Genomic DNA, 57,671 nt, shown 5'->3' on the forward strand with positions numbered 1-57,671 from the left:
ATAAAGTGTGAACTCAAACAAAGCAAATCAGCTTTCCGAATTATTATTAACGTGGTCCAGAAATGGACACGGTAATAAACAGAATTTGCTTGGTGACAATAGCCTTGTGGAACCACCTGATCCCATCCCGAACTCAGAAGTGAAACGCAAACGCGCCGATGGTAGTGTGGGGTCTCCCTATGTGAGAGTAGGTCATCGCCAAGCATCCAAATAAACACAAAAGCCCTAGCCTAAACCGCTAGGGCTTTTGTGTTTATACGCTCCGCGAAAAGCTACCGCGATGTCGCCCCGCCGCTAAGCGGACTCCCCAGCTACGAAGACAAGCTTCTTCGCGTTCAATCATGGCTAAATACTGCGTATTTATAGCGCTATGATTTCACCCCCATGTCAGAGTAGGTCATCGCCAAGTGCCTAATTATCTCATTGAGATGTAACGAAGCCAGCTGAATAAGCTGGCTTTTTTGCGTCTGAAATTTGTGAAATCAGCCTAGTTTGATTTCAATTTATAAATTTCTCTCCTACTTTCTTTCCAAAACTCCCTTTTTCACGCTCCACGACATTAATAATCCATGCCGTTTGGCTTTTATTTCAGCAGTTATTTTGACAATGCTCCGATTTCGCTACAGTGATCTGAGTTCTAGATCGATCCTCGCTATTGCTATTAGTTAAGCGGTTACTTACCTTATGTTTTAATTTGTTGGGGTAGATAAGGATCTGAGATGAAGTTAGAGATGATTTGTACTGGAGAAGAGGTGCTGGCGGGGCAGATTGTTGATACCAACGCCGCTTGGTTTGCCAGTACTATGATGGAGCATGGTGTCGAGATCCAGCGTCGAGTGACTGTCGGCGATCGCCTCGAGGATCTGATTGCGGTTTTCCAAGAACGTAGCTTACATGCCGATGTGATTCTCGTTAATGGTGGCCTCGGGCCGACGAGTGATGACATGTCTGCTTTAGCTATGGCGAAGGCGAAGGGCGAAGCTTTGGTCGAGAATTCGGAGTGGCGTGAGCGTTTAGAAGACTGGTTTACCCGTAATAACCGTGAAATGCCCTTAAGTAATCTCAAGCAAGCTATGCTGCCAGAGTCAGCTGTGATGGTTGATAACCCTGTGGGAACCGCCTGTGGCTTTAGAGTTAAGCTTAACCGCGCGTGGTTATTCTTTACACCGGGCGTGCCTTTTGAGCTTAAGCACATGGTTACAGAGCAGTTTGTGCCTTTTATTCGCGATGAGTTTAATCTTGATTCCAAGGTCGCATTAAAGAAATTATTAACGATAGGCCAAGGTGAGTCGGCGTTGGCGGATAAGTTAGAGCCATTAGAGCTGCCAGAAGGCATTACTATTGGTTACCGTTCTTCTATGCCGCATATTGAGATTAAGATTTTTGCCCGTGGCGAGAAGGCGATAGCGGTATTACCTCGGGTCGCTGGGCACATCAAAATGGTGCTGGGCACTGCGGTAGTCGCGGAAGATAAAGCCACTCTTGCCGAAGAAATTCATTATAAGTTACTCAACTCCGGCTTGACCTTAAGCGTTGCAGAATCCTGCACTGGCGGCATGATCACCAGTCAGTTGGTTGATTTTTCTGGTAGTTCATCTTACTTGCAGCACGGATTAGTGACTTACAGTAATGAATCTAAAGTGCGCGTGTTAGGTGTTAATCCTTCAACCTTAGATGATCATGGCGCTGTCTCCATTGCGACTGTGGAAGAAATGGCAAAGGGAGCAAGGCAAATATTGGACAGTGACTATGCGCTGGCAACCAGTGGTATTGCGGGACCCGATGGTGGCACAGACGAGAAGCCTGTGGGCACTGTGGCGATTGCCTTAGCAACTCGCGGCGGCGTTTATAGTCAGATGATCAAGCTACCACGACGTTCGCGGGATCTGGTGCGTAGCCTAAGTGCTGCTGTGGCTTACGATATGTTAAGACGTGAGCTTTTAGCTGAAGCCGTGATTGTTGATTATCAGTCTATTGGGCGATTCAGCAAGTAACTTTTTATACAAGCTTGAAGATTATACAAGCTTAAAGATTTATTGGTTTACGCCTGTTTAAACGTATCAACAAAAATGCTCCCGAGGGAGCATTTTTTATGGCGGATGATCCACAAAAAATCAGTTATTTAGTGAATTTCAGCACTAATTTGCCAGGGGCAACTTGAATGCTTTCAGTCATCTTCGCCATCAGTGCTTGATTACTGTCCTTAGTATCAAGCACATATACAGGCTGGTTTTCTAAGAATTGTCTTAGATAACCCATCACCTGCGGTGTGGCACTGCTGATCGCTTTTTCAATATCTTTTGGTGTTGACTCCACTTTGACTAATTCGAGCTGGCGCAGATAGACACTGTGCGTTGCGCTGTCATACCAAGGCTTGGCTTCGAAAGTCGTAGTGAGTTTGGCACTCAATGGAAAGATTGGATTCTTAATTGATACTTGCGTTGCGGCACTTACGCTCATAGTGTCAGGTTTTGCACCTAGTCTGACATTGATGTCGTTAATGCGCACTTCTGCGCCAACTAATTGATTGCCTTGTTTTATCTCAAAATGGATCTCTTTACTGAGGTACTGCTCCATTTCGTGCTCGCTGATACTGTACTGCGAGACGCAGCCGCCAAGCAGTACAGTGATCCCTAAGCAAATCGTGCGGGAAAGTTTTTTCATTAACCAGTGTTTCTCATTCCCGCTGCCACACCTGCAATAGTCAGCATTAGCGCTAGCTGCACATGTTCAGACGCGGGAGTTTCGGTTGTTTCCTTACGTGTCCGCGCTAATAGCTCGGTTTGTAAGAAGTTTAATGGGTCGATATACGGATTTCGCAGTTTTACTGACTCGCGATTCCACGGCGTATGCGCCATTAAGCTATCTGATTTTGTCAGTTCAAGCACGACTTTAATGCCCAGATCTAAGCGTTGGCGCAAGGTTTCACCTAAGTGATGCAAGTCTTTCGGTACTAAGCAGGTTTCGTAGTAACGGGCCAAATTAGGTTCTGCTTTGGCGTAGACCATTTCTAGCATTGAAATGCGTGTGCTAAAGAAGGGCCATTCCCGTTCCATGTCTTGCAGTAAGCCCATTTCACCGCGTTCACAGGCGGCTTGTAGCGCTTCACCGGCGCCAAGCCATGCAGGTAACATCAAACGGTTTTGCGACCAAGCAAAAATCCACGGAATTGCCCGTAGGCTTTCAATCCCTCCATCGACACGACGTTTAGCTGGGCGGCTGCCGAGTGGCAGTTTTCCTAATTCCACTTCGGGTGTTGCTGCGCGGAAATAAGCCACAAAATCAGGTTCATCACGCACTATGCCACGGTATGCACCCACTGATTCTTCAGCGATACGTTGCATGCAATCGCGCCATTCTTGTTTAGGCTCTGGCGGTGGTAACAGGGTTGCTTCCAATACGGCAGAGGTATACAAGGCTAAGCTTTGAACCGCGAGTTTTGGCAAGCCAAACTTGAAGCGGATCATTTCGCCCTGCTCAGTGACACGAATACGGCCATCTACCGACCCCGGAGGTTGGGATAGAATCGCTTTGTGTGCTGGACCACCGCCGCGACCAATGCTGCCGCCACGGCCATGGAATAGTGTGAGCTTGACGCCCGCTTGTTTACAGACAGCCACTAACTGCTCTTGAGCGTGATACTGAGCCCAAGCCGCCGCCATTACGCCGGCATCTTTAGCTGAGTCAGAGTAGCCAATCATCACTTCTTGCATGCCCTTGGTATAACCACGATACCAGTCGATGTCGAGTAAATCGGTAATACAGGCAGCGGCGTTGTTTAAGTCGCTTAAGGTTTCAAATAGCGGTACTACGCGCATTGGGTGCGAACAGCCCGTTTCTTTGAGTAACAGTAAAACCGTTAAGACATCCGATGGCTTACCCGCCATCGAAATCACATAGGATCCGAGCGCTTTAGCCGGATGTTTAGCAATTAAACGGCAGGTATTAAGCACTTCGGCCACATCGGCTGACGGCTGCCAGTTACTTGGGATCAGCGGACGACGGTTGCTGAGTTCGCGTAATAGGAAAGCTTGTTTCTCGGTTTCATCCCAATGGTTGAAATCACCCATGCCGAGATAGCGAGTTAATTCGGCGAGCACATCGCTGTGGCGGCTGGCGTCTTGGCGAATGTCGAGTCTGAGCATGTGAATGCCAAAACAGGCGAGACGACGGAGAATATCGAGCAATAATCCGTTGGCGATTAAGCGCATACCGCAGTCGGTTAAACTCTTATAGAGCATTTCTAACGGCGTTTTGAGATCGCTCTCTTGCCAAATCAGGCTCGACTTATCGACTTCAGGATTGTGGCCTTCGATGCGCGCATTTAAATAATCTATGGTATCGCGCAGTCTTTGGCGAAGTGAGCGCAGCACATGGCGGTATGGCTCGCAGCTGTTGTTGGTGTAAGCCTTTAACTCATCATTGGCTTCTTCCATCGACAGCTCGCCAACCAGTAGGACTATGTCTTTTAAGAATAATCTGGCGGCGGCATGGCGGTTGCGATCGAGCACCTCTTGGGTGACTTTCGCGGTAACAAAGGGGTTGCCGTCGCGATCGCCGCCCATCCAGCTTGAAAAACGCACTGGCGCGATATCAATCGGTAATTGTTGACCCGTGCGTTGCTGCACTTGGTCGTTAAGCTGTCTTAAGAAGTCTGGCACCGCATGCCAGAGTGACTCTTCAATGGTCGATAATCCCCAGCGGGCTTCATCAACAGGTGTTGGGCGCTCGCGGCGGATCTCATTGGTGTGCCAGATTTGCGCGATTAATTGGCGCAGGCGCAGACTGATTTGCTGACGTTCTCTATCCGATAATTGGTCGTTTTCTTGCTCGGTTAAGCAGTCGACAATGGCGGCGTACTTTTGGATCAGGGTGCGACGGGAAATTTCTGTGGGATGCGCTGTCAGCACTAGATCGATATCCAGTGTCTTAAGGCAGTCGAGCATTTTCGTTTGGTCAACACGGCCATTTAACATGCGACCTAGCAGCTGTTCCACTGGGTCTGGTACGCAGACGAGTTCGTCACAGTTGCGGCTAATGGTATGAAATTGTTCAGATAAATTAGCTAAGTTGAGGAACTGGTTAAATGCCTTTGCAAACGGAACTAATTCTTCGTCTGGCAGGGCGGTGAGTAACTCGAGCATTTGCTCTCTAGCGGCTTGATCGCCCCGGCGTGAATCTTTAGCAAGTTTACGGATCTGTTCAACCTTCTCGAGAAAGGAGTCCCCGAGGTGGGTGCGCATAGTGTCACCGAGGATTTGTCCTAACATACTCACGTTTGATCTTAATGACGCATACATATCGGTCATATTGTCTGCCTTGGTTACAACCATAGTTACTCCGAATAGAAAAACATGAAAATCCTGCATTGCATTTAGCCCGTTAGCACAATACCTATCACTTGGGGCTATGGTCAACAGCAGAACTTATAACTTATACGACTGGCTTATCCGATATGCAACCAATCACGGTATTTGATGAAGAATATTCAATAGAAATGCGAAGTCACGCAATATTTTTTGATGATTAGTGCAAGTGAATATGAAGTGCATCATTTTATGATTTGCAGACATGTATCTTAGCTGTTAATAAAAAGGACTGATTTTGCATAAATTTGCCACGGATAACTGAGTTATTAACGAGTTAGCTGAATAAGTGACTGGCTGGCCAGATCGGCATTTTAGTAAAAAACATAAAAATAAATTAAAAATATATATTCACATATATTGCATAATTAGATCTTTGTGGTAGTCTAGCCTGCAGTTGAGATGAGTCACCCCCTGTGACCTGTAGAGTAAATATCATGATTCAGAGCATTAACCTGACAGTGAATAAAATAACAACCAATTACGATTTCCTGCGACGATAATCTTGTCATCATAGATATGCGCGGATGCGTGTACGCTATTCATCTATTCTTTAAGTTTGTTTGATTCGGTTAATAAGACAACAACACATGAAAAATATCGCCATTATTGGTGCTAGTGGTTACACAGGCGCACAACTGACCGCTTTAATCCATGCAGAAGCAGAACTGACGATTCAGGGTTTGTATGTTTCTGAAAACAGTTTAGATAAAGGTAAGCCTTTAGCGGATTTGTACCCTAGTTATAGTCATATCGCATTAACGCTGTCGCCATTGTCCGATGACGCTAAGGCAAAAATCGTTGCCGAAGCCGATGCCGTGGTGTTAGCGACTGAGCATTCAGTGAGCTTACATTTAGCCGCTTGGTTTTATAGCCAAGGGTTAGCGGTATTCGATTTAAGCGGTGCTTATCGTTTCAGCGATGTGGCGCAATATCCTAAGTGGTATGGCTTTGAGCATGAATATCCTGAAGTTTTAACCAAAGCCGTATATGGCCTTGCCGAATGGAATGCTAAAGAAATCGCTGCGACTAAGATGATTGCCGTGCCAGGTTGTTACCCGACCGCATCATTGACAGCGTTAAAACCGCTGGCGAGTTTACTGACATCGGCTTATCCGGTGATCAATGCTGTGAGCGGCGTAACGGGTGCTGGCCGTAAGGCGCAGTTACACACCAGTTTTTGTGAAGTGAGCCTGACACCTTACGGCGTATTAGGCCACAGACATCAACCCGAAATCGCCACTCAGCTTGGTCAAGAAGTGATATTTACCCCGCATCTTGGCAACTTTAAGCGTGGCATTTTAGCGACTATTACCGTGCAGCTAAAACCAGGCACTACGACTGCCGATGTGGCAGCGGCCTATTGCGTATATGCCCAGGCGCCATTGGTCACCGTGAAGCATAATCAGTTCCCTAAAGTGGACGATGTGGTGCTGACACCTAACTGCCACTTAGGTTGGAAGTTTGATGAGAATAGCGGTTACTTAGTGGTAGCCAGTGTAATCGATAATTTGATGAAAGGTGCTGCCAGCCAAGCGCTGCAATGCATAAAGATTCATTTTAACCTTTAATTGTTCATCCTTATTTAAGAGAGTCGTCAAGATGTCTACAAACAACTCAGTATTAGTTCTTAAAGTTGGTGGCGCGCTGCTGCAGTGTGAAATGGGGATGGCGCGGTTAATGGATACGGCTGCGGCTATGTTAGCCAATGGTCAGCAAGTGTTGATGGTGCATGGCGGTGGCTGTTTGGTGGATGAACAGTTAGCGGCTAACGGCATGGAAACCGTCAAGTTAGAAGGTTTACGGGTGACTCCGCCTGAGCAAATGCCGATTATTGCCGGCGCACTTGCGGGCACTTCGAACAAGATCCTCCAAGGCGCAGCCACTAAAGCTGGGATTGTGAGTGTGGGCATGAGCCTCGCCGATGGCAATACTGTATCGGCAAAGATTAAAGATGAACGTTTAGGCTTAGTGGGCGAAGTCACGCCAAACGATGGCACTTATCTTAAGTTTATCCTCGCCCAAGGTTGGATGCCGATTTGTAGCTCTATCGCCATGATGGACGAGGGCCAAATGCTTAACGTCAATGCCGACCAAGCGGCGACGGCATTAGCCAAATTAGTGGGCGGCAAGTTAGTGCTGCTGTCGGATGTGTCGGGTGTGCTCGATGGTAAAGGTCAGCTCATCCACAGTTTAAATGGCAAGCAGATAGCAGACCTTGTAAAACAAGGTGTGATCGAAAAGGGAATGAAGGTCAAAGTTGAAGCTGCGCTCGAAGTCGCACAGTGGATGGGGCAGGCGGTACAAGTTGCCTCGTGGCGTGATGCAAGCCAATTAATCGCATTAGCAAAAGGTGAAGCCGTAGGAACACAAATCCAACCATAAGTGGAGTAAGTTATGAAGCATTTACTATCGATAAAAGAGTTAACCCAGCAGCAGTTACTCGATCTGATTGCCTTGGCAAAAACGATCAAAGCCAATCCGGCTGAGTACCGCCACGCGCTGGATGGCAAGAGTGTGGTGATGTTATTTGAAAAGCCCTCGCTCAGAACACGCGTTAGCTTTGATATCGGTATTAATAAGCTCGGTGGCCACTGCTTATACCTAGACCAACAAAATGGGGCGCTAGGTCAACGGGAATCGGTTGCTGACTTTGCTTCTAACCTGTCTTGCTGGGCCGATGCGATTGTGGCGAGAACCTATTCGCACACCACCATTGAACAATTAGCCGAGTTTGGCTCAGTGCCCGTGATCAATGCGCTGTCAGATCTTTATCATCCTTGCCAAGCCTTAGCTGACTTTTTAACACTGGCAGAGCAGTTTGAGGATGTCAGCAAAGCTAAATTAGCTTATGTTGGTGATGGTAATAATGTCACTCACTCGCTGATGTACTGTGCGGCTATTCTCGGTGCCACCATGACAGTGATCTGCCCAGCGGGTCACTTTCCTGATGGCTACGTAGTGGCAGAAGTGCAAGAGCTCGCTAAGCGATATGGCGGTAAGCTGTTACTGACTTCAGATATCGATGCGATTGAAGGCCACGATGCGATTTATACCGATACTTGGATTTCAATGGGCGATCCCACTCCGCTAGCGGATATCAAAGCGAAGTTTGCACCATACCAAGTCAACAAAGCTTTGATGGCGAAAGCGGGCGCTAACTTCTTTATGCATTGTTTGCCCGCCCACCGTGGTGTAGAAGTAACAGATGAAGTGATGGACGGTGCTGGCTCCTTAATTCTGCAACAAGCCGAAAATCGGATGCATGCCCAAAATGCGGTACTGGTAACCTTATTTAGTTAAATTAACCCTGTTTAGCAGCCTGTTTTCTCCTAGGTGAGAAACGAGTCATAGGAATTTAAGATGTCTATCGAGATAAAAAATACTGGCGTGAAAAAAGTGGTTTTAGCCTATTCAGGTGGTCTAGATACCTCGGCCATTATTCCTTGGTTAAAAGAAAACTACGATAACTGTGAAATCATTGCATTCTGCGCCGACGTTGGCCAAGGCGAAGAAGAGCTGGTTGGCTTGACTGAAAAAGCCTTAGCTTCTGGTGCTTCTGAATGTCATATCGTCGATCTAAAAGAAGAATTCGTTAAAGACTATATCTACCCAACGATTGCGAGCGGTGCGATTTACGAAGGCACTTATTTACTCGGTACGTCAATGGCGCGCCCTATCATTGCTAAAGCGCAGGTTGAAGTGGCCCGTAAAGTGGGCGCTGATGCTCTGTGCCACGGTTGTACCGGTAAAGGGAACGATCAAGTGCGTTTCGAAGGTTGTTTCGCCGCATTAGCACCTGATTTAAAAGTGATTGCACCGTGGCGTGAATGGACCATGCAGAGCCGTGAAGATCTACTGGCCTATTTAGCTGAACGTGACATCAAGACGTCAGCGTCAGCGACTAAAATCTACAGCCGTGATGCCAATGCTTTCCATATTTCCCATGAAGGTGGTGAGTTAGAAGATCCATGGAATGAGCCAAGCAAAGGCGTATGGACTCTGACAGCCGATCCTGAAGATGCACCGAACAAGCCTGAATATGTGTCGCTAGAAGTAGAACATGGCCGTATCACTAAAGTGAATGGTGAAGCGCTAACGCCTTATGCTGCGCTGATGACATTAAACGCCATTGCTGCGCCACATGGTGTGGGTCGTATCGACATCACAGAAAACCGTTTAGTCGGCATGAAGTCTCGTGGCTGTTACGAAACACCCGGCGGCACTGTGATGTTCGCTGCGCTGCGTGCGATTGAAGAGCTGGTACTCGACAAGACTAGCCGTAACTGGCGTGAGCAAGTTGCCGCACAAATGGCGCATTTAGTGTATGACGGCCGTTGGTTCACGCCTCTGTGTAAGTCACTGCTGGCGGCATCTGAATCACTGGCTGAATCAGTTAACGGTGAAGTTGTGGTTAAACTCTACAAAGGCCAAGCGACGGCAGTGAAGAAACGTTCACCTAACAGCTTGTACTCTGAAGCATTTGCCACTTTCGGTGAAGATCAAGTGTACGATCAAAAACATGCAGAAGGCTTTATCCGCTTGTACTCGTTAGCGAGCCGCATCCGCGCACTCAACGCTAATGACGTTAAGGGTAAGTAATAGGCCGTTAAAGAGGGCGCCTAGCGCCCTTTTTTGTTTCTAGGTTTTGATCCGGTTTTTTGATTCAGATGAGTCGATTTCAAATCAGCAGTGTGTAAGGGGAGTTAGCATGGCTTTATGGGGTGGAAGATTTCAGGGCGAAACGAGCGCGCTATTCAAATTATTCAACGATTCGCTACCCGTGGATTATCGCCTGTTCGAACAGGATGTGGTCGGTTCTATCGCTTGGGCCGATGCGATTGCTAGCGTAGGTATTATTACTGCCACTGAATGCAGCGACTTGAAAAAAGCACTCAATGATTTACTGGTAGAAGTGAATGGCGATCCAGCGATTATTCTCGCCTCGGGCGCCGAAGATATTCACAGTTTCGTCGAGTCTGCCTTGATTGCCAAAGTGGGCGATCTCGGTAAAAAACTGCACACTGGCCGTAGCCGTAACGATCAAGTTGCCACCGATTTAAAGCTTTGGTGTCAATCCGAAGGCCAAGCATTACTCGCGCGCCTTCACAGCTTACATGCTGAATTACTGGCGTTGGCAGAACGTGAGTTTGATGCGGTAATGCCGGGTTACACTCACTTGCAGCGCGCCCAACCTGTGACATTTGGCCACTGGTGTTTAGCCTATGTAGAAATGACTGAGCGGGATATCAGCCGTTTAGCCGATGCGTTAACTCGTGCTAACACTTGTCCTTTAGGTTCAGGCGCCCTTGCGGGTACAGCTTATAAAATGGATCGCCATGCACTGGCTGCGGCGCTGAACTTTGCCTCGCCGACGCTCAATAGTTTAGACAGTGTGTCAGATAGAGATCACGTGGTTGAACTTTGCTCAACGGCATCGATCAGCATGATGCACTTAAGCCGTATGGCCGAAGACTTGATCTTCTTTAACTCAGGTGAAGCCAACTTTATTTCCTTGAGTGATGAAGTGACCTCGGGTTCATCCCTGATGCCACAAAAGAAAAACCCCGATGCGCTGGAGCTTATCCGCGGTAAAACGGGTCGGGTTTATGGCAGCTTAGTGGGTATTCTCACCACCATGAAAGCGCTGCCTTTGGCGTATAACAAAGATATGCAGGAAGATAAAGAAGGCCTGTTTGACGTGGTTGATAGTTGGGCAATTTGCCTCGATATGGCGGCGTTAGTGTTATCGGGTTTAGTGGTGAATCGTCCGAATGCGCTGTTAGCTGCGCAGCAAGGTTATGCCAATTCTACTGAGCTTGCTGATTATCTTGTGTCTAAAGGTATGCCATTCCGTGAGGCGCACCACGTTGTGGGTGAAGTGGTAGTCGCTGCGATAGCGAAGCAAATTCCGCTCGAGGATTTCTCCTTGGCTGAATTAAAAACTTTTGCCGCTATCATTGAGGATGATGTCTATCCAAACCTGACTATTGAAGCTTGTTTAGCGAAACGTGATGTGCTTGGTGGGACAGCACTGCCGCAAATTCAGCTGGCGATAGCGGCTAAAAAAGCCCGCTAAGGCGTAATGTTTTAAAGCAACAGCCAATAAAAAAACGCGACTTAAGGTCGCGTTTTTTATTGGGTCATTCAGCGTATCGGCAATGACTTTCTATGACTCGTTTATTGGAATAAATCATCGGTTGGTGCATCGATGAAAAGGTTATTTTCATCCTGCGTTTCACTAATGTATTCCTTTGGCTCAGTGCCCGAGATGAAGTACTCGAACGCACTGGTATAGTCGGTTTTACGGGTAAGTTTACCTGTCGCTAAATCGATGCGTACCGAAACTATGCCTTCTGGCGGAATCGATGTGCTTTCAGGTGTGCCTTGTAAGACACTGTTCATAAACTCGTTCCAGCCCGGACCTGCAGTTTTCGCGCCCGCTTCGGCGCCAGTTATCTGATCTTTTTCGCCATTGGCGTTCCATGCTGTTCTGCCCAGTTGTCGACCGTGATCGTCGAAGCCGACCCAGAACGTACTGGTGAGAACAGGGCTAAATCCACTGAACCACGTATCGCGAGATTCGTTGGTTGTACCTGTTTTACCCGCAATATCATGGCGTTTAATCAATCTTGCAGCACGCCAAGCCGTACCTTGCCAGCCAGTGCCGTGACTCCAATCACCGCCACCCCAGATCACGCTCTTTAACGCCTCGGTGATGAGGAATGCAGTTTGCTCTGAAATGATCTGTGGTGCAAAGCGACCCGTTTGCTCGAAACACTGAGCAACGGGCGCACTCGGTTCTGTGCTGCTATCTCCACTAACACTGAACGCCATAGGATCGCTCGGTGTAACAGGTTGGCTAAGGCTTTGGCTAGGTTTACAGGCCAATGTTGGATTGGCTTTTTCAATCACATTGCCGTAGGCATCTTCGACGCGATCGATATAGAAAGGCTCGAGTAAGAAACCGCCGTTAGCAAACACGTTAAACGCAGTAACCACTTGTAATGGTGTTACTGATGACGAACCTAAAGCTATCGACTCGTTACGCGGTAAGTCATTAGGATCGAAACCAAACTTAACCAATTCTGCAATGGTGGCATCGAGCCCAACATGGCGCATTGCACGTACAGACATCACGTTAATTGACTGCGCTAAGCCAACACGTAAACGGGTTGGGCCGCCATACATATCTGGCGAGTTTTTAGGGCGCCATGCAGTACCTTGGCTGATATCGGGTTTATTGATTGGTGCATTGTTAATTAGGGTTGCTAAGGTAAAGCCTTTCTCTAACGCTGCAGCATAAATAAAAGGTTTAATGTTTGAGCCTAATTGCCGTTTCGCTTGAGTGACGCGGTTGTATTGGCTTTGGCTAAAGCTATATCCGCCAACTAGAGATCGAATAGCACCATTTTGTGGGTCGAGTGACACAGTCGCGCTGGCAACTTCTGGTACTTGCGATAACTGCAAATATTGGCCGTTATCACGGATCCAAATGCGTTCACCGACCTTGAGCATGTCAGAGGCTGACTTAGGAACGCTGCCTTGACGCTTATCGGTAATAAATTTACGCGCCCACTTCAGACCATCCCAAGCAATGATTTTAGTTTCGCCCTTGGCGGTCATGACGCTGGCTTGTTGATCTGCCACGCTGATGACGGCTGCGGGTTGCAGTTCTTGAATCGAAGCCACCTTAGCAAGTTCAGCCTTGATTTGAGCTTGTTCTGGTTTCTCGTCTGTCCACAACACTGCGGCAGGACCACGATAGCCATGACGCTCATCATAGGCATAAACGTTATTGCGTAGCGCTTGTTGAGCCTTCAGTTGTATATCCGATGAAATGGTCGTGTAGACGTTGTAGCCATTGGTATAGGCTTCTTCTTCACCGTACTTTTGTACCATATAATCCCGTGCCATTTCAGAAATATACGGGGCATAGAGATCAATTTCGGCGCCATGGTATTTAGCAATCAGCGGTTCTTGTAAAGCGGCTTGGTATTCAGCTTGGCTGATATAACCTACTTCATTCATCCGCATGAGGACGACATTACGGCGAGCGACAGCACGAGAAGGTGAGGTCAAAGGGTTGAGTGTTGAAGGCGCTTTGGGTAAGCCGGCGATCATACTCATTTCTGAGAGTGTAAGATCTTTAACATCTTTACCAAAATAAACCTGTGCAGCGGCACCAACACCATAGGCGCGTTGGCCTAAGTAAATGCGGTTCACATAGAGTTCTAAAATCTCATCTTTGGTAAGTAATTCTTCAATGTGATAGGAGATAAAGATCTCCTTCACTTTACGAATAATCGTTTTGTCGCGGGTTAAGAAGAAGTTACGTGCGACCTGCATGGTAATGGTGCTCGCACCTTGCTTCTTCTCTCCTGTGGTTAGCATGACTAATGCTGCGCGAAGTACGCCAACAGGATCAATACCACCATGTTCGTAAAAACGCGCATCTTCAGTTGCAATAAATGCTTGAAGCAAGGGTTTTGGTACTTCGTCTAGCTTCAATGGAATGCGACGCTTTTCACCAAATTGTGAAATAAGTTTGCCGTCACTGCTGTAAATGCGTAAAGGTGTTTGAAGTTGCACATTTTTTAGTGTTGAAACATCCGGCAAATCCGGCAAAACATAAAAGTATGCTGCCACAATGGCGCCTACGCCCAAAAGGGCTAGACTGAATAGTGCTATAACAATACGTTTTAACCACTTCACCAAAATTTATCCTAATGCTCCGTTAAGTGCGACAGTATATAAGGCGTACACCTCTTGGTGAAGTAAAAACGTGAGAAGCCTAAAATTGCATTTGTAAAATCATGAAACATTCGATACAAGTAAGTATAACAAGTTGATTTTGTGCTAATCTCTTTTACTGAAATATAAATAAAAAAGTGACAATGGATATGCTTTCAAATTTATGGAAGCGTCAGGCTCCGCAGATGGTCGGAATCGATATCGGTTCCCATGAAGTTAAGGCCATTTTGTTGAGTAAGACTGCTGATGGATACAAGATAGTGAGTCATGCGGCGGTACCTATTAAAAAAGGGGCCGTTAACGATCATGATATTCGTGATGCTGATGCCGTTGTCGAATGCCTTAGGCAAATAAAACGTAATTTACCTAAATCGGTTAAATATGCTGCGGTTTGTGTTTCAGGATCTGCTGTGATGACCAAAGTGATCTACATGGACGCCTCGCTGAGCGAGGAGGAAATGGAAGCACAGATCGAAATCGAAGCCGATAACCTTATTCCGTATTCACTCGATGAAGTCAGCATAGATTTTGAAACCCTCAGTGTAAACAGTACAGATCCTACCAAAGTGGATGTGTTGCTGAGTGCATGCCGCACCGACAATATTGATGTCAGAGTCGATGCGCTCGATAGTGTAGAACTTGAGGCTAAAGTGGTTGATGTAGAAGGTTATGCTTTAGGTCGCGCAGCTGAATTAATTCTGGCGCAGCTACCCGAAGGAGCGAAACATAAGGCCGTTGCTATGGTCGATATTGGCGCCAATATGACGACTTTTTCTGTAGTTGAAGCGGGAGAGACGACTTTTATTCGTGAGCAGGCCTTCGGAGGTGAGCAATTTACTCAGTCAATATTATCCTTCTATGGCATGTCTTATGATCAAGCCGAAAAAGCAAAAATTGAAGGCGACCTACCACGAAATTATATGTTTGAAGTCCTATCACCTTTCCAAACTCAGCTATTACAACAAATAAAACGTACGCTGCAAATCTATTGTACTTCGAGTGGAAAAGATAAAGTTGACTACCTCGTATTATGTGGTGGGACCTCTAAATTAGAAGGTATGGCCAATTTACTGACGAATGAATTGGGGGTCCACACTATTATTGCCGATCCTTTTCAAGGGTGCCTGCATGCTGATGAGTCGGTTAAAAATTCGCTGCAACTTACAATCAACAAATATATGGTTGCTTGTGGCTTAGCATTGAGGAGTTACGGTCAATGGCGAACATAAACCTACTCCCTTGGCGAGAAGAGGCGAGAGAAAAACAAAAGCGCGATTATATTGGCATTTTAGCCGCGGTATTTCTAGCGTCGGTAATCTTGGTCTATGTGGCTGTATCTCTTTTGGACGTGATGACTGATGAGCAAAAAGCGCGTAATGCCTATTTGCAATCGGAAATTAGCCTGCTAGAAACACAAATTTCTGAGATTAAGAAGATTACCGAGCGTAAGAAGGATATTGAACGCCGCACCGAAATTATTTTGAATTTACAACAATCCCGTAATTTACCGACCCATGTGTTAGATGAGTTAGTGCGAATTGTGCCCCCAGGAATCTACCTTTCTAGCTTAGAGAAAAAGGGTAGCTTATTACTGATTGAAGGGCGTAGTGAATCAAATAATAACGTTGCCAATATGATGCGTAAGGTTAAGACCTCAGAGTGGCTAACCGATCCCAATATGCAGTCGATTGTGACTCAAAATGAGGAATTACGGCAATTACAGCGATTCAGTTTAAGAGTCACGATTAAAGGCGCGAATGTGGACGAGCCTGAGAAAATGACAAAAGGAGCGAGTAAATGAAACTCGATCTAAGTCAATTTAATGATATCGACTTTGAAAATATTGGTGGTTGGCCTAACCAAGTTAAAAGTTTTTTCGCGATCCTATTGGCACTGTGTGTTTTTGCAGCGGGTTATTTCTTAGTCGTTTCAGATTCGATAGACTCTTATACCGCAGAGCAAGATAGGGAATTTCAACTCAGAGATGATTTTAAGAATAAGTATCAACTCGCAGCAAATTTAAAACTTTATCGTGAGCAGTTAGCAACGATGGAAGTGCAATTTGCCGAGTTACTGAAGATGCTCCCCTCAGAGAATGAAATGCCAGGCTTGCTAGATGATTTAACCTTTGTCGCCACCGATGCAGGACTCAGAATTAAGAGTTTAGATTGGGAGCCGGAAATTCAGCGGGATTTTTATATTGAATTCCCCATTAAAATGTCTGTTACAGGCGATTATCATCAGCTAGGTAATATGGTAAGTGGCGTAGCAAAACTGCCGCGTATTGTCAGTCTGCATGATTTTACGATTAAGCGCGACGATGCTGGTAACTTAGCCATGGATATTTTAGCTAAGACCTATCGCTTTAAAGAAGGGGCTGAATTACCGCCTGAAAAGCCTGCTAAGAAGGGGAAGAAATAATGAAATTCTTACCTCTATTGGCGTTGAGTCTTTTTTAATGGGTTGTGTTGGCGATCGCAGTGATTTAGAGCTATTTGTTACTACAACTAAAGCGCAACACGTTCCTCATATTCCACCTTTAAAAGAACCGCCAAAGTTTGAGCACTTTGCCTATCAGGCTGAGCTAATGCGTAGCCCATTTGTACCACCTTCACGTGAACTAACTGAAGAGGTTGTTGATACCAGCAAAGATTGTTTACAACCAGATTTAAAGCGTCGAAAAGGGCGGTTAGAAACTTATCCTTTAGATAATTTAAAAATGCGTGGCACCTTAAGTGAAGCAGATACGACTTGGGCACTAGTCGAAACAAATGATGGCAGTGTGTATCGGATGGGCGTTGGTGAGTATTTAGGTCTGTTTAATGGACGCATTTCTAAAGTTACTTCACAAAATGTCGAAGTAGTAGAATTAATTCCAGATGGTTCTGGTTGTTGGTCCGAAAGGACAAGCAATTTAGAACTTTCTGGAGAATAACGAGCGAAGGATGAGGGTATAATGAAATCTTCTGCCGCGATAAAAGTCCCGTTAATTTCTTCAGGCTTAATCAAGTCTGTTATAGGGATCGCACTGGTATTTGGAATTTTGCCATCGAGTTTTGCGGCAAATCGATTAATGGATGTTAAATACCATACCTTGGTTGATCATCAATTGGAGCTAGAACTGGTCTTTGAAGATGCGGTCGCTCCGCCTGCAATAGATTCAAATGCTTCGCCCGCCGAGCTAGTGCTGACCTTCGATAATAGTATCTCGGGTTTATCTAAGGATCGTTTACCTATTAATCAGGTTGGGGTTGCAGATATCACCACTGAGCAGCAAGATACCCAACTAAAAGTCATCTTAGGTATGTCCAAAGTGAAACCTTACCAAGGTTCAGTAATGGGCAATTCATACCGGCTTACGATTAACGATGAAGTGTCAGGGACTCAAGCCCAAGCTGAAAACCCCTTCGTTAATAGCATTAAAAATATCGATTTCCGTCGTAATGATAATGCTGGCGGTGAGTTATTGGTCTATCTAAATAATCGCTCGGTTGCGGCTAATGTCGAGCAAGTGGGCGCTAAGCTTGAAGTGAAGTTGTATAACACAGATATTAATAACGATCTTCTGTATGTTATGGATGTGAAAGACTTCTCCACACCAGTAAAAAGCTTCGAGACATTTAAAGAAGATTTAACAGCGCGTATTGTCGTTGATATTGCGGGTGAATATGATTTCACTTACAAGCAAGAAGATAATCTCTTTAGACTTTCAATGAATAAAGTCGAGAGAGTCGCCGCCAAGAAAGATGTTAAAAAATACAATGGCCGTACCTTGTCGCTTAACTTTCAAAATATCCCTGTACGGACTGTGCTGCAAATCATTGCCGACTATAACAATTTTAACTTAGTCACCAGTGATACTGTGGAAGGCAATATCACTTTAAGATTGGATGATGTGCCTTGGGATCAAGCTTTAGAACTAATTCTTCAAACCAAAGGATTAGATAAGCGTATCGAAGGTAATATCTTAATGGTGGCGCCGAGCGAAGAGCTGGCAATTCGTGAAAGCCAAAACCTCAAAAACAAACAAGAGGTTAAAGAGTTAGCACCGCTCTATTCCGAGTATTTACAAATTAACTACGCGAAAGCGGTCGATATTGCAGAGTTATTAAAAAGCACGGATTCGAGCTTACTTTCACCACGAGGTTCAGTCGCGGTCGATGAACGTACCAACACTGTACTGGTGAAAGATACGGCTGAAACGATTGAGAACATCCACCGCTTAGTTGAAGTGCTCGATATCCCTATCCGCCAAGTGTTGATCGAGTCACGTATGGTGACTGTAAAAGATGATGTCTCCGAAGACTTAGGTATTCGTTGGGGTGTCACCGATCAGCAGGGTAGCAAGGGAACTTCTGGCACATTAGAAGGTGCACAGAATATTGCCAACGGAATTATCCCCACCCCCGATCAGCGTTTAAATGTTAACTTACCCGCGGCAGTAACTAATCCAGCGAGTATTGCTTTTCATGTCGCTAAATTGGCAGATGGAACCATTCTAGATTTGGAATTAAGTGCGTTAGAGCAAGAAAACAAAGGTGAGATCATCGCTAGCCCTCGTATTACCACCTCTAACCAAAAGGCGGCTTATATTGAGCAAGGTGTCGAGATCCCTTATGTGCAGTCGACTTCGAGTGGTGCAACGTCAGTCACGTTTAAGAAGGCGGTGTTATCTCTACGGGTTACACCACAAATTACACCTGATAACCGAGTCATTTTAGATCTAGAAATTACTCAAGATTCTCAGGGTAAAACCGTTGATACTCCAACGGGTCCCGCTGTGGCCATCGATACTCAACGTATTGGTACCCAAGTGCTCGTTAATAACGGCGAAACCATAGTACTTGGTGGTATTTATCAGCAAAATCTCATTAGCCGTGTCAGTAAAGTGCCAATCCTAGGTGATATTCCCTTAGTTGGTTTCTTGTTTAGGAACACAACAGACAAAAATGAACGTCAAGAGCTACTTATTTTCGTCACCCCGAAGATTGTCGGTGAGAAGATCTAAGCACTTGCTATGTATCGACTAAAGCCAGCAGTAATTGCTGGCTTTATTATTACTGGTATACAATTCTTTGCATAAATAGCGCACATGGCTTGCCATAGTAGACCTTAAGCTGAGATAATCCTCGGTCAAGTCTCATAAGAGCAAGGTAACATATAGGTCGGCTTGATGTTGAGTCGATATAGGCATACTTTTCAATAAGATTCAGACGTACAAGAAATGGCTGAAAAACGTAATATTTTTCTGGTAGGCCCTATGGGCGCAGGTAAAAGCACAATTGGTCGCCATCTGGCGCAAATGCTGCATTTAGAATTCCACGATTCAGATCAAGAGATTGAGCAACGCACAGGCGCTGATATTGCTTGGGTGTTTGACGTCGAAGGTGAAGAAGGCTTCCGTCGTCGTGAAGCTCAGGTTATTGCTGATTTGTCTGAGAAACAAGGTATTGTCCTTGCCACCGGTGGTGGTTCAGTACAAAGCAAAGATATCCGTAATCATCTGTCTGCTCGTGGCATTGTGGTTTATCTGGAAACCACTATCGACAAACAGGTCGCTCGTACTCAAAGAGACAAGCGACGCCCATTATTGCAAGTGGATGATCCTCGAGAAGTGTTGGAGAATCTTGCAGAGATCCGTAATCCATTGTACGAAGAAATTGCCGATGTGATTGTCAAAACTGATGATCAAAGCGCAAAGATTGTCGCCAATCAGATCATTGAGCAATTAGGTTTTTAGGCAGAATTTATGAAGCAAATTCAGGTTGATTTAGATGTACGTAGTTATCCCATTTACATTGGCCAGAATTTGATGAGTGATGGCGAGACCTTGTCTCGCTACCTGCTTAAAAAACGTATTCTTATCGTCACCAATGAAACTGTCGCGCCTTTGTATCTAAAACAGATACAAGAGACGATGGCTTCGTTTGGTGAGGTAGAGAGTGTTATCCTCACCGATGGCGAACAATTCAAAGATTTAGCACATCTAGATGTTATTTTTACTGCATTGCTGCAGCAAAACTATGGTCGAGATTCTGTGCTGGTGGCTTTGGGTGGCGGCGTAATTGGTGATATGACGGGCTTTGCCGCGGCATGTTATCAACGTGGGATCGATTTTATTCAAATTCCGACAACCCTATTGTCGCAGGTGGATTCTTCCGTCGGCGGTAAAACGGCTGTTAACCATCCTCTTGGTAAAAACATGATTGGGGCCTTTTATCAGCCACAAATCGTGCTTATCGATACTTTATGTTTACATACGCTTCCAGCGCGCGAGTTTGCGGCGGGAATGGCGGAGGTCATCAAGTATGGCATCATGTGGGATGCTGATTTTTTTCAATGGCTTGAAGATAATGTAACGGCACTAAAAACCTTAGATGCCCAAGCATTGGTTTATGCTATCTCCCGTTGCTGTGAGATTAAGGCTGATGTGGTTAGCCAAGACGAAACTGAGCAGGGTGTTCGTGCTTTATTGAATCTGGGTCATACCTTTGCTCACGCGATTGAAGCCGAAATGGGCTACGGTAATTGGTTGCATGGTGAAGCCGTGTCAGCTGGCACAGTCCTTGCTGCTAAAACAGCTAAGGCACTGGGGCTTATCGATGAGTCAATCGTTTGTCGTATTATAGCGTTACTACAAGCTTTTGATCTTCCAGTGAGTGCGCCGGAATCTATGGATTTCGACAGTTTCATTCAACATATGCGACGCGATAAAAAAGTTTTAGGCGGTCAGATTCGACTCGTGCTCCCAACGGCTATAGGCCGCGCGGATGTGTTTAGTCAAGTCACAGAATCCACCCTTGAACAGGTTATTCGCTGCGCATAAAAACTGTGTGGTGGGTGAGTGACGTTTCAGGGTTCTGTTTTGCTTCCTTCTCAGGAAGCCCTCATACAAAGAATGCATCATGTTGCCAGTTATAGCGATCAGCTGCTGGTGCTTTCTGGTGTCAGCGGCTCAGGCAAAACCACCTTAGTGACCGGATTTGCGACTGATTTTGACGAATCCAATGCGGCATTTGTGATTTGTCCTATGCATGCTGATAACGCTGAGATACGCCGCAAAATTCTAGTCCAGTTAATTTCATCCCCGATTTTTGACGACGATATTCCCCTTGCCGATACCTTGTTGCGGCTTGCTAGTACCCAAACTAAACCCCTACATATTATTATCGATGATGCGCATTTATTGCCTAAGGCATTATGGGCAGAGTGTATTATTCTCAATCAGATCCAGTGTGCGGGTAAGAATATTGCCGTCACGCTCACGGTTCCACCGGCATTTTTAGCCGACCTATTACCCCAATTGCCTGAGCAGTTACGGCGACAAATATTACCTATCAATATTGAGCCGTTAACCATGCCCGAGCGTGAGGCCTTATATCAAACGTTACTGAGATACAGCGAGCAAAATCCTTTTACGCCAAGGGAAATCGTACGTAGTCAGCTTGAGAAGCAAACGGGTACGCCGCAGGAAGTGGTCAATCTGTTAGATAAAGCCTTGCATAGCACGTCAGAGAAAACATCTTCTTGGATGAAGTATAAAGCCGTGATGGTGACAGCTGTGAGCATGTTGTTAGCGCTAGGTATTTGGCTTGGTGTTACTCAGCCTTTTTCTGAGGAGCAAGCTCCAGAGGTCGTGACTTATCCATCGATAGATTCACCCGCCTTCTTGTCCTACGGGCAAAAAGTTTTAGCGCCCTATTTTATGCTGCGCGCTGAGCAACTAAAGCTCGCTGTGGAGACTGCGAAAGTGATTGAAATCGAGACGGCAGAAGCCAAAACTGAACAAGCCGTTGATCCTTTAAGTGAATTCCACGGTGAAGCGCCACATCCTGTGCCTGACGATGCCGCTTTGATGAGTGTGGGTGAGGAGAGTAGCAAGTCTTTTGGTGAGGATAAGCCGCCTGAAGAGACCAAATCACAAGCCAAAGTAGCAGAGATTCAACCTGTAACGGCTGCGACTGCAAAGGTTGAAAAGCCGATAACTAAAGTATTCTTTGATACGAAAAAGCCGCTCAAGGGTTACACAATACAGATTGCCAGTGTTGCTCAATTGGATACCCTGCGTTCGACACTAAAGAGTATCGAGCATGTCGAGGGTGTTCGCGTTGCACGACATAAGCAACGCTGGGTTGTCCTTGTTGGCAACTACAGCAATAGTAAGTCAGCTTCGAATGCCGCCGCACAATTGGTTAAAGAGTATCATCTCGATCAACCTTGGGTTCGCAAATGGGCCGATTTGAAAGATTATCAACTAGAAGAAAGTCTGCCAAATCGTGAAATTTCAGAATAAACAGAGTACAATCATGGCCTTTATTTTTGTCGGCATTCATCAAGTTAAATGATAAAAAAACACAGAGCCTTCCTTAAGTGGGCTGGCGGTAAATTTAAATTGGTGGATGAATTGGCCAGTTATTTACCTACTGGAGACCGTTTGGTCGAGCCATTCGTGGGTGCAGGATCCGTTTTCTTAAATACGGATTATCCTAGCTATCTGCTCTGTGACATTAATCAGGATTTGATCGAGCTATACCAGATTGTGAAGCATCAACCAGAAGCTTACATTGCCGCAGCTAAGGCGTTGTTTGTTGATGAGATGAATCAAAAAGATGCTTACTATAAGGTGCGGACCGACTTTAATAAATGCCGTGACCCTTTCCAGCGTTCCGTGTATTTCCTCTATCTAAACCGTCATGGTTTTAATGGTTTATGTCGTTATAACCGTAAGGGCGGTTTCAATGTGCCTTTTGGTTCCTATAAAAAGCCGTATTTCCCCGAAAAGGAAATCTGGGCCTTTTCTGAAAAAGCGCAACGTGCCGAGTTTAAATGCATAGGCTATGAAAAAGCCTTCGAGCAGACACGTAGCGGTGATGTGGTTTACTGCGATCCACCTTATGCGCCATTATCGACCACATCCAGTTTTACGACATATGTTGGTGCGGGTTTTAGTCTAGACGATCAAGCACTGCTGGCCCGTCATTCGCGCCATACAGCACTAGAACGTGGTATTCCTGTGTTGATCAGTAATCACGATATTCCATTGACTCGCGAGTTATACCGCGGTGCTCACTTAGCGACAATCCAAGTGCAACGTAACATTAGCCAAAATGGCAGTGGCCGGAACAAGGTGGATGAGTTGATGGCGTTATATGATGAAAATTACGATTCAAAGGATGACTAGGTTCGACATAGCCTACGTTCAGCTAAGCACTTGTCCTACGAGAAACATCAAACTTGCCACTAAAACGATTGCCAATACGATTCCCATAGCTATGTAAGGTAATGGTGAACCCGTTTGGAAGTCTTTTTTACGATTTTCGTCAGTTTGTACCCCGAAAAAGGCGGCGAAGGTACTGTGGAATACTTGCCAGATACGGCTAAGCATTAATAGGCGAGATGCGATGTAGTGGGCTTGAGGTCATCCATAGGTTTATCTTGATGGCCGTGTAATAGCTCAAGCAGATCGACAAAGTGGAACTGACTCGAACGGTTTTTTCCTGTGAGCCACGTTTTCCAGCTTAGGGTTTGTGCTTGATCGGCGCAACGATTATTAGGATGACTACTAGGCAGAGCATTATTGTAACGGGTGTCACTGCTACAAGCGCATGAAGCTGTTTCGGTATTTTCCGTAAGTTTTTCAACACCAAAAGCTAACGTGGCCACGACAACAGCAGTGAATGCCAACATCATAGATGACTTAAATGTCACTGACTTAACATAGTGTGAAAACAAACTAAACCGCCCCTTCATAACGCTTCCTTTGAAATGAACCAGCATTGCGCCTCGAGTATAACAAACTCGCCTAGTTTATGAACAAAAATTTATCAATTGCCGCCAAAATGCTCGAAAATATTAGCTTATTTTACCGAATCCAAGCCCCAATTGACTGCGATAGTTACAGAATGTGCTGCTTTGCTGACACGGGCATCGCGTATCAATTGCCAGAAATGTGGCTTTAGCTATAGAGGCTTAGCTTGGCTCAGGGTAAAATAAGGCACTTTTTATCCAAATAGCAGCGAGTGTTTTATGCGTCCATTCTTGATTGCTCCATCGATTTTATCTGCCGATTTTGCCCGTTTGGGCGATGATGTAAAAGCCGTGTTAGATGCGGGGACCGACGTAGTGCATTTTGATGTTATGGATAATCACTATGTCCCTAACTTAACAATTGGCCCCATGGTGTGCCAAGCGCTGCGTAACTACGGTATTACCGCCGATATTGATGTGCATTTGATGGTTAAGCCAGTTGACCGTATCGTGCCTGATTTTGCTAAAGCGGGCGCATCTATTATTACTTTCCATCCAGAAGCCTCAGAGCACGTCGATCGCACACTGCAGCTGATCAAAGAGTGTGGCTGTAAAGCGGGTCTCGTGTTTAATCCTGCCACACCACTGCATTATCTCGACCATGTGATGGATAAGCTGGATGTGATTCTATTGATGTCGGTGAACCCTGGCTTTGGCGGCCAATCTTTTATTCCATCGACCTTAGATAAGCTGCGCCAAGTGCGTGCACGTATCGATGCCAGTGGTTTTGATATTCGCTTAGAAGTGGATGGCGGCGTTAAGGTCGACAATATTGCCGAAATCGCCGCCGCCGGTGCCGACATGTTTGTTGCGGGTTCTGCCATTTTCGGCAAGCCAGATTACAAAACCGTTGTTGATGAGATGCGTGCCGAACTTGCTAAAGTTGGGGCATAGGTATGTGGGATAAGATTAAAGCGATAGCGTTTGATCTTGATGGCACGCTGATCGACAGTGTGCCTGACCTAACCGTTGCCACGCAGGAAGCCTTAGCCGAGCTAGGGTTGAAGAGCTGCTCTGAGGCCCAAGTGCGTACTTGGGTCGGTAACGGCGCAGAGATGTTGATGCGCCGCGCCATGACCCATGCCTTGGGATTGGATGTTGAGCAAACCGCGCTTGATGCGGCCATGCCGATTTTTATGCATCACTATCAAGAGAATCTTGAGAAGCACAGTGCGCTGTATAGCGACGTGCATCAAGTACTGCAAACCTTATTCGATGCAGGTTTTAAGCTCGCCGTTGTGACCAATAAACCCTATCGTTTTACCTTGCCATTACTCAATGCCTTTGGGATTAATGACTTTTTCAGCTTAGTGTTAGGTGGCGATACCTTAGCTAAGATGAAGCCCGATCCTTTGCCGCTACAGCACTTATTACATGAGTGGCAATTGGATAAAGAGGCGTTATTGATGGTCGGCGACTCTAAAAACGACATTTTAGCGGCGAAAGCGGCTGGGATAGCGTCAATCGGCTTGACCTACGGCTACAACTACGGTGAAGATATTGGGCTCAGTGGCCCAGATGCCGTATGCGAGCAATTTAGTGAGATTTTGAACTGGGTAAAACCTACTAAGTAATGCGTGTTTACCCGTTTTTTAGTCGATTTTTTATAGTCTTTTTATATATAGATAGTGGAGCAATGACGTAATGACCAAACCCATAGTACTCAGCGGTGCACAGCCGTCCGGCGAATTAACCATAGGTAACTACATGGGTGCATTGCGTCAATGGGTTGCGATGCAAGATAGCCACGACTGCCTCTATTGTGTGGTCGACTTGCATGCCATTACCGTGCGTCAAGATCCTAAAGCGTTGCGCGAAGCTTGTTTAGACACCTTAGCCCTGTATTTGGCCTGTGGCGTCGATCCTAAAAAGAGCACAGTGTTTATCCAGTCACAGGTGCCACAACATACGCAATTAGGTTGGGCACTAAACTGCTACACCCAAATGGGCGAGTTGAGCCGCATGACGCAGTTTAAAGATAAGTCACAAAAGCATGCTAACAACATCAACGTGGGTCTGTTTGGTTACCCAGTGCTGATGGCGGCGGATATTCTGATTTATCAAGCGAACGAAATCCCAGTTGGTCAAGATCAGAAGCAACACCTTGAGTTAACTCGTGATATCGCGACTCGCTTCAACAATGCCTACGGTGATACTTTCACCATTCCTGAGCCATTTATTCCTGAACATGGCGCGAAAGTGATGTCGTTGCAGGAGCCGCTGAAGAAGATGTCTAAGTCAGACGAGAACCGTAACAACGTCATCGGCCTGCTAGAAGATCCAAAAGCCGTGCTGAAGAAGCTGAAAAAAGCTATGACAGACAGTGATGAGCCGCCAGTCGTGCGTTTCGATATGGACAATAAGCCAGGCGTTTCTAACCTGCTGAGTCTCATGTCGGGAGTGACGGGGCAAAGCATTGCAAGCCTAGAAGCCGAGTTTGAAGGCAAGATGTATGGCCATTTGAAAGGTGCAGCAGGCGAAGCTGTTGTGGGCATGTTAGAGCCACTGCAAGAGCGTTACCGCGCGATTCGTGCCGACCGTGCTTACTTAGACCAAGTGATGAAAGCTGGCGCTGAAAGTGCGCAGGCGCGCGCCGAAGTGACATTGAAGAAAGTGTACGAGAAGATTGGTTTGTTAGTGTAATCAATCGATATCGATAAATTAAGCCGACGTCAGCGTCGGCTTTTTTGTGTCTGGACGTTCACCTTAGGCCTGTGATTTTAGCCAAGATGAGAAGGCAGCAATCGCAGGCTCAGATAAACGGCGCTGTTTACAAAAGAAAGTAAATTCAAATCCTGTATGCACATCGGGAAGATTCAAAGCGACTAAACGCCCCGTGGTGATATCGCCAGCCACCATAAAGTCCGGCGCTAGGGCTAAGCCTTGGCCTGCAATCGCCGCCTCAATTGCCATCACAATATGACTAAACACATGCTGTTGTTCGTTATCGAGTGGGATCTGGTGTGCCGATGACCACTTGTGCCAGTCGAGTCCGAGTGGGCCTTCATCGACAACCAGCAGGGCTTGTTGCTGGAAATTGCTCAGGCTAATGTCGCGCCATTTAAGGTAGAAATTTGGGCTGCACACTGGGATTAGCCGTTCTTTGTGTAGTAACTGTTGCCAATAGCCGCGTTGATTCAGTTTTCCTGCGATAAAGATATCTGCCGTGCTAGTGCTGAGATCAGGATCTTGGGTGATCATCTCAAGGCGGATTTTTACGCTCGGATATTGGCGGCGAAAATCGGCGAGTCTGGGGATCAACCATTTCACCGAGAAGGAACTGTAAACTGCTAAGCACAGCTGCTGATTGGGCGTGTCGCGCACCTTCAAATTAAGATCACTTAACTCGTTGAATATCCGCTCTAACTCTAGAAATAGTCCGTGTCCCTTCTGGGTTAACTGCAGTTTACGCCCCTGGCGGTCAAACAGTTGCTCGCCAAAATACTCTTCTAATACTCGTACTTGGTGAGAAACCGCACTTTGGGTGATGCACAGTTCATCGGCTGCCTTAGAAAAATGCTGCTGTCTGGCGGCGGCCTCAAACACTTGCAGAGCGCGTAATGGTGGTAGCTTTCTCATTATTTTCAATATCTAAAGGCTTTAGTATGAATTTAATTCATCTAGCATGAGAAAGCATCATTTCAGCTTAAGTTTTGGGAGGATTATCATGCCGCCATTGAGATTTATGGATGTTAAAAAATGCAACGCCCAGTTGTTATCGGTTTGATTTTATTGATAGTAGGTAATCTATTTAGTGCCTTCTATGATGTGTCGATAAAGTGGTTGCCGGACGATGCGAATGCCTCGACTTTCCTCCTTGTCAGGCAAATCTCCTCAGTCTTTATGTTGTTGCCAGTGTGGTTGTATTCACAGCGGCCGATGACGACACATATTTCAGTTCACCTTTGGCGTGCCAACATAGGCTCAGTTGGCGCGCTTTTTTTAATTATTGGCTTGATGGCATTGCCACTCGCGACGGTTAGCTCATTGTTTTACTCGGCACCTTTGATGATCATCTTGATGGGGTATTTTTTCCTGAGGGAGCGGATCACTGTTGCCCAGACCATCTGCACTGGCTTAGGTTTTGTTGGTATTTTGATTATCCTGCGGCCGAGTGAAATGAACTGGTATGGCATTGCTGTGCTATTTTCGGCTTTTACCTTTGCGGTGAATCAGTTAGCGCTGAAAAAAGTGCCTAATGCAGAGCATCCCGTGTTAACGCTGATGTTGTATAACTTGCTGGGTATTCCAGCGACGTTAGTCATTGCGGCGTTTCAGGGCATCGAAGGTTTGAGTTGGGAGCTGGTGGGCGTGGCATTGCTGAGCAACGCATTTTTACTTGTGTATCATTGGTTTTGCGTGCTGGCCTACCGTAAAGCACAGGCAAGCGATATCGCGATTGCGGAATACACTGGCTTGTTATTTATTGTCTTTTTAGGCTGGTTGTTATTCGATGAGTGGTTGGATAACTTAAGCTGGCTCGGCGCTGCTTTGATTGTGTTGCCTTCGTTGTGTTTACCTTGGTTAGGGTCGCTGTTATCAAAATCGACGCCTAAGGTTGCGGATACACTAACGGGTAAATAACGCTGAGCGTTTAAGCCTAAGTATGCGAGTTGACTCGCGACTTAGGCTTCACTGCCCAAATACTCACATTTCAACATACTTGAATTGTAAAGTTACTCTGTATATTCAAATACTTTCACCACTTTACGCACGCCTGCTGTATTGCGGGCGATATCGACAGCTAAATCTGCTTGCGAGCGATGGATAACACCAAGTAAGAAGACTTCACCATTTTCAGTGATGACTTTAATGCGAGTCACATCTAAATCTTTCTCGTTTAACATGCGGCCCTTCACTTTGGTGGTGACCCAAGTATCGTTGCTGCGTGTAGTGAAAGAAGTCGGGTTGCCAATGCGGATCTGATTGTGGATCTTGCCGCCTAGTTTAAGGTCTTGCACAACCTTGATGGCTTTATCCCTTAACATGGAGTTAGGGGCTTGGCCTATCATAAGCACATTGCCATTGACGGACACGCCAGTGATATTGGTTTGTTTTTTAAGATCTTCTTGCTCTAGCAGTGCGCTAGTTATCCTAAAATCCGTATTAGTATCATCAATCTGTGTCTTAACAGTGCGCTCATCATTGGCCATCATGGCGCCACTCACTGCGCCCACCATAACGGCACCGGCGCAGCCTTGTAGCAGCAAGCAAACCATTAACAGTGGGGCAGCGTGTCTCATTGCTGCTCGTCCTGCGGGAAGAGTGTGCGGTCGATGTTGTCACACAGGCAGTGGATCACCAGTAAGTGCACTTCCTGAATTCGTGCGGTGACGTTAGAAGGCACGCGGATTTCCACATCGCCCACGCTCAGCAGGCCAGCCATAGCGCCGCCATCTTTACCCGTTAGGGCAACGATAGTCATGTCGCGGCTTAATGCGGCTTCCATGGCTTTGATTACGTTACCTGAATTACCGCTGGTGGAGATTGCCAGCAGAATGTCGCCCGGTTGGCCTAAGGCAAAAATCTGTTTTGAGAAAATCTCATCATAGCTATAGTCGTTGGCGATAGCTGTGATGGTTGAAGTGTCAGTAGACAGGGCGATGGCCGGTAAGGGTGGACGCTCAATCTCGTAGCGGTTTAGCAATTCAGCTGAGAAATGTTGTGCATCGCCAGCGCTGCCGCCGTTACCGCAAGCAAGGATTTTATTGCCACCCAAAAGACAGTGCACCATCATCTCGGCCGCTTTGGCGATTGATTCTGGCAGTGCTTCGGCTGCATCGATTTTTGTCTGGATAGATTCAGTAAAGCTGTCTTTAATGCGTTCTAACATGGATAAATCCTTTCAGGATAAAGTGTTGCTATCATGCCATATTTCCACAAGCGTGTTGAGGCACAGACGTTAAAAATAATTTGTGTTGCTAATCTCGCACTATTGGCGCTTAAAAGGCATCGACGAGCCAATGAATTTGATCGGCTTCCATGGCTATGACATCGAAACGACAGGGCACATCGAGCCGATTGAGTTGCAAATAATGGTTGGCCGCTTTGCGAATCCGCGTTATTTGCGCCGCGCTTAAAGCCTGTAATGCGCCGCCATATTGGGTTGCCGAGCGATACTTCACTTCAACAAATACCCAATGGCTTTTATGGCGCATGATTAAATCAATTTCCCCAAACGGATAGCGGACATTACGTTCGACAAAAGTTAACCCTTGCTGTTCAAGGTAACGTTGTGCGTGCGCTTCTGCCTGTTGTCCGAGTGTCATAGCTGGCGGAAGCTGCCTCTTTGGTAGCGTCCCCAGCTTAATTGGCGGTTTACTATGCCATCTGGGTTAACCGATAAAGCGCCGCTGCGGCCATTGAATTGGTAGCCCGTAAATGAGCGCATTTGTGCTAAACGGCCGATCAAGTCCATCGCATCATAACCCATAACAAACAAACGTTTCTGACTGTTATTCCAGCCCGAAAATAGTGTGTTAACCATGAGGTTTTCTTCGCCGTTTTGCATCAGCCAAGGGGCATCACTGAGGGTGAGGTTATTTAAATCCTGCGCCGTTTGTGTGCTTTCGTTCTCAACTCGGCTGCGGCTTGAGGTATACAAGGGCACAGGTTGAGTGAACACGCTGAAGTTAACATCGATAAAGGCCTTGAGCAGAGTCAGATCCTGCGGCGTTGAAATCATATAGATAGCATCAATATCTTGGCGTGAGCGGAAGTCAGCCTGCACTGAGTTACCCAGCAGTTCCTTGATGCGTGCGATACGGGCTTGGCTATCACGCACGCCAAGGGCATCTTGCACTGTGGTTTTCATTTTGTCGCCGCCATCGTAGTAATAGACTTCGACGACGTTATCGCTCTTCTTTTTCCACGTTTGAATAAAGCTCTCGGCCATACGTTTGCCAAGGGCATCATTGCTGGCGAGCAGCAATGGCATAGTGACGCCATCTTGATATAAATGCTCGGCGGCATCGGCTGCTTCTTGGGCTGGTGATAGCGCAAAGTAGAATTTGTTTGGATCGGGTGTGAATTTATCCACTTGATTCAAAAAGAGTTGTGGTACAGGCGCAGCAGGAGCTGCAGCAACCGTATTGGCCGTTTTGTCTGGGTTGGCAGCATTGGCCAGCGCATTAGTGGCGGCAGTATTTGCCGCATTCATCACTTGTAGTTGTTCGATTTCAGTCGGCAGTAATGGGCCTATAATAAACTCGGCTCCCGCCATCAGCGCCTGTTGATAGGCACTCGCAGCATCGTTGGCCGTATCGTAAAAATTCACTGCGACTTTATCGTTTTGCTTCGCCATATAGCTGGCTAATATGCCTTGGCGAATCGCATTGGCGGCGTTCGCTCGTGGGCCAGTCAGCGGCAACAGCACGGCAATGTTTTTCGGTGTAAAAGGCTTAGCGTTGAGGGCTCTGTCTAAATCGGCAGGCAACTTTGCCGCAGCTGGGTGATAAGGGTTCTGCTTTTGCCATTCACCTAAGTAGCGCACTAACTGGGTGGGATCGACGGCATAATGCTTAGCGATATAAGCCAGTTGTAACCAGCCCGCAAACACTGGACTTTTAGCATCTTGGGTAAACGTCTTTATGGTTTGTTCGTGCATCGGCTGCAGCACTTGCCAAATGGTGTTATTCACTTCGTTGGCTTGGGCGGGTGGCAAGTAAGTTGTCAGTAAACTCAACTCGCGTACTTGTTCAATTGGCTGTTTATTCAATTGATATAAATGCGCCTTGAACTGGTGATAGGCCGTCATCTGCCAGCTTGGCAGGCTCCAATTACTTGGATAATTTAAGGTTTTAAGGGCATCACTGTAGGTGGACGTGTGTTCAAGCACTCGTGCAGTTAAGTATTTATGTTCGGCCAGTAATGTTGGGCTCTGAGTTAAGCTCGGCAGTATCGATTTGAGTAGCTTCTGCGCCGCGGCATAGTCATTGGCATTAATATAGGCATGGGCTGCTAGCAGCAGATTAGTATCGCGCTGCTGCGGATCTTTACTATTGGCCGCTTGCGCCAAATAGACATTTGCCGTCAAAGGTGCGGATGCTAATGAGGTAGCCAATGTGGCGGTTGTTCCAGTGGAATTGGGCGATGAAACACCACAACCCGCCAAGATTACCGATAAAATGGCCACGGAAACGAACTTAGTTGTATTCAGGCTTTTTAACACTGGGCTTCACTCTGGTAAGATGCGGCCTCTAGTTTAACCTTCTCTCGCGCTTGACGAAAGTCTTGGCACTGTCATTACAGAGGTATATATGGACCAAAGCGTCGCACTCTACATAGTTCCTACTCCCATAGGTAATTTGGGCGATATGAGCTCGCGGGCAATAGAGGTGCTGAATCAGGTTTCATTGATCGCCTGTGAAGACACTCGCCACAGCGGTAAGTTGTTGAGCCACTTCGGCATTACCACTAAAACTACGGCCTTGCATGACCACAACGAGCGTGCGCGTGCCCAGTGGATTGTGGATCAGCTTGCAGCGGGTCAGTCGATAGCATTAATTTCCGATGCGGGTACGCCGTTGATTTCTGATCCTGGTTACCACTTAGTCTCACATGTGCGCCAATCTGGGTTTAATGTGATCCCTTTGCCGGGCCCTTGCGCGGCGATTACGGCCTTAAGCGCCTCTGGTTTGCCATCGGACCGTTTTACTTTTGAAGGATTTCTGCCCTCAAAAGAAAAAGCCCGCGCCGATAAGTTATTGGCACTGAAAGAAGATCCGCGCACGCTGATTTTTTATGAATCACCGCACCGCATCGAGCATAGCTTAACGACTATGGTCGAAGTGCTGGGCGGCGATCGCCATGTAGTGATGGCACGCGAAGTGACCAAAACCTTCGAAACCTTTTTATCTGGCCCCGTCTCAGAAGTGCTTGCCACCGTAAGTACTGACCCGAATCAGCAGAAGGGTGAAATCGTACTTATGGTGCATGGTTACCATTTGAGTGATGACGAAGCGATTCCAACCGTCGCCATCAACACGCTCAAGCTCTTATGTGAAGAATTGCCATTGAAGAAAGCCGCTGCAATTGCCGCGCAAATTCATGGACTTAAAAAGAATGCTCTGTATAAATACGGGCTAGAGTCTGATTTATAAGCGCTAAAACGGCCGCGAGCGGATTATCTGTGGTGCATCAGGGTGGCTTAGGCTATAATCCGCGCCGAGTTGGCCAGACAGTCGCCGCGTTCGCAAGAACGGGGAGGAAAGTCCGGGCTCCAAAGAGCGGGGTGCCAGGTAACGCCTGGGCGGTGCGAACCGACGACAAGTGCAACAGAGAGTAGACCGCCTGCCTGATTTATCAGGTCGGTAAGGGTGAAAGGGTGCGGTAAGAGCGCACCGTGCGGCTAGCAATAGTTCGTAGCAAGGTAAACTCCACCCGGAGCAAGACCAAATAGGGTTCCGTATGGCGTGGCTCGCGTTGGAACCGGGTAGGTCGCTTGAGCCTGTGAGCGATTGCAGGCCTAGATGAATGACTGTCCAAGACAGGACCCGGCTTATCGGCCAACTCACCTCATTCAACAAAAAGCCCGTTTGTCGTAATGACAAACGGGCTTTTTGTTTTTAACTGTTGCAGCTTTAAGCGACCGTTACTTGTTAAATGATTAAAAATCAAAGTGTTGAATTCCCCGTCCGTATCCAATCTATATCCTATTTAGTTCTCTGTTCTGTCGCTCTCTTTATCAGCCTTCGCTGCAGGTAAAAATTACCCTATGTAGGTAACATCTACCGTTAACTGAGGGCGCGGATATAAAGCATTTCAATCTAAGTCTATGTTTTTTTATTTGCTTATATCAATTGGCTTAGCCATTGCATTGGTTTATATGCAAAGTGCAGCATTTTGTTGCATTGCACTCAGTTCACCAAGGAGTCTGCTAATGGCCAGTTCAAAAAGTGTAACAGAACAAACTAATAGTAAAGATAACGGCGCGTTGAATTCACCAACCACAGCGAAAGCCAGCGAAGTGACGCATCATGCCGTTGACGCTGTGGCGGAGAAAGCCGCTGTTGCAGAGGATACTTTGCGTAAAACCGCCGCCAGCTCGCAGGAAACGCTGGCGCACAAGCAAGAGGAAATCAAACAACAACTGCAAAGCTCTTACAGTAAAACCCGTGAGCTGGCAGCGCAAAATCCGCTGGCCACCGCCGGGATAGCGTTTGCAGCTGGTGTAGTGTTGACTGCCTTGTTACGCCGTCGCTAGGGTGGGTTTATGCAAAACCGTGCACAGTCAGAGGCGCCAGAGCAAAGACCAGTCCAGCATGCTGAACTCACTGGGCAGCCTGCATCCGCTGCCCAGAATAAGGTGGTTGATCATGCCATTGAGCAATTGGCTGAAATAGCGGCACTGAGCAGCTCGGTGAAGCAAGCCTATATCAATCAGTTAAATTTGGCAGGAAAAATAGCAACGACAGAATGGCAGTTAACGGGTCGCAGCTTGATTATTGCTGCGGCTTTGGTTGTCTGTTTTGGGACGGGTATTACCCTATTCTGGGGCAGTACTTTATTGCTGCTGGGCTATATGCTGTTTCAACTGAGCGGCTCGTTGTTGATTACCGCGAGCGCGTTAGTGGTATTGCAGTTTGTGTTATTGATTTGGTGTTGGCGTAGTCTGAGCTATGTGCTGTCGCAAGCCGGTTTTTCAAAGACTTGGCAGCAGTTACGGTTGTTGTTTTCTACTCAACACTCAGCCAACAAACAACAGGAAGATCAACAATGCTAGTGCAAAAGTTACTTAAAAAGCAGCAATTAGAGCTCACTGTACTGACGGAGCAAGGTCGGCTGCAGCATGAGTTATTGCAGGTGAGGAAACAACAACTAGCGCAAAGCGGTCGTGCTTTTATTGGGTCGACACCTGGCTTAATCGTCAGTTTTAGCCTTGGCTGTCTGTTTCAAATGCGCCACAACAGCACAGTAAAACTGCTGCGTAGCACCTTTGGTTTGCGTTGGATGACCAAACTCTAACTGCCCAGCCTTCCTATGGCGGTTAGCGTTTGACTTTGTCGGATTCGCAGTTCCTAAATCAGCGACTAAAAACTGCTTTTTACTAGGAATCGCCATTCCCAGCTGTTGACTGACTCGCCGCCTGTATAAGGGAGTGAAAAATCGATATGGGCGACGTTGCCATAGCTGGAGCGAGAGGAATAAATTCGCGCGCCTATGCCTATGCTCCCCAGTGGACCGCTGACTTCGTTATTCTCGGCAAATTGTCCGCCGGAGGCTTGACCCAGATCGGCAAAGACTGCCCAACCCAATTCAGCCAATTGATATAAGTTGATATTGGGGTAGTTGCGTATCTCGGCGGTCAGTAACCACTGATTGTCCCCTTGTTGGTATTCGTTGGGATAGCCGCGTACGCCAGTTTCATCTCCCAGCCCTTTGCTCAGATCCAGATAAGTGTTCTTTGAAAGGCTAGCCCATGCTTTGCCGTAGGCTGTCCACTTAGGATTGATTTGATAGAAGTATTCGGCTTGGATATCGACCTTGTAAGTGTCTTTTTGGGTTGTGCCAATTGTGCTAGTGCCGCCCATTTCTAACAGCCACAGTTGATCGTCGAACTTATAGCCGCCAGTACTTTGCCAATTGACGTGGTAGCCGACAGGATTGTTATCTCCTATGTCGTTGGTTTCTATGCCGAGTTGCACATAGTGATGCCAGCCTAAGTTAAAGTCTTCGTTGTTAGATATCAGGTGAACGTTATTCAGTACGTGGAAATCATCCTGGATAAACTCGTATGCGACCCAAGGGTACATAAAGTCCCTGTCTTGAGGCAGCATCGAATTGGGGTAGAGATCTGAATTGGCAAACTCATGTTTGTCTTGGGTAACACCGGTAATAAAGCGAGAAAGATGCTCACTGTTTTTATTGATTAACCAACCATATTTTAGATTGAGGTAGTCGACTGTGTGTTCGAATTCATTTATCTCTTGCCCATTTTGTCGAATCGTATCGATACGGTTATCGTCTAAAAACTCAGCCGAATACATGGTATTGGTATCGAGTGAATAGAAGGGCTTACTGACATAAACGTGTTTCGCTTGGCCGTCGCTATTGTCGTAAAACTCGGCAGCAACTGTGCCGTGTTCGATAATGCTCAGCGGCGCTTCGAAAGCAAATTTATAGCCATTGCGGGACTCGTTGGACTGGTACTTGAGTCGAGTGCGAATGCCTGTTCCGAGTAAGTTATCTTCTTTAACGCCGAAGGAATAGCGAGTGTCGCCACCTGAACTACTCAGGCTCGCAGTTGGCAGTAATGACCAGTTATCCCAGGTTTCGACGACAACGGATTCAACCGTGGGATCGGTATCGGCGAGGGGATCTTTTTCGGCAACATAAATTTTGGCGTCGCGGATATAGGGCACGGCCCGTAATAGCCGTTGCGATTCATCGAGATCTTTCTGGGTGACAGTATCATTTTCGCCGAAGGTCAGTTTATCGAGCACCACGTATTCTTTAGTGTTGATATGCAGGGCGTTCGCCCAGCGGTGGATGAAAAAAGCATCGGGATCGGATTCATCAAAAATTGGATTGTTAACTACGACAATCTTGCTGACTTTTTTGGTTTCTTGAGCCTGTGTTGCGGGATCGGCGAGCTTAGCTTCTTCTGCTTGGGCAGCACTGATCAGGCTGCCAACACAACAAGGTAGGATGCATGCATACTGAATGAATTTCTGCATAAAAGACCACTCCCATGAAATTGACGACTGCAGCGAAAATAGCTTCACTCTGCAATTCACAATTTAATAACACATGGAAAGTGGAGGTTAGTCAAGAAAACATTTTAATAAGTTTCTGATTTTACTTAAGGTTAGCTTAAGATTGTCTTGAGGTGGCGGCTGGGCGTGGGCTCCAGCCGAATTCACAATTGTTACAATGTTCGCTTTGGCGGCACGGCGACGTTGGCAAAAATCAATCCCGCGATCAGCGACATAAAAATCAAAAAGATTTGCGAGCCAATATGGGATTGATTGAGCATAGTCTCACCTGAGATTAAGGCATTGAGTCCGATATAGGTTTTACTGCCGGGCACTAAGATGACTATGCCTTGCAACAGGGCGATGGAGGCGGGAGCTTTCATCCAGCGGGCGAAGAGGTTGGAGTAAATCCCGACAGCCAAGGCGCCAAAGAAAATACCCACCGAATCACCAAAATAATGCCCGCCGAGCATGGCCGAGAAAAACGCCACTATCCCTGCTAATACGCCCCAAGGTGAATCTTGCATCCGCGCCTTGAAGATAAACACTAACGCCATAGATAAAATCGGCACCGCCGACCAAATTGCCCAGCGTGGCAAGCCTTCTGGCTCGATATGAATCGCTTCGCCAAACACGGCTTTACCAATCGCCATGCCGAGCACTGCACCAAAGTACAGTTTAAACAATTGCATAATCGCATCCATGATGCGCGCCGTGCCGGAAATCAAATCCCGCGCGGCGAGTTCGGCCAGACCTAAGGTTAACGCTAAGCCGGGAATAAAAATAATGATCGAGGAGAGGATCACCACTGGGATATTAATGTTGGGATCGATACGCGCTATGCCGCAGGCGGCGATGGCGCAAAGAATGGTGGCGAAGGGTTCAAGCACTTCGGCCATGCGTGCCGAGCGTTCGGCGCGGTATACCAAGCCATAGACAAATAAGCCTAATAACCCAGACCAAAATACATCGTTCCAACCTGTGCCCATTAACATGGCGAAGGCGGCGGCAGAAGTACCAAATGAAAAACAAGTTAACACTGGGCCATAGGGATTGGGTTTGTTGGCGATTTCTTCTAAGCGGTCTAAGGCCTCGGCCAAAGTACGCTTACCCGAAGTTAATTCATCGACTAATTCATCGGTGCGGGCGAGTGAACCTAAATCGAGTTCGCCGGGCTTCACCCGAGCGGCATGGTTATATTCTTGATCTGTATCGTGTTGTAAAACGAAGGTCATCGAAGTTGGCGAGATAAGGAAGTAGCCTTCGATACCTAAGGTGCGCGCAACGGTTTGTAAGTGGGTTTCTAGGCGATAAGCGGGTGTGCCAAACTTATGCAATGCCTTGCCTAGCTTAATGATAAATCTGCGTTTTTCGATAAACTCGTCGTTATCCAATCGGGGTCTTCACTGTATAAAAAGTTGTAGGGATTAACGCGCGCATATTAACCTATCTTGTCTATAAAAGGTTAACGGCTTTTAACCTTAATACAAATAAATTGCTGAATTTTTGCAGCTCGGGCTATAGTCAGCTTTTTGATAAGGGGAAATAGATATGTCTTTGATGGTAACGGGTCTTTACGCTAGCCTCACTGGGCTATTAATTGTCGCTTTAGCCTATCGAGTCGTGAAGGTCAGAAAAAGTCACAAGATTGGCCTAGGGGATGGCGGTAACAATGCGCTTGCCTTAGCGAATCGCGTCCATGTAAACCTGATCGAAAATGCGCCTATCGTATTGATTCTCATGCTGGTGGCCGAAGCCGGTGGCTTACCCGTATTTTATCTCCACTGCTTTGGGACTGTGTGGATAGTGGCACGCCTGCTCCATGCTATCGGCTTAACCCAAGGCCAAGGGGGTTATCATTTTGGACGTTTCTGGGGCGTATTGCTCACTTGGCTAGTGATCATCAGTCTTGCATTGGTGAATTTGCTGCATTTTGCCCAAGGTTTAGGAAAGGGTCTCTAGGCTGGTCGGTTTGGGCGGTCAATTCCGCCCCAAGCCATATCCATAGCGGATTTAGGGGTATTAGGCTTAAGGCTCAAATACCCTGAAAAACGCCTTGATTGATGTTTTTTTAATCGCACTAATCCCCCATTGCCTGCTATACTCCGCGTCCCTAAATTGGCGTAACTTATTTTCAGTGGCGCCTTTATTTGACATTACGTTTTCGGGTCACAATCGATGCAAGTTGAATCCACACTCTTTAGTCATCCCAAGTATTGGGCTACAGGCGACAGCACTGCGCCTTTCTTACCTATGTCCCGCAAGGAGATGGATAAGCTTGGCTGGGATAGCTGTGACATTATCATAGTCACAGGCGACGCTTATGTGGATCACCCAAGCTTTGGCATGGCAGTGATCGGCCGTATGTTAGAGGCCCAAGGTTACCGAGTCGGCATTATTTCCCAACCTGATTGGTCGAGCAAAGACGCCTTTATGCAATTGGGTCGCCCGAACCTGTTTTTTGGCGTCACCGCCGGCAACATGGATTCGATGATCAACCGTTACACCGCTGACCGTCGTTTACGCTCCGACGATGCTTATACTGCGGGGGATATTGGTGGTAAGCGCCCAGATCGCGCCGTGACTGTGTACACCCAGCGTTGTAAAGAAGCCTTTAAAGATGTGCCTGTGATTATTGGTGGTATCGAAGCCAGTTTACGCCGCATCGCCCATTACGATTATTGGTCGGACAAAGTGCGTCGCAGTGTGATTTTCGATGCCAAGGCCGACATTTTGATGTACGGCAACGCCGAGCGTCCTTTAGTCGAAGTGGCACGCCGCTTAGCTGCCGGTGAACCGATAAGCTCGTTGCACGATGTGCGTGGCACAGCCGTTATCCGTAAAGAGCCGCTGCCCGAATGGCGCGGTATGGACTCGCGCAAGATTGACCAACTGCACAAGATAGAGCCGCTGCCGAATCCTTACGGCGCCGATGATGTGGGTTGTGCTAACTTGTCCGGCCCGTCGGATGTGAAGATATTCGATAACGAAGCCCCTAAGCCTATTAGCGTTCAACCGCCTAAACCTAAGCCATGGGATAAAACCTATGTGCTGCTGCCAGCGTTTGAAAAAGTGTCCGAAGACAAATATTTATATGCCCATGCTTCACGGATTTTGCACCAAGAGCAAAACCCAGGTTGTGCCCGTGCGTTATTTCAACCCCATGGCGACCGCGCCGTTTGGGTGAATCCGCCCGCATGGCCGCTCAATACCGATGAGATGGATGTGGTATTCGATTTACCCTATCAGCGCATTCCTCATCCTATCTATGGCAAGGAAAAAATCCCTGCCTACGACATGATCAAGACGTCTATCAACATCATGCGTGGTTGCTTTGGTGGCTGTTCTTTCTGCTCGATTACCGAGCATGAAGGCCGAATCATTCAGAGTCGTTCACAAGAGTCGATTGTTAAAGAAATCAAAGATATTCAGGAAAAAGTGCCAGGCTTTACTGGGGTTATTTCCGATTTAGGCGGCCCAACCGCCAACATGTATCGTTTAGGTTGTACCAGCGAAAAGGCCGAAAAAACCTGTCGCCGTCTTTCTTGTGTGTTCCCATCGATTTGCGGCCACTTAGGCACAGATCATAAACACACTATCGACCTGTACCGCGCGGCGCGTGCTGTACCTGGCATCAAGAAAGTATTGATCGCCTCTGGCGTGCGTTACGACTTGGCGATCGAAGATCCGGCTTATGTAAAAGAGTTAGTGCAGCACCATGTGGGCGGCTACTTAAAAATCGCCCCTGAGCATACCGAAGAAGGTCCGCTCAGCAAGATGATGAAACCCGGCATGGGCGCCTACGATAAGTTTAAAGAATTGTTCGACAAGTTTTCGAAGGAAGCGGGCAAAGAGCAGTTCCTGATCCCTTACTTTATTTCGGCGCATCCGGGCACGACCGACGAAGACATGGTGAACTTAGCGCTGTGGTTGAAGGAACGTAAGTTCAAGCTCGACCAAGTGCAGAACTTCTATCCGTCACCGATGGCGAATGCGACCACGATTTATCATACCGAGTTAAACTCGCTGAAAAACGTCAAGCACACCAGCGAAGTGGTATCAGTGCCGAAGAAAGGGCGCCAACGTCGTCTGCACAAAGCATTGCTGCGTTATCACGATCCTGCGGGTTGGCCATTGATCCGTGAAGGGTTAACTGCCATGGGGCGTGAAGACTTGATCGGCAATAGCCCACATCAATTAGTGCCGCCAGAAGGTCGAAATGAGCGCGGACCTAAGTGGATGAAAGATGCCAACCAAGGCCAAAAAGCCTTTACTCGCTTCTCGGGTAATCAATTTGATGACCGCAAGGGCGATGGCAAATCTAAAGGTACGGCTAAAGGCGGCGCGCAAGCTCAAGTTGGTGCTGAATCAAAACCAGCCGCTAAAGGTGGAAAACCCGCAGCGAATGACGCTAAGCCTGCCGGTTCTAAGCCAACTGGCTCTAAACCCAGCGGAGCTCATTCGAGCCGTCCGGGAGCGAAAGCGCCTTTCGGACAGTCTGGTTTTAAGGCGGGAGGTGCTCAAGCTAAAAGCGGTTCTCAGGCTAAAGGTGGAAGTCCATCAAAAAGTGGTGGTAAACCTGCAGGTAAGCCTTCTCAGGGTCGCCAACAGGCGAAGTAATCACTTTTAGCTATCACAATAATATACAAAGGCCGCTCCAGACATAAGTTTGGAGCGGCCTAGCTAGCATGATCATCCCGCGATACTCTCCTTTTTTACAATCCTTTTTACTATCCTTTTTGATTTCGCCACAATTTTGCCAGTATATTTACCTTAGCTCAGTCTCAAATAGGTTAATGCATATACGGGCTAGCACTTGAGCTTTTTGTTATCAGCCCCTCATCATCTTTACCGATGAATGCTTACAATGAGCGGCGCTGCGATAAAAGAGTCCTAACTGGTATCGCAGGGCGAACTATTATAAAATCTCGTCTGATGCTTATGTCTACTATTTGTTTATATTCGATATTTTAGCTATACATCTCACCCATACCCGCGGCTTGTTAACTAACATTAGATACTATGAATAAAAAGCGTAGACCCACTCTTCAAGACGTTGCCGATCAAGTTGGGATCACCAAAATGACGGTGAGCCGCTATTTAAAAAATCCAACAAGAGTGGCGCAAAGCACTCAAGAAAAGATAGCTATCGCACTAGAAACCTTAGGTTATATTCCTAATCGCGCGCCGGAAATTTTGGCGCAAGCAACCAGCCGCGCCATTGGCGTGTTAGTGCCGTCGTTAACCAACCAAGTGTTTGCTGAAGTGCTGCGCGGTATCGAGAATGTGACTGGCAAACGCGGTTATCAAACCATGCTGGCTCACTACGGATATCAGGCCGAATTAGAAGAAGAGCGGGTGGCATCACTGCTTTCTTACAATATTGATGGCTTACTTTTATCCGAAAGTTACCATACGCCGCGTACCGTGCGAATGATTGAAACGGCGGGCATTCCGGTCATTGAAATGATGGATAGTGTGTCGCCTTCAATTCAACAGTGTGTGGGGTTCGATAACACAGCTGCCGCATACGAAATGGTTAAGGCCATGATTGCACAAGGCTATCGCCACATTGCTTACTTAGGCGCGCGCATGGATATTCGCACTCAGCATAAGATGCGAGGCTACGAGTTAGCGATGCAGGAAGCCAAGCTCACACCTTTGGCGATGACCACCAATGAGGCCTCGTCGTTTTCCTTGGGTGCGTCGTTATTGCAGCAAACCTTAGCGAAATATCCCTATGTGGATAGCTTTTTCTGTACCAACGATGATTTAGCGGCGGGGGTGATATTTGAGTGCCAAAGACAAGGCATCAAGATCCCAGAACAAATAGGCGTTGCAGGGTTTCATGGCCATGATATAGGGCAATCCATGACGCCAAAATTGGCGAGCATTATTACCCCGAGAAAGGAGATCGGTCGAATTGCTGCCACTGAGCTATTAGATAGGTTAAATGGCAAAGAGATAGCAGAATCGGTTATCGATCTGGGCTATCGTATTGATTTAGGGGAAACATTGTAGACTTCCCCTCGATCTTTCGCTTAACGGCTAATGCCTAATGCCTAATGCCTAATGTTTTTGATCACTGGCTTGCGTTAGAGAAACGCTGAGATGATGACTGCAACTATGCCGCCCGTCGTGCCAATAATGGTTTCCATTACCGTCCAGGTTTGCAGCGTTTGTTTTTCTGACAATCCAAGAAAACGGTTGGCGAGCCAGAAGCCTGAGTCATTAACGTGCGAGAGCACAATCGAACCACCGCCAATGGCAATCGTAATCGCCGCCAATTGAGCACCATCTAAGTTCAATGGTTCAAGTATCGGGATGATAAGGCCGCAAGCCGTTAACATGGCCACGGTTGCCGACCCTTGGATCACGCGCACCGAAGCCGACAAAATAAATGCCAGTATCACAATCGGTAATCCCGAACCTGCCAGCATATTCCCTAACGCATCGCCGACACCCGAATCAATCAGTACTTGCTTGAACACTCCGCCAGCACCGGTGACGAGAATAATGACCCCCGCAGGTTGGAGCGCACTGCTACAGATTTCCATGATGCGGTCATTGGGAATGTTACGTCTCACGCCCAGCACATAAAATGCGATTAAACAGGCAAGCAGAATGGCGGTGAAAGGGTGACCTATCAAGGCGAGCCAATTATGCAGATCGGATTTTTCATCAATAAAGCGCGACACCACCGTCTTCAAACCGATAAGCAGCAGTGGAAAAATCACAATACTGATTGATAACGCGAATGAGGGGATAGGTCCGCCTTCTCGTTCGCCTTTCTCTTGCTGTTCGTGGGCTGGTAGCTCAACATGGACTTTTTGCGAGATGAGACTGGCAAAGAGTGGGCCGCCAAGAATCATCGCAGGAATGGATGCCAATAGACCAAAAACTATCATGTAGCCAAAGTCGGCATTGAGCTGGGAAGCGACCAAAATAGGCCCTGGTGCGGGGATAAGAAACGCCTGACAGGTGGCAATACCCGCGAGCAACGAAATACCAATTTTAACCACGCTGCCACCCCCTTTACGAACCACGGCAAAGGCGATGCCAATCAGCAGCACCACAGCAACGTCGAAGAAGAGGGGTAGCGCACAGATAAAGCCAGTAAAGGTCATCGCCCAGTGGGCTTTGTCGTTACCAAATTTATTCAGCAGTGTATGGGCTATCTGATCTAGTGCACCAGTCTCTTCCATGACCCGACCAAACATCGCCCCCAAAGCGACCACTACCGCAACAAAGCCCAGTGTTCCCCCCATACCTTGTTGAATAGTATTGGTGATATCGGCTGGGTTCATGCCAGAGAAAAGGCCGGCAATGATCGACACCAGTATCAGTGATACCACCGCATGTAATCTCACTTTCATCACTAAGAACAGTAGCAGGGCGATTGAACCCAGCGCTGTCAGAATCAATGACATATCAGACATAAGAGGACTTTTCCTTGTTAGTTAAGTTGTCCACATTTTTGTAGGTTACCGGTAACATGTTACCCGTAATATGGTAGAGTGGGAAGTGACTAAATTCGAGAATGGGCTTGAGGTTAACAAAGTGACTGAGAGAAAAAAAGGCAATAGCTATGTGTTCATGGGCGTCTCTAGTTGTGGCAAATCTTCGATAGGTGCCGCGGTTGCAAACGCGTTAGAGACGAAATTTATTGATGGTGATGATCTGCATCCTAGAGCCAATATCATCAAGATGAAATCTGGCTCACCGCTCAATGACAGCGATCGGGCACCTTGGCTTGAGCGCATCAACGATGCTGTGTATAGCATTGAACAAAAAGGTGAACAGGGGGTGATTGTCTGCTCTGCGCTACGTCGCCAGTATCGTGACTTGATCCGTCAGAACAACAGTAAGCTGGTGTTTATTCATCTGTACGGAGATTTTGAATTAGTCAAAGAGCGCATGTTTGCCAGAAAAGCCCACTTCATGCCGATTGAACTACTCAAGAGTCAGTTCGACACGCTGGAAATGCCCGCCACCGATGAAGCTGATGTTATCCAAGTGAGCATAGACGGTACTTTTGAAGAGGTGGTACAGCGCTGTATCAATGCGATAAATGGCGAAGCCTAGGCAGGCTCTTAACGCGAGGCTTGGCTGCTTTATCAATCTGTTGCAGATTAGTCTTTAACGCGAAGGGGAGCTGAACGACAGTCGTCGGGATTTAAAGTACCGCTGAAGCTCGTAGCAAACGTGGATCTGGCAGTTCTTTATTGAAAAAAGCCACTCCAGAAACTGACTTGGAGTGGCGTAGAGATAATGGTAAGCCTGCGGTACCATCCAATGAGTGTTACGGCGAGCGTTGTAGACGGAACGTGCGCCGCACCTCAGCCTCAAATAAGCCCACGCATATGAGCGATGACGCGAGCTGCCTGTCCTGCAAAACATGGTTTAATTCAACATGTGACTAAAACAGCCACTTAAGACTGTTATTCAAAACAGTCCTGCTATATACGACCAAGGAATGTCAAAGTCGAATAAGCGCTGTCGTCACCTTGGCTAGATTTCCTTAAGCTTTAAAAGAAGTAGTTAATCCCGACTGCGAAGCTGTTGTCTTCCTGCGCTTCAAGCGCGGCATCATCCATATCACTGAAATCTAACTTCATTTCAGCAAACATCACAGTATCCTTGCTATAGCGATAGTGCAGACCCAGCATGGCAAATTGGCGGGTCCAATTACCTTGAATAGGCGTAGTTGCATCTGTGTCTAAATCTAAATAACTGAGCACGAGCATAGGCACAAAACCGTTGTCGAATTGATAGGCCGTCATCAACTCTGCACCAGTGGCGTCGTAGAGATCGCCGTTGACCAGTTCATTGCTTTTGCTTTGATGAGCATTAAAACCCACATAGAGACCGCTGGCTTCGCGTCCTTCGGCATAGTGATAGTAGTCACCGTACATGGCACCAATGCCAATAATTTCATTGGTTTCGTCGACTTGAGTATTGCCTAAGTGGCCTTCAAAATCACCGCGGTTAAAGCCTGCGAGCAGCTTGAATTTTTCGGTTGCTGAATAGATGATACTGGCACCGTAACTGCTGTCGAAACTCAGCTCAGAGTTACTCATTTCGCTGCCGTCATCATTTTTTAAGCTGACATCGCCATTGGTTTTGGCGGCATATTGCAGGGCAATTTGCACTGGGCCGACACTATTGCGGTAAATAAAGGCGGAGTCGGCACGGCCAGTACCTGTGAGGCCGCCATCGCCAAAGGTGTAAGCGCCAACGCTGTAACCTGCGAAAACGTTAGGTAAATCTGTGGTGCCGGCGACATCGTAATAGGCGCCCCATTGTTTACCAAAGCTCAAACTCCCCCAGACATCGTGGGACATGCCGACATAACCTAAGCGGTTATAGAGAAAATCATCGGTCTTTTCGGCGGCGAGTTTGCCTCCTTGCATCACTAGACCATCGTCGCTGGAGACCATATTGATCCCCCACTCCGTGGTAGCAAAGGCGGTCCAGCCATTTCTTTCGCTGCGCTCGAAACTAAATCTGAGGCGCGAAGAATCGTCAATAACTGAGGTGTCGTGGCTGTCATTCAGGGCTGCGAACCCTAGCCAACCGGTTAAATCTAATGTGTTTTTTTGATCTTTATAAAGCTCAACCGCCTGACTGCTGGTGGCTGTTAATAGCATAGGTAACACTAAAGCAAGACAAGTCTTATTCATAAATCCCCCGATAATGAGCAAGTATTCTTCAGGGGACCATAGGCTTAGCCTATGATCCCTGAGTAACTGTTCTTTTAGATGCTGTTGTTAATCGTTTTGATAGTGCGTTAGCCGGATTTAGGCTGGACGTGTATCGTTAACCGTTGCTTTGTTGGAAATCACACCGAAGATAGTCCAACCGAAGAAGGTGGCCATGGCGCCAAGCATTACTGCGGTTTCGCCTGAGCTATACAGGGCATAGAAGCTATATAAAGCACCGATCACGGCAATTACGTTAGCAATACGGGCCTTATGGGCAGGCACTTTAAGTTGTTTTTGCATTACCCCAAGGGCTGCCATCGACAGTATGTAAGGCACAATATTGGTGACAACGGCGAGGTTCACTAAGGCTTCGAATTGCTTACTTAGCGATGGACTAATAGTCATTAATGAAAGGACGGTTTGGATAGAAACAATAATTGTCATGCCCCAAATTGGCGCATCGGCTTTGCTGACTTTAGAGAAGATTTTAGGGAAGAATCCTTCATCGGCAGAGGCTTTAAACACTTGGGCAATAGTGAACTGCCAACCTAAAAGTGAGCCAGTACAAGAGATAATGGCACAGGCCATCACGATTTTACCGACCACAGGATTAAACATTTGCGCGAAGGCTAAACCGAAGGGCGCATTCGACATGGCAAGTTCAGCGTTTGGTACGATACCTGCAATCACGTTAGTAGAGACGATATAAATCACCGCCGCACCTAAGGTACCGCCCATCACAGCGATAGGGACGTTTTTCTCTGGATTATCGACGGCTTCTGAGTTGGCGCAGGCCGATTCTAAACCGAGGAATGCCCATAAAGTCATCGCGATAGAACCGCCTAACGCTTTGAAGAATGGCATATCATGCGGGTTCCATGCGCCTTTGTAGAGGTCGATGTCGAACCAGAACCAACCAATTAACGACACGCCAATCACGGGCAGAATGATCCCCCATACCGTCACGCTACTCACACGGCCCGTGATGCGAGCACCGCCAAAGTTGGCAACGGTTGCTAGCCAAAGTACGCCAATGGTCGCAAGACAAATTGCCATAGGGCTTAAGTTGACTTCGAGCAATACGGCGGCATAACCCACAGCCGAGATCGCAATCGCGACGTTGGCGATGAGCAGCGAGACGGCATAGGTATAGTTGGCCATAAAGTTGCCTGAGCGGCCGAAAGCATATTCAGCATAACCGCCCATACCGCCGGATTTCTTACTGAACATACCGCACTTGGCAAAAGCAAACGCGAGGGCTGTAGAACCCGCCGCTGTGACTAGCCAAGATAAAATTGAAATGGTACCGACTTGAGCGAGTTGGGTTGGCAGCATAATAATGCCTGAGCCCATCATGTTGACTATGGTGATAATCGTTAATTGGATTACACCAATTTTATTTGCTGATTTACTCATATTAATAACCTAATTTAGGTGACTTATTATAGGAGGTTTGAAATTGACTGCAGAGCGGGGTTAATTAACTCTGCAGTCAGTTTTCATTATTTATTTAATACATATCCCATAGCTTGAATTTTGCCGTCTGCGGTATTTTCAAGATAAACACCTTGCAGTTCTGGCGAGAATCCAGGTAATAGGTTGATACCTTCTTCGAGAGCGAGGAAATAACGTTGCACCGAACCGCCCCAAATTTCACCCGGTACCATACACAGCACACCTGGTGGATAAGGAAGCGCGCCTTCTGCGGCAATTCTTCCCTCAATTTGCGACAGCGGAACGAGTTCGACTTTGCCACGAATAAATTCTAGATTTGCTTCCTGTGGGTCCATCACTTTGGTTGGGAAATGCGCTTTACGGAACATTTCTTTCTGCAGTTGTTTTACGTCATGACTGACATAAAGATTGTGCATTTCTTGGCAAAGTTGGCGGATGGTATAGTCTTGATAACGTACTTTATTCGCGTTGTAGACGTTAGGTAATACTTCAGATAAAGGCGCATCTTCATCGACTAATTTCTCGAAACGAGATATTTGCGAGACCAGATGTTGCATCTTGGCCATATCTTCTGCAGGTGTCATCAGGAATAAAATTGAATTCAAGTCGCACTTCTCAGGAATAATATTATTTTCCCGTAAGAAGTTAGCCAGAATAGTTGCTGGAATACCGAATTCGGTATATTTACCGGTTTCTGCATCTATACCGGGTGTCGTTAATAGGAATTTACAAGGGTCAACAAAGTATTGGCCTTTTTCATAACCTTCGAAGGAGTGCCATTTCTGACCGGGTTCGAATTCGAAGAAACGTAAGTCATCGGCCATTTGTTCGGTTTCATAGTCTTGCCATAGACGGCCGTCGATCATTGTTGGCACGAATGGTTTGATATATTTACACTTTTTGAGCAATAGCTTACGTGCTTCAATACCCGCTTTTACCGCTTCACGCCACAGATAACGACCACTCGCGCCTTCGTGCATTTTCGCGTTCACATCTAGCGCCGCAAATAATGGATAGAAGGGGCTAGTAGAGGCATGCATCATAAAAGCGTTGTTGAAGCGTTTATGGTTACAATATCTATCTTGTCCTTTGATATGCTTGTCTTTTTTATGGATTTGCGATGTTTGCGAGAAACCCGCCTGTTGTTTATGCACCGACTGAGTCACGATAATACCGGGATCTTCGGCGGTCAGTTCGAGCAAGAGTGGCGAGCAGTCATTCATCATAGGGATGAACTGTTCATAACCGACCCAAGCCGAGTCGAATAAGACATAGTCACAAAGATGGCCAATACGATCAATAACTTGTCGAGCATTGTAGATAGTGCCGTCATAGGTTCCGAGTTGGATAATCGCTAAACGGAAGGGGCGTTTTTCATCGGCTCTTTCTGGGGCGACTTCGCGAATTTGCTCTCTTAAATAGGATTCTTGGAAGCAATGGGCATCGATGCCGCCAATAAATCCGAAGGGGTTACGCGCGGTTTCTAAATAAATCGGCGTGGCACCTGCTTGAATTAACGCGCCATGGTGGTTTGATTTGTGGTTATTGCGGTCGAATAAAACGAGATCGCCCTTAGCTAATAGCGCATTAGTCGCCACTTTATTTGAGGATGAAGTGCCGTTAAGTACAAAATAGGTTTTATCGGCATTAAAGACTTTGGCTGCGTATTTTTGTGCATCGAGTGGTGCGCCTTCATGGATCAGTAAATCACCCAATTTGACATCGGCATTACACATGTCGGCGCGGAAAATCGTTTCGCCAAAAAAGTCGAAGAATTGACGGCCCACAGGATGCTTACGGAAGAATTGTCCGCCCTGATGACCCGGGCAAGCAAAGGTGGAATTACCCATTTCAACGTACTTTTTCAAGGTGCCGAAGAAAGGCGGTAATAGTGCTTGTTCATATTTATTGACTGCCGTTTCAACCTGTTTTCCGTAGAAGTCAGTATTATCGCCGCACAGTTCAAATACCCCAGTAATCGATGAGCAAACATCGTCCGGGAAAGTTTCTTCACAGCAAACTGAAACGAATATCGGTAGTTTCAATCCGGTGTTTTTAATCTTTTCAACAATACCATTTCTAACATCATCAACAGAGACTACAGCCGCGCCCACATCACAAAAGTCAGTGGTTAGTACATTGACGACTTCTCTGTCGATATCGAAACAAGATCTAACAGATAAGCTAGCGGCTACTTTTAATGATTTCATAGTTAATTTCCCTTTTACTTTTTAAAAAATAGATACAAGTGTGCCTATACCTAATTAAAAACATTAATGGCATGAAAATTAGATATAGCTATTCCGTGTGCAAATTAGATGTGGTTATGCCAATGTCGCGAAATAAATAAACTAAAATATATTTATTTGACGTGCAAATAGCTTAGCCGCAGTAAAACTGCACTGATAAAAGAATGCTTTGATAGTGACGCAAGTTAATAAACCAAAAAAAAGACAGTACATTAAGTGTTTGCAAAAATTAGAGCAATAGCACTTTAGACCTGTTTATTGGCCTACAACCTGCGCTGAGATTAGCGGAGGAAGATAAAGGAATGATCGAAATAGTCACGTTGACTAGGCATCATGATATGCCGCGTGCGCCGGATATGCGCCATTATTTTAGATTTCCTCTTCATATACGACTCCATTATGACTTAGAGAAAACAGTTAGGTTTTATTACGGAGTGAAGTTTATATGTGAGTTATAAATAAAATCATGACCTATGTCTTACTTTTTAATAATTGGTACTTAAATTTAACTTGTTTTATCAATATTAAATTGAGTCAATCATACTTAAGTATCTTTATCTAAATTATGAAAGTAAATATTGTCAGTGTTATTTAAATAATATTTTTTGCATAAAATTTCTTATTGCTTTTTTCTAATCTTAATTAACATGCTGTGGTAATAAGTATCTCGATTTATACCGCATGCCACTCTTGCATGATTATGCATAAATTCTCTTTACAAAATCACCTTAATGCTAAAAAATTGCAAAAATGACAGTTTTTTTCTCACATTTGAGCATTTCGGGCAGAAAGTTGCCGTTTTAGGGCAGATGTTATCTTTTAGGTTGACGTAAATTAGTCTGGTCGAAACATTAATGGGAGATAGACATGAATAAATGGTGGCTAGGTGCAAGTTTAGTGTTGGGCTTATTTGGACAGGCGCATGCTATGTCGTTAACGAGCAAAGATATGAGCGAGGGCAATAAACTCACATCACAATTAGTATTTAATGGATTTGGTTGCCAAGGTGAAAACATTTCGCCGCAACTAACTTGGACTGACATACCTGTGGGGACGAAAGTGTTTGCGGTGACGGCCTATGATCCTGATGCGCCAACGGGCAGCGGTTGGTGGCACTGGGCGGTATATAACTTACCCGCAGCGCAAACATCATTGACGCAGGGCGCGGGTTCGCATGCCGATGCACTGCCCAAAGGCGCTATTGCCTTGAAGAACGACTTTGGCACCACCGACTTTGGTGGCGCTTGTCCGCCCGAAGGTCATGGTGTACACAGGTATGAATTCACTGTGTGGGCATTGCCCAGTGCATTAGATCTGCCAAAGGACGCTAGCCCTGCATTATTAGGCTTTATGCTCAGAGCACAAGCCTTAGGTAGCGCCAAGTTGACTGCGGTATATAACCGATAATCCATTGATAATTAGGCTGGTATCATGATCCGTTTGTTTGAATATGATTCGAAGCAGGCACAATCTTTATCTCAAGTACCTGTGCACCAGCCATCGATTATTCGGGTTATCCATGGGGAAAAGTCTTTACTCTGGCAAGATGAATCCGTTTTGGTAGGCCAAGGTCAGTTACTGTTAATTCCTGCGGGTTCGCATATTAGCTTTGTGAATCGACCTTTTCTTGGGCGCTATCGGGCAGTGCAGTTATTGCTTCCCCACGATTTACCCCAAGGCATTTTATTGAGCAGGGCCGATTGGCGCGATCCTATGCCAGTCCAAAACGTATCGCGCGCGGTGGACTTAGCTTGGAATGCATTATTACAAAGTTTGAGCTTGTCGCTGGCTGATTCTGTTCAACTGCATTATCTGGCTGCGTTACTGCTCAGTTTGCCCGATAAACGTTGTGTGAACTGGTTATATGGCCACACGCAACGTAGCGTGACTCAAGCGGCCTTAGCTTTAATGGGTGTGAGTCCGGCTGCGTCATGGCAACAGGAGGAGATTGCCGACAAGTTACACATGAGCACGGCCAGCCTTAGGCGTAAATTGGCATTAGAAGACACCAGTTTCAGGCAGTTATTAGTCGAAGTCCGGCTGAGTCATGGTTTGGCCATGTTGCAAAACTCGGGCGAGCCATTACTACAAGTGGCTTTGGCCTGTGGTTATCAATCGGCGGAAAAGTTTTCCTTACGTTTTAAGCTGCAATTTGGCCTGACTCCTGCGGCTTATCGTCGTACCCTGTGAGGAGGAATGAATTGATACTCAAACAATCTCAAGCTGCAGGAGCGATATGATGGCGGATGAGCAATTTACCGACAGCGGATTTTGGAACAAGGTTAAACTTTTTAGCCGTCAGGCGGGCAGGGAAGTGATCGAGCGTGCCCTGTGGCTTTATTATGCGGCGCAGCAGCCAAATACCCCTAAGTGGGCCAAGTCTGTCATCTTCGGCGCCTTGGCGTATTTTATTTCCCCTTTAGATGCGATTCCCGATCTCACGCCTTTAGTGGGCTTTACCGACGATTTAGGGGCGCTTGCCGCTGCCTTGACTATGGTGACCTTATATATCGATGACGAAGTCAAATCCCTCGCGGCGGATAAACTGGCACTCTGGTTTGGCGATAAACCGACGGAACCTAAGGCTTAACCCTAATGTGCTCGCCAAGGCCTAAGTGATGCTAAATTGCGCTAAAAATATGATTTTATTAGGAGTCCTTGATTTGGTTTTACCTTAGCTTTTTTAAGGGAAAAATATTTTTTTGCAAACGTTTCACTATTGCTTGATTGCGCTATATGCTAGCGCTGTTTTGTAAACCCCTTGTGTTTGTTTAGGCAGATAAATGAAAAATATTATGGTAGTGATCCTATGGCTTTTAGGTGTCTCTGCCGCTACCCCCGCGTTTGCCGATGAAGCCTCTCCGGAACAACTCGCCCGTCTTTACCTCGATTTTATGGCGCAGAATAGTCGCCAGAGCGAAGCTCTGTGGCCGGGTTTTCGCCTCGAAGATAAAGTGCACCTCTTTAGTTATGGCGGCAACGTTTGGCTACGTCAGCCTGGCGGTGAAATCATCCAAGATAACAGCGTCTTAGAGTCGGTTAACCTACAGTCTGGCTTGTCGATTAATTTCGGCTTCCCGCAATATCAAGGTCAACCTGGGGTGTTAATCCAACTCGAATCGCCAAACATCCAATTTAGCGCTGACACTAAGCCCACGGATTTAGCCTTTTTAATCTGGGCCAGTAATGGTCTGCATGAAGCTTTCCACTTTTATGCACAATCCGAATGGCGCGTGTTAGAAGAGGGGAGGCGTTACGAGGGCGAAGTGTTCCCGCTCAGCCTCGATGCCCGCTATTACCGTTTACAGTTGTTTGATGCCTTAATGGCGGCGCTGGCACAACCCGAGCAGCAGTCATTACACTTGAGCCATGCGGCCTATTGGTTGCAGCAATGGCGTCAAATTGCGCCAAACGAGGATAGAGTCGGTTACATCAACGACCTCGTCGAAGGCAGCGCTAAGTATGTGGAATTGGCCGCTGGCGCACGTATCTTAAGCCAAAATCAAACCTTACTCGGTTATCAGCAAATACTGACCCAATATGTGCACGACTATTACCAGCAGAGGAAAATGTTGGGTGGTTGGACGGCGGAGGCGGAAAATATCGGCGCCTTGGCGGGTATATTGTTGGATAGCACTCAAGAGCCTTATGTGTGGAAAGAGTCTGTCATGTCGGGCATGTTACCGCTAGATTTACTGTTAAATCGCGTGAAACCAGTGCCGCCGGTGGAAAGAAAAGACAATAAACAGAAGAAGCCGTTACAGCAAATGCTAGCGTATTATCCTGCCACTCAAGCGAAATTGTCTCAGCTATTATTGAATGCGCAGGACGTTAGGGTGCCGTTATTGGTTATGCCGAGCGTGAGCGATAGCAGTAGTTTTATTGATGTGGGTGATGTGCGTTCTGGTTTTTATGTTGTGCCGTACCAAGATGAAATGACACAAGCCTACCTAGGGATGAGCGCGCAATTTAGTAACTTGTCAGTGAGTGGCAGTCCATTACTCGATGTTCCTGTACAAAATTATTGTGAGGGCATTGAGGCTGCAACTCTGTTACCTTTGGCATTCCCCTTTCAGCGTGAGGGTCAGTATCTGGTATTCAATGAAGCAGAAGTCCATGGAACTATTAGGGTTTCTGCGAGTGTTGTTGATGGAAGAACCCTCTACTGTGCGATGAATTAATAATGAGAAAAAATCAGCTCGAATTTACCTACATGCGTGGCATTGCGATTATCTTTATCGTGCTTGGCCACAGTATTTACAACTCTGGAGAAGGTTTCCCGCTGTTATTGGAAAACCTATTACGCGGTGGCACGGCTTTGTTTGTGTTTATCTCAGGGTATTTTTTCCATCGTATTTTTTATAAGGATTTCGACTACAGCAAGTTTATGAAGAACAAAGTACAGAACGTACTTTATCCTTTTTTAGTCGTCTCTTTGATCGGTTTATTCTGTTTGTGTTTGCGCTGGATTTTTATGGAGCACCAGTCGCTCGATAAACTCTTGCTGAGTGTTTTTTATACGGTACGTAACGGTTATATCCTGTATCCGCATTGGTATATTCCATTCATTATGGCGGTATTTTTATTCTCGCCGATATTTTTATGGTTTATCCGTTGCTCACAGCAGATGCGCTGGACGCTATTTGTACTGAGTTGTGTGGTGGCTATTCTGCTGCATAGGCCCATAGGTAACGTCAATTTCATCCACTCAGTGGTGTATTTTATGCCTTTCTATTTGATTGGTATTTTATATTCACAAGATGAACATATTGTGACGCGCTTTGGTTCTATCTTTACTGCCCTCGCGATGATTTTTTTAGTGGTGAGCTTAGTCGAGCAAACTTACATAGTGCAGCATATTGGTAACTACCATAAGGCTCCGTTTGAATATAACGGCATCGATTGGCAGTTTATTCAAAAACTCTGTTTATGTGTGTTAGTGCTGAACTTTTGCGAATGGTTGTCGGGGCGCAGTCGATTGCCTTGGTTAGTGGAAGTGGCTGAGATGAGTTTTGCGATTTTCTTTATTCATCCGCTGTTCGACATGATGTTTAACGCCACCGCGACCTTAATGCGTTACCGTTTACCGCCGGGATCTTGGGTCACTAGCGTGCTCTTCTCTGCGGGGATTTTTATCTTCCTGATGGTGGGAAGTATTATCACGGCTCGCTTTATCAAGAAGCGTCTCGGTAACCGTTCACGTACTTACATCGGCTGGTAATCACTTGGCTTATCATCACTAACACTAGGTGAAATTCAGTTTGAATTTATTTCCTAGTGTTAGGGTGTTTTTCATCTAAAAAATGGAGAACAAGATGAAGTCCAGAATTGCCCTACAGAGTCTCGCGCTCGCCAGTTTGTCTTCGATTGCCTTACCATCCATAGCGGCTCAAGCAGAGCCCTTATTCACTGAAACGCAGCATACTTTCTTCGCGCAAATCGCCGTCCATTGCGGCCAAGCCTTTGCGGGCAAAGTAGTTTCGGGTGACACTGCGGACTCGGCCTTTAGCGGTAAGTCTTTAGTTATGCACGTGCGCGAATGCAGCGACACTGAGCTTAAGATCCCGTTCCATGTGGGTGATGACCATTCACGTACTTGGGTGCTAACTAAAACGCAGCAAGGGCTTAAGTTGAAACACGACCATCGCCATCAAGATGGCAGCGAAGATGCTGTGACTATGTATGGCGGCGATACCATGAATGACGGGACAGTGCTGAAACAGTCGTTTCCCATTGATAGGGAATCTATCGATAATTTCGTTAAGAATGGGCTAACCCAGTCGATCACGAATGTGTGGCACATGGAAATCACCCCAACGACGTTTAGCTATCAACTTACGCGCGAAAACCGCGATTTCAAAGTCGATTTTGATCTCACTCAACCCGTCGCATTACCGCCAAAACCTTGGGGGCATGAGTAGTGTCGCGCGCACTTTTGAACCATAGGTTAGAGCATATCTAACAAAACGGCGAGCACTGAGGCTCGCCGTTTGATTTAACCGTTTAATGACTCGCATTAGTTAGCTTTAGGTTCGAAGCTAAAGGCTTGACCCGCAAGTGCTGCTTCAAACATCAAGCCGCCTTTTGCTGCGGTAAATACCGCCATACCGTTAATGTAAGAGCCGCTTGCTGAGCGATTACCACCCGATTGGCCTGCGCCTGCTGAGTTGCCCGTGGTTCCCGCTTGAGCACTTGCACCCATGTTGATGGCAACCGCCGAGGCTTGGGCATCAAACTCGAAACTGCCGCTTGTGAAGGCTTCATAGGCTTTAGCATCTTTAAAGAAGATGATCTCGCTGTAGGCTTGTCCACCTAATTGAAAACCGATGGATAATTGAGTCAGGCTCGAATCACCCATATAAACACCGCCTTGATAGACTCGGCCCTTGCCATAGGCTGCGCCAATGCCTATGCCGCCTTTACCCACAGTCGGGAATAACGCATAGCCATAGGCTGTGTCGAAAAACTTACTGGTTTCTTTCGCTTTTTGGAAATTGGCTACCGCCTGATCATAGCTTTCATCCGCATGTGCAGTGGGCGCTGCAAATAGGCTCACGATAAGGCATGTCGATGCCGCAATGGCAGTTAAAAATGATTTCATGGTAACGCCTCTTCAAGTCTTCGGTTGCTCCAGACTAGCCTTTATCGACACAAATGACAGCCAAAAGTGACATATGTGTCAGCTTAGGTTCAGTGTTCGGCTTAATGCTTGGAGTGATATTGGTGGTGATGATTGGAGTATGGTTTCGCTAATTAGTTCTTAGGTGCTGAAGAAGCTTGGGGATTTTCTGCGTCGTCCTGCTGAATTTGATGCAAGAATTCATACTCCTCAGGAGTGAGCACATTTTCAATCGCGATTGGGCGTGGTTGTGATAGGGGTTTTGCCATGCGACCTTTTAGATAGGCAGAGCGGGTGATTTGTTTCAGGCCGTATACGGCCAACATATACATGCTCAGCAGTAAGGTGAGTCTAGGTAACGCATGGGAGAGCAATGACAAGTTATCGCCTAGATAGAAGGGTAAAATCACCACAAATACGCGGATCAACCAGTTCAACAACATGGCCAAGGTCAAACCTATCAGCCAACGAAATCGAATGGTACCGAGCGCCTCTTGGGTGAGTGTGACATCAGTTTGATTGCGTTTATGCCGACGAAACAGTACCCACAACGCGACAAAGTAACAACAGGTTTGTACTGATAGCAGTGCGGGCAGTATGGCGCCCCATTGGCTAATGCTAATTTCCTTCAGCATTTGGGTTAAAGGCTGCCATTCTCCATTGGGATAAGCGGTCAATCTTAGGCCGATATCTAGAATGGCGAAAACTAAGGTAAAAGCCGACGGCCAGTAATGTTTTGAAAATCCTAGCGGTTTATGGGTCGGAACTAAACTGCGTTTGCAATAGAGATAGAGCAAAGGCATAAGCAAAAAATAGATGGGGTTTATCAGGTTGAATAGAATATGGATCGGAATTGGACTGTTATCGCGATTCAACAAACCCGTTAAGAAGTATAGAGCGATGAGACTTAAGAAAGCGGCGAGGAGTTTTTGGTTACTGTCGGGGTGATAAAAGTAGCGAATATAAATAGCTAACGCGAGGCAATGTACGCCTCCAAATAACGACAACCACCAGTAAGCTTG

General features: G+C 46.6%; 51 protein-coding genes, 1 rRNA gene, 1 other RNA gene and 1 pseudogene (1 of these 54 running past the window's edge). 35 read left to right on the top strand and 19 right to left on the bottom strand.

Going from position 1 to position 57,671, the window contains the following annotated elements:
- The first annotated feature begins 88 nt into the window (after nt 1-88).
- Nucleotides 89-204: ribosomal RNA gene (rrf, locus tag NE536_RS15690) — 5S ribosomal RNA — on the top strand.
- 515 nt (nt 205-719) lie between these two features.
- A complete protein-coding gene (locus NE536_RS15695) occupies nt 720-1,994 on the top strand; it encodes a CinA family nicotinamide mononucleotide deamidase-related protein (protein WP_261273265.1) in 1,275 nt (424 codons plus the stop codon).
- Nucleotides 1,995-2,118: 124 nt separating this feature from the next.
- On the opposite strand, the gene NE536_RS15700 is transcribed toward NE536_RS15695, so the two are convergent.
- Together NE536_RS15700 and ppc are read right to left on the bottom strand one after the other, a co-directional pair.
- On the bottom strand, nt 2,119-2,664 hold the full coding sequence (locus NE536_RS15700; protein ID WP_261273266.1) for a YceB family lipoprotein: 546 nt from the start codon (nt 2,662-2,664) through the stop codon (nt 2,119-2,121).
- Entirely contained in the window at nt 2,664-5,333 is a 2,670-nt protein-coding gene (gene ppc, locus NE536_RS15705; RefSeq protein ID WP_261273267.1) for a phosphoenolpyruvate carboxylase, read from the bottom strand. Before ppc ends, NE536_RS15700 begins: the two co-directional genes overlap by 1 nt.
- A gap of 623 nt (nt 5,334-5,956) precedes the next feature.
- Between ppc and argC the strand changes: the two genes are divergently transcribed.
- The 5 genes from argC to argH all read left to right on the top strand — a co-directional run bounded on the left by argC (nt 5,957) and on the right by argH (nt 11,445).
- Complete coding sequence (gene argC / locus NE536_RS15710; protein WP_261273268.1) at nt 5,957-6,937, top strand: N-acetyl-gamma-glutamyl-phosphate reductase; 981 nt, start codon at nt 5,957-5,959, stop codon at nt 6,935-6,937.
- A 31-nt stretch (nt 6,938-6,968) separates the two neighbouring features.
- Nucleotides 6,969-7,751, top strand: a complete 783-nt coding sequence (gene argB / locus NE536_RS15715) for an acetylglutamate kinase (protein WP_261273269.1) — start codon at nt 6,969-6,971, stop codon at nt 7,749-7,751.
- A 12-nt stretch (nt 7,752-7,763) separates the two neighbouring features.
- Nucleotides 7,764-8,669, top strand: coding sequence for an ornithine carbamoyltransferase (locus NE536_RS15720; protein WP_259574324.1), 906 nt, complete (start codon nt 7,764-7,766; stop codon nt 8,667-8,669).
- A gap of 60 nt (nt 8,670-8,729) precedes the next feature.
- Entirely contained in the window at nt 8,730-9,968 is a 1,239-nt protein-coding gene (locus NE536_RS15725) for an argininosuccinate synthase (RefSeq protein WP_106649100.1), read from the top strand.
- Nucleotides 9,969-10,077: 109 nt separating this feature from the next.
- Nucleotides 10,078-11,445 (top strand): argininosuccinate lyase, encoded by a 1,368-nt coding sequence (gene argH, locus NE536_RS15730; protein ID WP_261273270.1) that lies wholly within the window; start codon nt 10,078-10,080, stop codon nt 11,443-11,445.
- Between the two features lie 101 nt (nt 11,446-11,546).
- On the opposite strand, the gene NE536_RS15735 is transcribed toward argH, so the two are convergent.
- A complete protein-coding gene (locus NE536_RS15735; RefSeq protein ID WP_261273271.1) occupies nt 11,547-14,081 on the bottom strand; it encodes a penicillin-binding protein 1A in 2,535 nt (844 codons plus the stop codon).
- Nucleotides 14,082-14,269: 188 nt separating this feature from the next.
- Here NE536_RS15735 and NE536_RS15740 point away from each other — a divergent pair, with 188 nt between their 5' ends.
- The 9 genes and pseudogenes from NE536_RS15740 to NE536_RS15780 all read left to right on the top strand — a co-directional run bounded on the left by NE536_RS15740 (nt 14,270) and on the right by NE536_RS15780 (nt 23,301).
- Nucleotides 14,270-15,349, top strand: a complete 1,080-nt coding sequence (locus NE536_RS15740) for a pilus assembly protein PilM (protein WP_261273272.1) — start codon at nt 14,270-14,272, stop codon at nt 15,347-15,349.
- Nucleotides 15,337-15,921, top strand: a complete 585-nt coding sequence (locus NE536_RS15745; RefSeq protein WP_220776795.1) for a PilN domain-containing protein — start codon at nt 15,337-15,339, stop codon at nt 15,919-15,921. The genes NE536_RS15740 and NE536_RS15745 overlap by 13 nt, the downstream gene beginning before the upstream one ends.
- On the top strand, nt 15,918-16,541 hold the full coding sequence (locus NE536_RS15750) for a type IV pilus inner membrane component PilO (protein ID WP_106649104.1): 624 nt from the start codon (nt 15,918-15,920) through the stop codon (nt 16,539-16,541). The genes NE536_RS15745 and NE536_RS15750 overlap by 4 nt, the downstream gene beginning before the upstream one ends.
- Nucleotides 16,541-17,055, top strand: a pseudogene (locus NE536_RS15755) (pilus assembly protein PilP). Before NE536_RS15750 ends, NE536_RS15755 begins: the two are co-directional and overlap by 1 nt.
- 21 nt (nt 17,056-17,076) lie before the next feature.
- The gene (locus tag NE536_RS15760) at nt 17,077-19,128 is read left to right on the top strand and encodes a type IV pilus secretin PilQ (RefSeq protein ID WP_261273273.1); all 2,052 of its coding nucleotides are present in this window, start codon (nt 17,077-17,079) and stop codon (nt 19,126-19,128) included.
- 216 nt (nt 19,129-19,344) lie between these two features.
- A complete protein-coding gene (aroK, locus tag NE536_RS15765) occupies nt 19,345-19,860 on the top strand; it encodes a shikimate kinase AroK (protein ID WP_006083542.1) in 516 nt (171 codons plus the stop codon).
- A gap of 9 nt (nt 19,861-19,869) precedes the next feature.
- Nucleotides 19,870-20,946 carry a 3-dehydroquinate synthase gene (aroB, locus tag NE536_RS15770; protein WP_261273274.1) on the top strand — a complete coding sequence of 359 codons (1,077 nt, stop codon included), beginning with the start codon at nt 19,870-19,872 and terminating at the stop codon, nt 20,944-20,946.
- Between the two features lie 18 nt (nt 20,947-20,964).
- The gene (locus NE536_RS15775) at nt 20,965-22,413 is read left to right on the top strand and encodes an AAA family ATPase (RefSeq protein ID WP_261273275.1); all 1,449 of its coding nucleotides are present in this window, start codon (nt 20,965-20,967) and stop codon (nt 22,411-22,413) included.
- Between the two features lie 48 nt (nt 22,414-22,461).
- The gene (locus tag NE536_RS15780; RefSeq protein WP_261273276.1) at nt 22,462-23,301 is read left to right on the top strand and encodes a Dam family site-specific DNA-(adenine-N6)-methyltransferase; all 840 of its coding nucleotides are present in this window, start codon (nt 22,462-22,464) and stop codon (nt 23,299-23,301) included.
- An 18-nt stretch (nt 23,302-23,319) separates the two neighbouring features.
- Here the strand turns inward: NE536_RS15780 and NE536_RS15785 are convergent, their stop codons facing one another.
- Both NE536_RS15785 and NE536_RS15790 read right to left on the bottom strand, forming a co-directional pair.
- Nucleotides 23,320-23,505 carry a DUF2970 domain-containing protein gene (locus NE536_RS15785; protein WP_106649110.1) on the bottom strand — a complete coding sequence of 62 codons (186 nt, stop codon included), beginning with the start codon at nt 23,503-23,505 and terminating at the stop codon, nt 23,320-23,322.
- Complete coding sequence (locus NE536_RS15790) at nt 23,505-23,870, bottom strand: hypothetical protein (RefSeq protein ID WP_220591366.1); 366 nt, start codon at nt 23,868-23,870, stop codon at nt 23,505-23,507. The genes NE536_RS15785 and NE536_RS15790 overlap by 1 nt, the downstream gene beginning before the upstream one ends.
- A 276-nt stretch (nt 23,871-24,146) precedes the next feature.
- Between NE536_RS15790 and rpe the strand changes: the two genes are divergently transcribed.
- The 3 genes from rpe to trpS all read left to right on the top strand — a co-directional run bounded on the left by rpe (nt 24,147) and on the right by trpS (nt 26,570).
- Nucleotides 24,147-24,821, top strand: coding sequence for a ribulose-phosphate 3-epimerase (rpe, locus tag NE536_RS15795; protein ID WP_006084504.1), 675 nt, complete (start codon nt 24,147-24,149; stop codon nt 24,819-24,821).
- 2 nt (nt 24,822-24,823) lie between these two features.
- Nucleotides 24,824-25,501: a phosphoglycolate phosphatase gene (locus NE536_RS15800; protein ID WP_261273277.1), complete on the top strand. Its 678-nt coding sequence runs from the start codon at nt 24,824-24,826 to the stop codon at nt 25,499-25,501.
- A 70-nt stretch (nt 25,502-25,571) separates the two neighbouring features.
- Nucleotides 25,572-26,570: a tryptophan--tRNA ligase gene (gene trpS, locus NE536_RS15805; RefSeq protein ID WP_006084501.1), complete on the top strand. Its 999-nt coding sequence runs from the start codon at nt 25,572-25,574 to the stop codon at nt 26,568-26,570.
- A 63-nt stretch (nt 26,571-26,633) separates the two neighbouring features.
- Here the strand turns inward: trpS and NE536_RS15810 are convergent, their stop codons facing one another.
- The gene (locus NE536_RS15810; protein WP_261273278.1) at nt 26,634-27,506 is read right to left on the bottom strand and encodes a LysR substrate-binding domain-containing protein; all 873 of its coding nucleotides are present in this window, start codon (nt 27,504-27,506) and stop codon (nt 26,634-26,636) included.
- Between the two features lie 120 nt (nt 27,507-27,626).
- Here NE536_RS15810 and NE536_RS15815 point away from each other — a divergent pair, with 120 nt between their 5' ends.
- Nucleotides 27,627-28,511, top strand: coding sequence for a DMT family transporter (locus NE536_RS15815; RefSeq protein WP_261273279.1), 885 nt, complete (start codon nt 27,627-27,629; stop codon nt 28,509-28,511).
- Between the two features lie 92 nt (nt 28,512-28,603).
- On the opposite strand, the gene dolP is transcribed toward NE536_RS15815, so the two are convergent.
- The 4 genes from dolP to NE536_RS15835 form a co-directional block, all read right to left on the bottom strand.
- On the bottom strand, nt 28,604-29,170 hold the full coding sequence (gene dolP, locus NE536_RS15820) for a division/outer membrane stress-associated lipid-binding lipoprotein (protein WP_106649115.1): 567 nt from the start codon (nt 29,168-29,170) through the stop codon (nt 28,604-28,606).
- On the bottom strand, nt 29,167-29,760 hold the full coding sequence (locus NE536_RS15825; RefSeq protein WP_006083530.1) for a phosphoheptose isomerase: 594 nt from the start codon (nt 29,758-29,760) through the stop codon (nt 29,167-29,169). The genes dolP and NE536_RS15825 overlap by 4 nt, the downstream gene beginning before the upstream one ends.
- Nucleotides 29,761-29,869: 109 nt before the next feature.
- On the bottom strand, nt 29,870-30,196 hold the full coding sequence (locus NE536_RS15830) for a YraN family protein (protein WP_006084496.1): 327 nt from the start codon (nt 30,194-30,196) through the stop codon (nt 29,870-29,872).
- On the bottom strand, nt 30,193-32,097 hold the full coding sequence (locus tag NE536_RS15835; RefSeq protein ID WP_261273280.1) for a penicillin-binding protein activator: 1,905 nt from the start codon (nt 32,095-32,097) through the stop codon (nt 30,193-30,195). The genes NE536_RS15830 and NE536_RS15835 overlap by 4 nt, the downstream gene beginning before the upstream one ends.
- A gap of 88 nt (nt 32,098-32,185) precedes the next feature.
- Here NE536_RS15835 and rsmI point away from each other — a divergent pair, with 88 nt between their 5' ends.
- The 5 genes from rsmI to NE536_RS15860 all read left to right on the top strand — a co-directional run bounded on the left by rsmI (nt 32,186) and on the right by NE536_RS15860 (nt 34,892).
- Nucleotides 32,186-33,028, top strand: a complete 843-nt coding sequence (gene rsmI, locus NE536_RS15840) for a 16S rRNA (cytidine(1402)-2'-O)-methyltransferase (RefSeq protein ID WP_261273281.1) — start codon at nt 32,186-32,188, stop codon at nt 33,026-33,028.
- Between the two features lie 65 nt (nt 33,029-33,093).
- Nucleotides 33,094-33,445: RNase P RNA component class A (rnpB, locus tag NE536_RS15845), an RNA gene on the top strand.
- A 362-nt stretch (nt 33,446-33,807) separates the two neighbouring features.
- Nucleotides 33,808-34,131 carry a DUF883 C-terminal domain-containing protein gene (locus NE536_RS15850; RefSeq protein WP_006083526.1) on the top strand — a complete coding sequence of 108 codons (324 nt, stop codon included), beginning with the start codon at nt 33,808-33,810 and terminating at the stop codon, nt 34,129-34,131.
- Between the two features lie 9 nt (nt 34,132-34,140).
- Nucleotides 34,141-34,650: a hypothetical protein gene (locus NE536_RS15855; protein WP_261273282.1), complete on the top strand. Its 510-nt coding sequence runs from the start codon at nt 34,141-34,143 to the stop codon at nt 34,648-34,650.
- The gene (locus NE536_RS15860; RefSeq protein WP_220776805.1) at nt 34,644-34,892 is read left to right on the top strand and encodes a hypothetical protein; all 249 of its coding nucleotides are present in this window, start codon (nt 34,644-34,646) and stop codon (nt 34,890-34,892) included. The genes NE536_RS15855 and NE536_RS15860 overlap by 7 nt, the downstream gene beginning before the upstream one ends.
- Before the next feature lie 65 nt (nt 34,893-34,957).
- Here the strand turns inward: NE536_RS15860 and NE536_RS15865 are convergent, their stop codons facing one another.
- Together NE536_RS15865 and NE536_RS15870 are read right to left on the bottom strand one after the other, a co-directional pair.
- Nucleotides 34,958-36,604, bottom strand: coding sequence for a BamA/TamA family outer membrane protein (locus NE536_RS15865; RefSeq protein ID WP_261273283.1), 1,647 nt, complete (start codon nt 36,602-36,604; stop codon nt 34,958-34,960).
- A gap of 191 nt (nt 36,605-36,795) precedes the next feature.
- Nucleotides 36,796-38,016, bottom strand: coding sequence for a threonine/serine exporter family protein (locus tag NE536_RS15870; RefSeq protein ID WP_261273284.1), 1,221 nt, complete (start codon nt 38,014-38,016; stop codon nt 36,796-36,798).
- 157 nt (nt 38,017-38,173) lie between these two features.
- Between NE536_RS15870 and NE536_RS15875 the strand changes: the two genes are divergently transcribed.
- The 3 genes from NE536_RS15875 to gntR all read left to right on the top strand — a co-directional run bounded on the left by NE536_RS15875 (nt 38,174) and on the right by gntR (nt 42,643).
- Nucleotides 38,174-38,584 carry an MAPEG family protein gene (locus NE536_RS15875; protein WP_006084485.1) on the top strand — a complete coding sequence of 137 codons (411 nt, stop codon included), beginning with the start codon at nt 38,174-38,176 and terminating at the stop codon, nt 38,582-38,584.
- Nucleotides 38,585-38,800: 216 nt separating this feature from the next.
- The gene (locus NE536_RS15880; RefSeq protein WP_261273285.1) at nt 38,801-41,242 is read left to right on the top strand and encodes a YgiQ family radical SAM protein; all 2,442 of its coding nucleotides are present in this window, start codon (nt 38,801-38,803) and stop codon (nt 41,240-41,242) included.
- Nucleotides 41,243-41,644: 402 nt separating this feature from the next.
- Complete coding sequence (gntR, locus tag NE536_RS15885) at nt 41,645-42,643, top strand: gluconate operon transcriptional repressor GntR (protein WP_261273286.1); 999 nt, start codon at nt 41,645-41,647, stop codon at nt 42,641-42,643.
- Between the two features lie 74 nt (nt 42,644-42,717).
- Here the strand turns inward: gntR and gntU are convergent, their stop codons facing one another.
- Nucleotides 42,718-44,061, bottom strand: coding sequence for a gluconate transporter (gene gntU / locus NE536_RS15890; protein WP_006083518.1), 1,344 nt, complete (start codon nt 44,059-44,061; stop codon nt 42,718-42,720).
- 85 nt (nt 44,062-44,146) lie between these two features.
- On the opposite strand from gntU, the gene NE536_RS15895 reads away from it, so the two are divergent.
- A complete protein-coding gene (locus NE536_RS15895) occupies nt 44,147-44,707 on the top strand; it encodes a gluconokinase (protein ID WP_220776810.1) in 561 nt (186 codons plus the stop codon).
- Nucleotides 44,708-45,150: 443 nt separating this feature from the next.
- On the opposite strand, the gene NE536_RS15900 is transcribed toward NE536_RS15895, so the two are convergent.
- From NE536_RS15900 to speFL, 4 genes are all read right to left on the bottom strand, one after another.
- Nucleotides 45,151-46,305 carry a porin gene (locus NE536_RS15900; RefSeq protein WP_261273287.1) on the bottom strand — a complete coding sequence of 385 codons (1,155 nt, stop codon included), beginning with the start codon at nt 46,303-46,305 and terminating at the stop codon, nt 45,151-45,153.
- Nucleotides 46,306-46,422: 117 nt separating this feature from the next.
- On the bottom strand, nt 46,423-47,742 hold the full coding sequence (gene potE, locus NE536_RS15905) for a putrescine-ornithine antiporter (protein WP_106649127.1): 1,320 nt from the start codon (nt 47,740-47,742) through the stop codon (nt 46,423-46,425).
- Between the two features lie 86 nt (nt 47,743-47,828).
- On the bottom strand, nt 47,829-49,991 hold the full coding sequence (gene speF, locus NE536_RS15910) for an ornithine decarboxylase SpeF (RefSeq protein WP_261273288.1): 2,163 nt from the start codon (nt 49,989-49,991) through the stop codon (nt 47,829-47,831).
- A gap of 320 nt (nt 49,992-50,311) precedes the next feature.
- Complete coding sequence (gene speFL, locus NE536_RS22990) at nt 50,312-50,428, bottom strand: leader peptide SpeFL (RefSeq protein ID WP_100199882.1); 117 nt, start codon at nt 50,426-50,428, stop codon at nt 50,312-50,314.
- A gap of 469 nt (nt 50,429-50,897) precedes the next feature.
- Between speFL and NE536_RS15915 the strand changes: the two genes are divergently transcribed.
- The 6 genes from NE536_RS15915 (at nt 50,898) to NE536_RS15940 (ending at nt 55,951) form a co-directional block, all read left to right on the top strand.
- Nucleotides 50,898-51,437, top strand: a complete 540-nt coding sequence (locus tag NE536_RS15915) for a YbhB/YbcL family Raf kinase inhibitor-like protein (RefSeq protein WP_261273289.1) — start codon at nt 50,898-50,900, stop codon at nt 51,435-51,437.
- Nucleotides 51,438-51,461: 24 nt separating this feature from the next.
- Nucleotides 51,462-52,220 (top strand): helix-turn-helix transcriptional regulator, encoded by a 759-nt coding sequence (locus NE536_RS15920; protein WP_261273290.1) that lies wholly within the window; start codon nt 51,462-51,464, stop codon nt 52,218-52,220.
- A gap of 49 nt (nt 52,221-52,269) precedes the next feature.
- Nucleotides 52,270-52,620 carry a YkvA family protein gene (locus tag NE536_RS15925; RefSeq protein WP_261273303.1) on the top strand — a complete coding sequence of 117 codons (351 nt, stop codon included), beginning with the start codon at nt 52,270-52,272 and terminating at the stop codon, nt 52,618-52,620.
- A gap of 193 nt (nt 52,621-52,813) precedes the next feature.
- On the top strand, nt 52,814-54,211 hold the full coding sequence (locus NE536_RS15930) for a hypothetical protein (RefSeq protein ID WP_261273291.1): 1,398 nt from the start codon (nt 52,814-52,816) through the stop codon (nt 54,209-54,211).
- A gap of 2 nt (nt 54,212-54,213) precedes the next feature.
- Nucleotides 54,214-55,251: an acyltransferase family protein gene (locus NE536_RS15935; protein ID WP_261273292.1), complete on the top strand. Its 1,038-nt coding sequence runs from the start codon at nt 54,214-54,216 to the stop codon at nt 55,249-55,251.
- A 94-nt stretch (nt 55,252-55,345) separates the two neighbouring features.
- Nucleotides 55,346-55,951: a hypothetical protein gene (locus tag NE536_RS15940; RefSeq protein ID WP_261273293.1), complete on the top strand. Its 606-nt coding sequence runs from the start codon at nt 55,346-55,348 to the stop codon at nt 55,949-55,951.
- A 95-nt stretch (nt 55,952-56,046) separates the two neighbouring features.
- Here NE536_RS15940 and NE536_RS15945 read toward each other — a convergent pair whose 3' ends face one another.
- Both NE536_RS15945 and NE536_RS15950 read right to left on the bottom strand, forming a co-directional pair.
- Nucleotides 56,047-56,631, bottom strand: coding sequence for a YSC84-related protein (locus tag NE536_RS15945; protein WP_261273294.1), 585 nt, complete (start codon nt 56,629-56,631; stop codon nt 56,047-56,049).
- Between the two features lie 152 nt (nt 56,632-56,783).
- Nucleotides 56,784-57,671, bottom strand: partial view of a hypothetical protein gene (locus NE536_RS15950; RefSeq protein ID WP_261273295.1) — the 3' portion only. 27 nt of this gene lie beyond the right edge of the window; only the last 888 of its 915 coding nucleotides appear in the window; the start codon falls outside the window, past its right edge; the stop codon is at nt 56,784-56,786.

It is taken from the genome of Shewanella septentrionalis (assembly GCF_025370265.1).
In the GTDB taxonomy this organism is placed as follows: domain Bacteria; phylum Pseudomonadota; class Gammaproteobacteria; order Enterobacterales; family Shewanellaceae; genus Shewanella; species Shewanella hafniensis.

Excerpts from the sequence above, each read along its gene's own strand:
- NE536_RS15695 (WP_261273265.1), top strand. The coding sequence starts at position 720 with ATGAAGTTAGAGATGATTTGTACTGGAGAAGAGGTGCTGGCGGGGCAG.
- NE536_RS15700 (WP_261273266.1), bottom strand. The coding sequence starts at position 2,664 with ATGAAAAAACTTTCCCGCACGATTTGCTTAGGGATCACTGTACTGCTT.
- ppc (WP_261273267.1), bottom strand. The coding sequence starts at position 5,333 with ATGGTTGTAACCAAGGCAGACAATATGACCGATATGTATGCGTCATTA.
- argC (WP_261273268.1), top strand. The coding sequence starts at position 5,957 with ATGAAAAATATCGCCATTATTGGTGCTAGTGGTTACACAGGCGCACAA.
- argB (WP_261273269.1), top strand. The coding sequence starts at position 6,969 with ATGTCTACAAACAACTCAGTATTAGTTCTTAAAGTTGGTGGCGCGCTG.
- NE536_RS15720 (WP_259574324.1), top strand. The coding sequence starts at position 7,764 with ATGAAGCATTTACTATCGATAAAAGAGTTAACCCAGCAGCAGTTACTC.
- NE536_RS15725 (WP_106649100.1), top strand. The coding sequence starts at position 8,730 with ATGTCTATCGAGATAAAAAATACTGGCGTGAAAAAAGTGGTTTTAGCC.
- argH (WP_261273270.1), top strand. The coding sequence starts at position 10,078 with ATGGCTTTATGGGGTGGAAGATTTCAGGGCGAAACGAGCGCGCTATTC.
- NE536_RS15740 (WP_261273272.1), top strand. The coding sequence starts at position 14,270 with ATGCTTTCAAATTTATGGAAGCGTCAGGCTCCGCAGATGGTCGGAATC.
- NE536_RS15745 (WP_220776795.1), top strand. The coding sequence starts at position 15,337 with ATGGCGAACATAAACCTACTCCCTTGGCGAGAAGAGGCGAGAGAAAAA.
- NE536_RS15750 (WP_106649104.1), top strand. The coding sequence starts at position 15,918 with ATGAAACTCGATCTAAGTCAATTTAATGATATCGACTTTGAAAATATT.
- NE536_RS15760 (WP_261273273.1), top strand. The coding sequence starts at position 17,077 with ATGAAATCTTCTGCCGCGATAAAAGTCCCGTTAATTTCTTCAGGCTTA.
- aroK (WP_006083542.1), top strand. The coding sequence starts at position 19,345 with ATGGCTGAAAAACGTAATATTTTTCTGGTAGGCCCTATGGGCGCAGGT.
- aroB (WP_261273274.1), top strand. The coding sequence starts at position 19,870 with ATGAAGCAAATTCAGGTTGATTTAGATGTACGTAGTTATCCCATTTAC.
- NE536_RS15780 (WP_261273276.1), top strand. The coding sequence starts at position 22,462 with ATGATAAAAAAACACAGAGCCTTCCTTAAGTGGGCTGGCGGTAAATTT.
- NE536_RS15785 (WP_106649110.1), bottom strand. The coding sequence starts at position 23,505 with ATGCTTAGCCGTATCTGGCAAGTATTCCACAGTACCTTCGCCGCCTTT.
- NE536_RS15790 (WP_220591366.1), bottom strand. The coding sequence starts at position 23,870 with ATGAAGGGGCGGTTTAGTTTGTTTTCACACTATGTTAAGTCAGTGACA.
- rpe (WP_006084504.1), top strand. The coding sequence starts at position 24,147 with ATGCGTCCATTCTTGATTGCTCCATCGATTTTATCTGCCGATTTTGCC.
- NE536_RS15800 (WP_261273277.1), top strand. The coding sequence starts at position 24,824 with ATGTGGGATAAGATTAAAGCGATAGCGTTTGATCTTGATGGCACGCTG.
- trpS (WP_006084501.1), top strand. The coding sequence starts at position 25,572 with ATGACCAAACCCATAGTACTCAGCGGTGCACAGCCGTCCGGCGAATTA.
- NE536_RS15810 (WP_261273278.1), bottom strand. The coding sequence starts at position 27,506 with ATGAGAAAGCTACCACCATTACGCGCTCTGCAAGTGTTTGAGGCCGCC.
- NE536_RS15815 (WP_261273279.1), top strand. The coding sequence starts at position 27,627 with ATGCAACGCCCAGTTGTTATCGGTTTGATTTTATTGATAGTAGGTAAT.
- dolP (WP_106649115.1), bottom strand. The coding sequence starts at position 29,170 with ATGAGACACGCTGCCCCACTGTTAATGGTTTGCTTGCTGCTACAAGGC.
- NE536_RS15825 (WP_006083530.1), bottom strand. The coding sequence starts at position 29,760 with ATGTTAGAACGCATTAAAGACAGCTTTACTGAATCTATCCAGACAAAA.
- NE536_RS15830 (WP_006084496.1), bottom strand. The coding sequence starts at position 30,196 with ATGACACTCGGACAACAGGCAGAAGCGCACGCACAACGTTACCTTGAA.
- rsmI (WP_261273281.1), top strand. The coding sequence starts at position 32,186 with ATGGACCAAAGCGTCGCACTCTACATAGTTCCTACTCCCATAGGTAAT.
- NE536_RS15850 (WP_006083526.1), top strand. The coding sequence starts at position 33,808 with ATGGCCAGTTCAAAAAGTGTAACAGAACAAACTAATAGTAAAGATAAC.
- NE536_RS15855 (WP_261273282.1), top strand. The coding sequence starts at position 34,141 with ATGCAAAACCGTGCACAGTCAGAGGCGCCAGAGCAAAGACCAGTCCAG.
- NE536_RS15860 (WP_220776805.1), top strand. The coding sequence starts at position 34,644 with ATGCTAGTGCAAAAGTTACTTAAAAAGCAGCAATTAGAGCTCACTGTA.
- NE536_RS15865 (WP_261273283.1), bottom strand. The coding sequence starts at position 36,604 with ATGCAGAAATTCATTCAGTATGCATGCATCCTACCTTGTTGTGTTGGC.
- NE536_RS15875 (WP_006084485.1), top strand. The coding sequence starts at position 38,174 with ATGTCTTTGATGGTAACGGGTCTTTACGCTAGCCTCACTGGGCTATTA.
- NE536_RS15880 (WP_261273285.1), top strand. The coding sequence starts at position 38,801 with ATGCAAGTTGAATCCACACTCTTTAGTCATCCCAAGTATTGGGCTACA.
- gntR (WP_261273286.1), top strand. The coding sequence starts at position 41,645 with ATGAATAAAAAGCGTAGACCCACTCTTCAAGACGTTGCCGATCAAGTT.
- gntU (WP_006083518.1), bottom strand. The coding sequence starts at position 44,061 with ATGTCTGATATGTCATTGATTCTGACAGCGCTGGGTTCAATCGCCCTG.
- NE536_RS15900 (WP_261273287.1), bottom strand. The coding sequence starts at position 46,305 with ATGAATAAGACTTGTCTTGCTTTAGTGTTACCTATGCTATTAACAGCC.
- potE (WP_106649127.1), bottom strand. The coding sequence starts at position 47,742 with ATGAGTAAATCAGCAAATAAAATTGGTGTAATCCAATTAACGATTATC.
- speF (WP_261273288.1), bottom strand. The coding sequence starts at position 49,991 with ATGAAATCATTAAAAGTAGCCGCTAGCTTATCTGTTAGATCTTGTTTC.
- speFL (WP_100199882.1), bottom strand. The coding sequence starts at position 50,428 with ATGGAGTCGTATATGAAGAGGAAATCTAAAATAATGGCGCATATCCGG.
- NE536_RS15915 (WP_261273289.1), top strand. The coding sequence starts at position 50,898 with ATGAATAAATGGTGGCTAGGTGCAAGTTTAGTGTTGGGCTTATTTGGA.
- NE536_RS15920 (WP_261273290.1), top strand. The coding sequence starts at position 51,462 with ATGATCCGTTTGTTTGAATATGATTCGAAGCAGGCACAATCTTTATCT.
- NE536_RS15925 (WP_261273303.1), top strand. The coding sequence starts at position 52,270 with ATGGCGGATGAGCAATTTACCGACAGCGGATTTTGGAACAAGGTTAAA.
- NE536_RS15930 (WP_261273291.1), top strand. The coding sequence starts at position 52,814 with ATGAAAAATATTATGGTAGTGATCCTATGGCTTTTAGGTGTCTCTGCC.
- NE536_RS15935 (WP_261273292.1), top strand. The coding sequence starts at position 54,214 with ATGAGAAAAAATCAGCTCGAATTTACCTACATGCGTGGCATTGCGATT.
- NE536_RS15940 (WP_261273293.1), top strand. The coding sequence starts at position 55,346 with ATGAAGTCCAGAATTGCCCTACAGAGTCTCGCGCTCGCCAGTTTGTCT.
- NE536_RS15945 (WP_261273294.1), bottom strand. The coding sequence starts at position 56,631 with ATGAAATCATTTTTAACTGCCATTGCGGCATCGACATGCCTTATCGTG.